General features: G+C 65.2%; 50 protein-coding genes, 1 pseudogene and 1 riboswitch. Of the genes and pseudogenes, 19 read left to right on the forward strand and 32 right to left on the reverse strand.

The window, feature by feature from the left end:
• Positions 1-99: 99 nt before the first annotated feature.
• From Q0D31_RS10125 to Q0D31_RS10135, 3 genes and pseudogenes are all read left to right on the forward strand, one after another.
• A pseudogene (locus Q0D31_RS10125) lies at positions 100-254 on the forward strand (acyl-CoA dehydrogenase family protein); the annotation flags it as partial.
• A gap of 140 nt (positions 255-394) precedes the next feature.
• Positions 395-1,555 carry an acyl-CoA dehydrogenase family protein gene (locus tag Q0D31_RS10130; protein ID WP_291849346.1) on the forward strand — a complete coding sequence of 387 codons (1,161 nt, stop codon included), beginning with the start codon at positions 395-397 and terminating at the stop codon, positions 1,553-1,555.
• Positions 1,556-1,595: 40 nt separating this feature from the next.
• The gene (locus Q0D31_RS10135; protein ID WP_291849349.1) at positions 1,596-2,807 is read left to right on the forward strand and encodes an acyl-CoA dehydrogenase family protein; all 1,212 of its coding nucleotides are present in this window, start codon (positions 1,596-1,598) and stop codon (positions 2,805-2,807) included.
• Positions 2,808-2,813: 6 nt separating this feature from the next.
• Here the strand turns inward: Q0D31_RS10135 and Q0D31_RS10140 are convergent, their stop codons facing one another.
• Entirely contained in the window at positions 2,814-4,025 is a 1,212-nt protein-coding gene (locus Q0D31_RS10140; protein WP_291849352.1) for an acyl-CoA dehydrogenase family protein, read from the reverse strand.
• A 192-nt stretch (positions 4,026-4,217) separates the two neighbouring features.
• Here Q0D31_RS10140 and Q0D31_RS10145 point away from each other — a divergent pair, with 192 nt between their 5' ends.
• The 6 genes from Q0D31_RS10145 (at position 4,218) to Q0D31_RS10170 (ending at position 11,997) form a co-directional block, all read left to right on the forward strand.
• Positions 4,218-5,435: an ABC transporter substrate-binding protein gene (locus tag Q0D31_RS10145; RefSeq protein ID WP_291849355.1), complete on the forward strand. Its 1,218-nt coding sequence runs from the start codon at positions 4,218-4,220 to the stop codon at positions 5,433-5,435.
• 91 nt (positions 5,436-5,526) lie between these two features.
• Entirely contained in the window at positions 5,527-6,183 is a 657-nt protein-coding gene (locus Q0D31_RS10150; RefSeq protein WP_291849358.1) for a glutathione S-transferase family protein, read from the forward strand.
• Between the two features lie 239 nt (positions 6,184-6,422).
• Positions 6,423-7,244 carry an AraC family transcriptional regulator gene (locus Q0D31_RS10155; protein WP_291849361.1) on the forward strand — a complete coding sequence of 274 codons (822 nt, stop codon included), beginning with the start codon at positions 6,423-6,425 and terminating at the stop codon, positions 7,242-7,244.
• A gap of 64 nt (positions 7,245-7,308) precedes the next feature.
• Positions 7,309-8,175, forward strand: a complete 867-nt coding sequence (locus Q0D31_RS10160; RefSeq protein WP_291849364.1) for a 3-keto-5-aminohexanoate cleavage protein — start codon at positions 7,309-7,311, stop codon at positions 8,173-8,175.
• 229 nt (positions 8,176-8,404) lie between these two features.
• Positions 8,405-10,021 (forward strand): carboxyl transferase domain-containing protein, encoded by a 1,617-nt coding sequence (locus tag Q0D31_RS10165; protein WP_291849367.1) that lies wholly within the window; start codon positions 8,405-8,407, stop codon positions 10,019-10,021.
• Positions 10,022-10,032: 11 nt separating this feature from the next.
• Complete coding sequence (locus Q0D31_RS10170; protein WP_291849370.1) at positions 10,033-11,997, forward strand: acetyl-CoA carboxylase biotin carboxylase subunit; 1,965 nt, start codon at positions 10,033-10,035, stop codon at positions 11,995-11,997.
• Positions 11,998-12,126: 129 nt separating this feature from the next.
• Here the strand turns inward: Q0D31_RS10170 and Q0D31_RS10175 are convergent, their stop codons facing one another.
• The 11 genes from Q0D31_RS10175 to Q0D31_RS10225 all read right to left on the reverse strand — a co-directional run bounded on the left by Q0D31_RS10175 (position 12,127) and on the right by Q0D31_RS10225 (position 25,437).
• Positions 12,127-13,119: a dipeptide ABC transporter ATP-binding protein gene (locus Q0D31_RS10175; RefSeq protein ID WP_291849373.1), complete on the reverse strand. Its 993-nt coding sequence runs from the start codon at positions 13,117-13,119 to the stop codon at positions 12,127-12,129.
• Positions 13,116-14,129, reverse strand: a complete 1,014-nt coding sequence (locus Q0D31_RS10180; RefSeq protein WP_291849377.1) for an ABC transporter ATP-binding protein — start codon at positions 14,127-14,129, stop codon at positions 13,116-13,118. Before Q0D31_RS10180 ends, Q0D31_RS10175 begins: the two co-directional genes overlap by 4 nt.
• Entirely contained in the window at positions 14,129-15,022 is an 894-nt protein-coding gene (locus Q0D31_RS10185) for an ABC transporter permease (protein WP_291849381.1), read from the reverse strand. Before Q0D31_RS10185 ends, Q0D31_RS10180 begins: the two co-directional genes overlap by 1 nt.
• Before the next feature lie 11 nt (positions 15,023-15,033).
• Positions 15,034-15,981 (reverse strand): ABC transporter permease, encoded by a 948-nt coding sequence (locus tag Q0D31_RS10190; protein ID WP_291849384.1) that lies wholly within the window; start codon positions 15,979-15,981, stop codon positions 15,034-15,036.
• A gap of 140 nt (positions 15,982-16,121) precedes the next feature.
• Positions 16,122-17,717, reverse strand: coding sequence for an ABC transporter substrate-binding protein (locus Q0D31_RS10195; protein ID WP_291849387.1), 1,596 nt, complete (start codon positions 17,715-17,717; stop codon positions 16,122-16,124).
• Positions 17,718-17,930: 213 nt separating this feature from the next.
• Entirely contained in the window at positions 17,931-19,481 is a 1,551-nt protein-coding gene (locus Q0D31_RS10200; protein WP_291849390.1) for an AMP-binding protein, read from the reverse strand.
• A gap of 16 nt (positions 19,482-19,497) precedes the next feature.
• Complete coding sequence (locus tag Q0D31_RS10205; RefSeq protein ID WP_291849881.1) at positions 19,498-20,652, reverse strand: iron-containing alcohol dehydrogenase; 1,155 nt, start codon at positions 20,650-20,652, stop codon at positions 19,498-19,500.
• A gap of 159 nt (positions 20,653-20,811) precedes the next feature.
• Positions 20,812-21,204, reverse strand: coding sequence for an MAPEG family protein (locus Q0D31_RS10210; RefSeq protein WP_291849393.1), 393 nt, complete (start codon positions 21,202-21,204; stop codon positions 20,812-20,814).
• A gap of 30 nt (positions 21,205-21,234) precedes the next feature.
• The gene (locus tag Q0D31_RS10215; RefSeq protein WP_291849396.1) at positions 21,235-22,320 is read right to left on the reverse strand and encodes a lipocalin-like domain-containing protein; all 1,086 of its coding nucleotides are present in this window, start codon (positions 22,318-22,320) and stop codon (positions 21,235-21,237) included.
• Positions 22,310-24,772, reverse strand: coding sequence for an ABC transporter permease (locus tag Q0D31_RS10220; protein ID WP_291849399.1), 2,463 nt, complete (start codon positions 24,770-24,772; stop codon positions 22,310-22,312). The genes Q0D31_RS10215 and Q0D31_RS10220 overlap by 11 nt, the downstream gene beginning before the upstream one ends.
• A complete protein-coding gene (locus tag Q0D31_RS10225) occupies positions 24,769-25,437 on the reverse strand; it encodes an ABC transporter ATP-binding protein (RefSeq protein WP_291849402.1) in 669 nt (222 codons plus the stop codon). Before Q0D31_RS10225 ends, Q0D31_RS10220 begins: the two co-directional genes overlap by 4 nt.
• A gap of 265 nt (positions 25,438-25,702) precedes the next feature.
• Here Q0D31_RS10225 and Q0D31_RS10230 point away from each other — a divergent pair, with 265 nt between their 5' ends.
• The gene (locus tag Q0D31_RS10230) at positions 25,703-26,977 is read left to right on the forward strand and encodes an MFS transporter (RefSeq protein WP_291849405.1); all 1,275 of its coding nucleotides are present in this window, start codon (positions 25,703-25,705) and stop codon (positions 26,975-26,977) included.
• Between the two features lie 60 nt (positions 26,978-27,037).
• On the opposite strand, the gene Q0D31_RS10235 is transcribed toward Q0D31_RS10230, so the two are convergent.
• From Q0D31_RS10235 to Q0D31_RS10245, 3 genes are all read right to left on the reverse strand, one after another.
• Positions 27,038-28,780 (reverse strand): amidohydrolase family protein, encoded by a 1,743-nt coding sequence (locus tag Q0D31_RS10235; RefSeq protein WP_291849408.1) that lies wholly within the window; start codon positions 28,778-28,780, stop codon positions 27,038-27,040.
• Between the two features lie 76 nt (positions 28,781-28,856).
• A complete protein-coding gene (locus Q0D31_RS10240; RefSeq protein ID WP_291849411.1) occupies positions 28,857-30,095 on the reverse strand; it encodes an MFS transporter in 1,239 nt (412 codons plus the stop codon).
• Positions 30,096-30,233: 138 nt separating this feature from the next.
• Positions 30,234-30,395 (reverse strand): hypothetical protein, encoded by a 162-nt coding sequence (locus Q0D31_RS10245; protein WP_291849414.1) that lies wholly within the window; start codon positions 30,393-30,395, stop codon positions 30,234-30,236.
• A 158-nt stretch (positions 30,396-30,553) separates the two neighbouring features.
• Here Q0D31_RS10245 and Q0D31_RS10250 point away from each other — a divergent pair, with 158 nt between their 5' ends.
• Positions 30,554-30,796: a hypothetical protein gene (locus Q0D31_RS10250; protein WP_291849417.1), complete on the forward strand. Its 243-nt coding sequence runs from the start codon at positions 30,554-30,556 to the stop codon at positions 30,794-30,796.
• A gap of 48 nt (positions 30,797-30,844) precedes the next feature.
• Here Q0D31_RS10250 and Q0D31_RS10255 read toward each other — a convergent pair whose 3' ends face one another.
• The 4 genes from Q0D31_RS10255 to Q0D31_RS10270 all read right to left on the reverse strand — a co-directional run bounded on the left by Q0D31_RS10255 (position 30,845) and on the right by Q0D31_RS10270 (position 34,859).
• Positions 30,845-31,126 (reverse strand): hypothetical protein, encoded by a 282-nt coding sequence (locus tag Q0D31_RS10255; protein ID WP_291849419.1) that lies wholly within the window; start codon positions 31,124-31,126, stop codon positions 30,845-30,847.
• 4 nt (positions 31,127-31,130) lie between these two features.
• Positions 31,131-31,370, reverse strand: coding sequence for a transcriptional regulator (locus Q0D31_RS10260; RefSeq protein WP_291849422.1), 240 nt, complete (start codon positions 31,368-31,370; stop codon positions 31,131-31,133).
• 115 nt (positions 31,371-31,485) lie between these two features.
• The gene (locus Q0D31_RS10265; RefSeq protein WP_291849424.1) at positions 31,486-32,496 is read right to left on the reverse strand and encodes a hypothetical protein; all 1,011 of its coding nucleotides are present in this window, start codon (positions 32,494-32,496) and stop codon (positions 31,486-31,488) included.
• 125 nt (positions 32,497-32,621) lie between these two features.
• Positions 32,622-34,859, reverse strand: coding sequence for a TonB-dependent receptor (locus tag Q0D31_RS10270; RefSeq protein WP_291849427.1), 2,238 nt, complete (start codon positions 34,857-34,859; stop codon positions 32,622-32,624).
• A gap of 109 nt (positions 34,860-34,968) precedes the next feature.
• A riboswitch (cobalamin riboswitch) is annotated at positions 34,969-35,169 on the reverse strand.
• A gap of 132 nt (positions 35,170-35,301) precedes the next feature.
• Between Q0D31_RS10270 and Q0D31_RS10275 the strand changes: the two genes are divergently transcribed.
• Genes Q0D31_RS10275 through Q0D31_RS10285 form a run of 3 tightly spaced genes read left to right on the forward strand, consistent with a single transcriptional unit; the run spans position 35,302 to position 37,963 of the window.
• Positions 35,302-36,345: an iron ABC transporter permease gene (locus Q0D31_RS10275; protein ID WP_291849430.1), complete on the forward strand. Its 1,044-nt coding sequence runs from the start codon at positions 35,302-35,304 to the stop codon at positions 36,343-36,345.
• Positions 36,342-37,124, forward strand: a complete 783-nt coding sequence (locus tag Q0D31_RS10280) for an ABC transporter ATP-binding protein (RefSeq protein WP_291849433.1) — start codon at positions 36,342-36,344, stop codon at positions 37,122-37,124. Before Q0D31_RS10275 ends, Q0D31_RS10280 begins: the two co-directional genes overlap by 4 nt.
• The gene (locus Q0D31_RS10285; RefSeq protein WP_291849436.1) at positions 37,124-37,963 is read left to right on the forward strand and encodes an ABC transporter substrate-binding protein; all 840 of its coding nucleotides are present in this window, start codon (positions 37,124-37,126) and stop codon (positions 37,961-37,963) included. The genes Q0D31_RS10280 and Q0D31_RS10285 overlap by 1 nt, the downstream gene beginning before the upstream one ends.
• Before the next feature lie 114 nt (positions 37,964-38,077).
• On the opposite strand, the gene Q0D31_RS10290 is transcribed toward Q0D31_RS10285, so the two are convergent.
• Both Q0D31_RS10290 and Q0D31_RS10295 read right to left on the reverse strand, forming a co-directional pair.
• Complete coding sequence (locus Q0D31_RS10290; RefSeq protein WP_291849439.1) at positions 38,078-39,118, reverse strand: MBL fold metallo-hydrolase; 1,041 nt, start codon at positions 39,116-39,118, stop codon at positions 38,078-38,080.
• Positions 39,115-39,555, reverse strand: coding sequence for a hypothetical protein (locus Q0D31_RS10295; RefSeq protein WP_291849885.1), 441 nt, complete (start codon positions 39,553-39,555; stop codon positions 39,115-39,117). The genes Q0D31_RS10290 and Q0D31_RS10295 overlap by 4 nt, the downstream gene beginning before the upstream one ends.
• A 274-nt stretch (positions 39,556-39,829) precedes the next feature.
• Between Q0D31_RS10295 and Q0D31_RS10300 the strand changes: the two genes are divergently transcribed.
• The 3 genes from Q0D31_RS10300 (at position 39,830) to Q0D31_RS10310 (ending at position 42,337) form a co-directional block, all read left to right on the forward strand.
• Entirely contained in the window at positions 39,830-40,123 is a 294-nt protein-coding gene (locus Q0D31_RS10300) for a metalloregulator ArsR/SmtB family transcription factor (RefSeq protein ID WP_291849888.1), read from the forward strand.
• Positions 40,124-40,171: 48 nt separating this feature from the next.
• A complete protein-coding gene (locus tag Q0D31_RS10305) occupies positions 40,172-40,867 on the forward strand; it encodes a DUF938 domain-containing protein (protein WP_291849442.1) in 696 nt (231 codons plus the stop codon).
• Positions 40,868-41,098: 231 nt separating this feature from the next.
• Positions 41,099-42,337 (forward strand): MFS transporter, encoded by a 1,239-nt coding sequence (locus Q0D31_RS10310; RefSeq protein WP_291849446.1) that lies wholly within the window; start codon positions 41,099-41,101, stop codon positions 42,335-42,337.
• 109 nt (positions 42,338-42,446) lie between these two features.
• On the opposite strand, the gene Q0D31_RS10315 is transcribed toward Q0D31_RS10310, so the two are convergent.
• Entirely contained in the window at positions 42,447-42,941 is a 495-nt protein-coding gene (locus Q0D31_RS10315) for a VOC family protein (RefSeq protein ID WP_291849449.1), read from the reverse strand.
• A gap of 171 nt (positions 42,942-43,112) precedes the next feature.
• Positions 43,113-43,658 carry a carboxymuconolactone decarboxylase family protein gene (locus tag Q0D31_RS10320; protein WP_291849452.1) on the reverse strand — a complete coding sequence of 182 codons (546 nt, stop codon included), beginning with the start codon at positions 43,656-43,658 and terminating at the stop codon, positions 43,113-43,115.
• 159 nt (positions 43,659-43,817) lie between these two features.
• On the opposite strand from Q0D31_RS10320, the gene Q0D31_RS10325 reads away from it, so the two are divergent.
• Positions 43,818-45,002 carry an acyl-CoA dehydrogenase family protein gene (locus Q0D31_RS10325; RefSeq protein WP_291849455.1) on the forward strand — a complete coding sequence of 395 codons (1,185 nt, stop codon included), beginning with the start codon at positions 43,818-43,820 and terminating at the stop codon, positions 45,000-45,002.
• A gap of 149 nt (positions 45,003-45,151) precedes the next feature.
• The gene (locus Q0D31_RS10330; RefSeq protein WP_291849458.1) at positions 45,152-46,291 is read left to right on the forward strand and encodes an acyl-CoA dehydrogenase; all 1,140 of its coding nucleotides are present in this window, start codon (positions 45,152-45,154) and stop codon (positions 46,289-46,291) included.
• Positions 46,292-46,448: 157 nt separating this feature from the next.
• Here the strand turns inward: Q0D31_RS10330 and Q0D31_RS10335 are convergent, their stop codons facing one another.
• The 9 genes from Q0D31_RS10335 to Q0D31_RS10375 form a co-directional block, all read right to left on the reverse strand.
• Positions 46,449-47,489 (reverse strand): amino acid ABC transporter substrate-binding protein, encoded by a 1,041-nt coding sequence (locus Q0D31_RS10335; RefSeq protein WP_291849461.1) that lies wholly within the window; start codon positions 47,487-47,489, stop codon positions 46,449-46,451.
• Positions 47,490-47,545: 56 nt separating this feature from the next.
• Positions 47,546-48,145 carry a L,D-transpeptidase gene (locus tag Q0D31_RS10340; protein WP_291849464.1) on the reverse strand — a complete coding sequence of 200 codons (600 nt, stop codon included), beginning with the start codon at positions 48,143-48,145 and terminating at the stop codon, positions 47,546-47,548.
• Positions 48,146-48,300: 155 nt separating this feature from the next.
• A complete protein-coding gene (locus tag Q0D31_RS10345) occupies positions 48,301-48,423 on the reverse strand; it encodes a DUF2474 domain-containing protein (RefSeq protein ID WP_291849891.1) in 123 nt (40 codons plus the stop codon).
• 5 nt (positions 48,424-48,428) lie between these two features.
• Positions 48,429-49,436 (reverse strand): cytochrome d ubiquinol oxidase subunit II, encoded by a 1,008-nt coding sequence (gene cydB, locus Q0D31_RS10350; protein WP_291849466.1) that lies wholly within the window; start codon positions 49,434-49,436, stop codon positions 48,429-48,431.
• Positions 49,433-50,842, reverse strand: coding sequence for a cytochrome ubiquinol oxidase subunit I (locus tag Q0D31_RS10355; protein WP_291849469.1), 1,410 nt, complete (start codon positions 50,840-50,842; stop codon positions 49,433-49,435). Before Q0D31_RS10355 ends, cydB begins: the two co-directional genes overlap by 4 nt.
• Before the next feature lie 427 nt (positions 50,843-51,269).
• Complete coding sequence (locus Q0D31_RS10360; RefSeq protein ID WP_291849472.1) at positions 51,270-51,881, reverse strand: sigma-70 family RNA polymerase sigma factor; 612 nt, start codon at positions 51,879-51,881, stop codon at positions 51,270-51,272.
• A gap of 271 nt (positions 51,882-52,152) precedes the next feature.
• Complete coding sequence (locus tag Q0D31_RS10365; protein ID WP_291849476.1) at positions 52,153-52,893, reverse strand: response regulator; 741 nt, start codon at positions 52,891-52,893, stop codon at positions 52,153-52,155.
• Positions 52,890-54,635, reverse strand: a complete 1,746-nt coding sequence (locus tag Q0D31_RS10370; protein ID WP_291849479.1) for a DUF3369 domain-containing protein — start codon at positions 54,633-54,635, stop codon at positions 52,890-52,892. Before Q0D31_RS10370 ends, Q0D31_RS10365 begins: the two co-directional genes overlap by 4 nt.
• Entirely contained in the window at positions 54,605-56,662 is a 2,058-nt protein-coding gene (locus Q0D31_RS10375) for an ATP-binding protein (RefSeq protein WP_291849482.1), read from the reverse strand. Before Q0D31_RS10375 ends, Q0D31_RS10370 begins: the two co-directional genes overlap by 31 nt.
• Positions 56,663-56,880: the final 218 nt, after the last annotated feature.

Here is a 56,880-nt window from a genome sequence, read left to right on the forward strand (position 1 = left end):
CGAAGACGCGAACCCGGAATCTGGAGATGAGTAAAGCAATATCGAGGTTCCGGGTTCGGCGCTTTGCGCCGCCCCGGAACGACAGGGGAAAACCAACACATGCTCTTCACCGCCGACCACGACGAACCCCGTCGCGCCTGCAAAAATTCATCGCCGCGGAGATCAATCCGTTCGTCGACGAATGGGAGAAGAACGACATCTTCCCGGCGCACGAGCCGTTCAAGAAGCTAGGCAATATCGGCTTTCTCGGCCTTGGATGGGGCTGAGCGCCACACAACGTCATTCCGGGGCGCGTCGAAGACGCGAACCCGGAATCTGGAGATGAGTAAAGCAATATCGAGGTTCCGGGTTCGGCGCTTTGCGCCGCCCCGGAACGACAGGGGAAAACCAACACATGCTCTTCACCGCCGACCATGACGAACCCCGCCGCGCCTTGCAAAAATTCATCGCCGCGGAGATCAATCCGTTCGTCAACGAATGGGAGAAGAACGGCATCTTCCCCGCCCACGAGCTGTTCAAGAAGCTCGGCGATCTCGGCTTTCTCGGCCTCAACAAGCCGGTCGAGTTCGGCGGCCAGGGGCTCGATTATTCCTACGCGCTGATGATGGCCGAAGAGCTCGGCGCCATCACCTGCGGCGGGGTGCCGATGGCGATCGGGGTGCAGACCGACATGGCGACGCCGGCGCTGGCGCGGTTCGGCTCCGACGAGGTGCGGCGCGAGTTTCTCGCGCCGGCGATCGCCGGCGACGCGGTGGCCTGCATCGGCGTCTCCGAGCCGGGCGCGGGCTCCGACGTCGCCTCGATCAAGACAAGTGCGCGCGCCGACGGCGGCGATTACGTCATCAATGGCGGCAAGATGTGGATCACCAACGGCGTGCAGGCCGACTGGATCTGCCTGCTCGCCAACACCAGCGACGGCCAGGTCCACCGCAACAAGTCGCTGATCTGCGTGCCGATGAAGACCAAGGGCGTGCAAGTCGCGCGCAAGCTTGACAAGATGGGCATGCGCTCGTCCGACACCGCTCAGATCTTCTTCGACAACGTCCGGGTGCCGAAGCGCAACCGGATCGGCGAGGAGGGCCAGGGCTTCACCTACCAGATGGTCCAGTTCCAGGAAGAGCGGCTGTGGGGTGCGGCGGCCTGCCTCAAGGCCCATGAGTTCATCATCGCGGAGACCATCGAATACACCCGCAACCGCAAGGCGTTCGGAAAATCGATCCTCGACAACCAGACCGTCCATTTCAAGCTGGCGGAGATGCAGACCGAGGTCGAATTGCTGCGCGCGCTGATCTACCGCGCCGCCGAGGCGCTGGTCGCGGGCGAGGACGTGACCCGGCTCGCCACCATGGCCAAGCTCAAGGCGGGGCGGCTCGGGCGCGAGCTGACCGACGCCTGCCTGCAGTTCTGGGGCGGCATGGGTTTTATGAACGAAACCCCGGTCAGCCGGGCCTATCGCGACAGCCGCCTGACCTCGATCGGCGGCGGCGCCGACGAGGTGATGCTGACGGTGTTGTGCAAGATGATGGGCACGCTGCCCGGCACGGGCCGGAAATAGCCGCGACTTAAACTTCCTTCAGCCGGGACGGGATATCGACATGTTCTATCAGGAGAGTCAGAAGGTCGTTGAACTGAAGCATCGCCTTCGATCGTTCATGGACCGCCACGTCTATCCGAACGAAGCCCGGTTCTACCGGGAGGCCGAGGAGCTCGGCCCCTGGAAGGTGTTCCCGGTGGTCGAGGAACTGAAGCCCAAAGCCATCGAAGAAGGGCTGTGGAACCTGTTCCTGCCGGAAAGCGAGCACGGCGCCGGGTTGACCAACCTCGAATACGCGCCGCTATGCGAGATCATGGGGCGATCGCACCTGGCGCCGGAGCTGTTCAACTGCTCGGCGCCCGATACCGGCAACATGGAAGTGCTGGCGCGCTATGGCACACGGGAGCATCAGGAGCGCTGGCTCAAGCCGCTGCTGGCGGGTGAAATCCGCTCCTGCTTTGCCATGACCGAACCGGCCGTCGCCTCCAGCGACGCCACCAATATCGAGAGCTCGATCGTCCGCGACGGCGATCACTACGTCATCAACGGCCGCAAATGGTACACGACCAACGCCACCGACCCGCGCTGCAGGATATGCATCTTCATGGGCAAGACCGATCCTGACAATCCGGACCGCCACCGCCAGCAGTCGATGGTCCTGGTGCCGATGGACACAACAGGCGTCAAGGTGCTGCGGCCGATTCCGGTGTTCGGGTTCTACGGCGTGCCCGACCGCGCCTCGGAGGTCGTGTTCACCGACGTGCGCGTGCCCGTGACCAACATGCTGCTCGGCGAGGGCCGCGGCTTCGAGATCGCGCAAGGGCGGCTCGGCCCCGGCCGCATCCATCACTGCATGCGGCTGATCGGCCTTGCCGAACGGACGCTGGAGAAGATGTGCGTGCGGACCCGCAGCCGCGTCGCCTTCGGCAAGCCGGTTTCCGAGCAGACCGTCACCCAGGAGCGGATCGCGGAATCACGCATCATGATCGAGCAGGCGCGGCTGTTGACGCTGAACGCGGCGCATATGATGGACACCGTCGGCAACCGGGCGGCGAGGGCGGAGATCGCGATGATCAAGGTCGCGGTTCCGAACATGGCCTGCCAGGTGATCGACTGGGCGATCCAGGCGCATGGCGGCGGCGGCACCAGCAATGATTTCGGGCTGGCCGCGGCCTACGCCACGGCGCGGCTGCTTCGTCTGGCCGACGGGCCCGACGAGGTGCATCGCAACCAGATCGCCCGGCTCGAACTGCGCAAACACAGCAACGCCTGAAGCGAGTCAGGCCGGCGCGCCGTAGCGCTTCAGCAATCCGCGTCCCAACTGCGACAGGTGGACCTGGTCCGGTCCGTCGCCGATCCGCATGAAGCGGGCGTAGGTGTAGGCCTCCGCCAGGAAGGTGTCCTGGGAGACGCCGGCGCCGCCATGGATCTGGATGGCGCGATCGATCACGCGGGCGGCCATCGCCGGCACCACGATCTTTGCCGCCGCGATCATGTCGCGGGCGGCCTTGTTGCCCTCGCGGTCCATCTTCGCGGCGGCCCGCAGCGTCAAGAGCCGCGCCTGCTCGATCTCGCACCAGGAATGGGCGATGTCCTCGCGCACCGAGCCCTGCTCGCCGAGCGGCTTGCCGAACGCGACCCGCGACTGGGCGCGGGCGCACATCAGTTCGAGCGCGCGTTGCGCGCAGCCGATCAGCCGCATGCAGTGATGGATGCGGCCGGGGCCCAGGCGACCCTGCGCGATCTCGAAGCCGCGGCCCTCGCCGAGCAGGATGTTGGCGGCGGGAACCCGCACATTGTCGTAGACGATTTCGGGGTGGCCGACCGGCGCATCGTCATATCCGAACACGCGCAGGTCGCGCACGATCCGGACGCCGGGCGTGTCGCGGGGCACCAGCACCATCGATTGCTGCAGATGCTTGTTCGGATTGTCAGGATCGGTCTTTCCCATCACGATCAGAAGCTTGCAATCCTCGCTCATCGCGCCCGAGGTGAACCATTTTCGTCCGTTGATGACATACTCGCCGCCGTCGCGGCGAATGCTGCACTGGATGTTGGTGGCGTCGCTCGAGGCAACCTCGGGCTCGGTCATGGAGAAGGCCGAGCGGATTTCTCCTGACAGCAGCGGCTCGAGCCAGCGCTGCTTCTGCGCCGCGCTGCCATAGAGCGCCAGCACCTCCATGTTGCCGGTGTCGGGCGCCGAGCAATTGAAGATTTCGGAAGCCCATGAAATCCGCCCCATGATCTCGGCCAGCGGCGCGTAGTCCAGGTTGCTGATGCCGGCACCGTGGTCGCCGGGCAGCGCCAGGTTCCAGAGCCCCTCGGCGCGGGCGCGGCGTTTCAATTCTTCCAGGATCGGCGGGCGGTGGTGGCGGTGCCCGTTCTCGACCTGCTCCTGATAGAGGCCCTCAACGGGAATGACATGCCGCGTCATGAAGGCGGACAGGCGTCCCTGCAGCTCGATCGCCCTGGCACTGTGCTCAAAATCCATCGTTATGGCCTTTCGTTTCCGGGCGCCGGCAGACGCGCGCAGTTCAGCGGATCGACGTCGTCAGATCAAGCCGGATCGCGTGGTCGCAACCAGCGCTTAGACGCAAGACCGGCGCCTGACCGCCACCTAGGATTCATGCCACGACTGCGCGAAGCCTGCAGCCGGGAACTCATCACAATCCGGGAGGAAGGCATGACATCGCTCGACCGTCGTTCGCTTTTGGCTGGCTCCGCGGCAGCCGGCGTCGTGGCGCTGGCGGGCCCTTCCCGCGCCGCGGACACCCCCGGCGTTACCGCGACCGAGATCAAGATCGGCTGCACCACCTCGCTGAGCGGCCCGGTGTCGGCATTGGGTACGATCGCAAGGTGTTCGGACGCCTACTTCCGGATGATGAACGACCAGGGCGGCGTCGCCGGCCGCAAGATCAACTTCATCTTCTATGACGACGCCTTCAACCCGGCGAAGACCGTCGAGCAGACCAGAAAGCTGATCGAGAGCGACAATGTCGCGTTCCTGTTTTCGATGCTCGGCACCGCGCCGAATTCGGCCGTCGTCAAGTACATCAATTCAAACAAGGTGCCGCATCTGTTCCTGTCGGTGAACGGCGACAAATGGGGCGATTACGTGAATTACCCGTGGACCATGGGCTTTGCGCCGAGTTCGCGCACCGAGGCGCAGATCTTCGCCAAATACGCGTTGAGCCAGAAGCCCGATGCCAAATTCGGCCTGATCTACCAGAATGACGACCTTGGCAAGGATTTCGTCAATGGTCTGCGCGATGTGCTGGGGTCGGGCTACGACCAGCGGGTGAAGGCGCTGTCCTACGAAGTCGCCGATCCCACGATCGATTCGCAGATCGTTGCGCTGCGCGCCAGCAACGCCGACATCCTGATCTCGGGGGTTACCGCGAGGTTTGCGGCGCAGTCGATCCGCAAGGTCTACGAACTCGACTGGAAGCCGATGCATTTCGTCACCAGCGGCGCCGCCTCGGTGGCCTCGACCATCATGCCGGTCGGACCGGAGCGCGCCGTCGGCCTCATCACCTCAGTGTACATCAAGGATCCTTCCGATCCGGCGTGGCAGGAAGACCCCGCGATCCAGGACTACATGAAATTCATGGCGAAGTACTTCAGCGAAGGCAATCCGAAGGAGGCGCTCAACGCCTACGCCTACACCGTCACCTCGGTGCTGCGGGTGCTGCTGGAGCAGTGCAAGGGCAATTTCAGCCGCGAGAACATCATGCGCGAGGCCAACAACCTCAGGAATGTCGAGGTTCCGACACTGCTGCCGGGCGTCCGTGTCAACACCAGCCCCACCAACCACCATCCGTTGCGCCAGATGCAGTTGCAGCGCTGGGACGGAAAGGGCTACGTCCGCTTCGGCAACATCATCGAGGGAGCAAACCTCTGATCGCGCCGCTCGCCGAGCGCAATCAGGATATCGTTTGCGGACGGCGCGCCGGCGTTCCAGACTGGCATAAATCAATAAAGGGGAACGCCCGATGATCACGCTCTACCACTGCGATGGCGCGCGCTCGTTTCGTCCGCTCTGGATGCTGGAGGAAATGGGGCTTCCCTACGAGTTGAAAATGCTGCCGTTTCCGCCGCGGGTGTTCGCCAAGGAGTATCTGGCGATCAATCCGCTCGGCACCATTCCCTTCATGGTCGATGGCGACACCAGGATGACGGAGTCCTCGGGGATCTGCCATTACCTGGGAACCCGGCATGGGCCGACACCGCTGGTGGTAGGGATGGAGGAACCCGCCTATGGCGCCTTCCTCAACTGGATGTATTTCAGCGACGCGACGCTGACCTTTCCGCAGACGCTGGTGCTGAGATACAGTCAGCTTGAGCCGGAGGAGCGCCGCAACCCGCAGGTGGCCGGCGATTACGCCAAATGGTTCCTGGGCCGGCTGCGGGCGGTCGAAGCCGCGACCGCGAACGCGGAAACCCTGTGCGCGGGGCGCTTTACCGCCGCCGACATTGTCAACGGCTATGCGCTGCGGCTGGCCGGCACGATCGGGCTGGCCAAGGATTTCGGCCCCCACGTCGCGGCCTATTGGGCGCGGCTGCAGCAGCGCCCCGGCTATCAGCGGGCGGTGGCCGCGGAACGCAAGGCGGGCGTGGAACAGAACGTGACGCCAAGGGTCCGGGCCTGAACGATCGCCGTCATTGTCATTCCGGGGCGACGCGTCAGCGTCGAACTATGGTGCGCAGTTGCGCACCTGGGAATCTCGAGATTCCCCGATGCGCAATTGCGCATCTGAGGTCTGGTGCTAACGCACCATCCCGGAATGACGCTGCTTCTAGACGGTGCTTCTATCGGTGACAGCAACCGGATTTCCGCTATGGTTGATCCCATCGCAGCGGCCCAAGAGCCGCGCGGGGAGGACGAGCCATGGACGACGCCGGCCGCAAGTTGGGCCATATGATGCTGATCACCCCGGAACGCGTGTTCTATGCGGGCCTGCTCGGCCGGCCGCGGGAGCGCTGCTCGGGCGCATTCAACATCTACGTTTCGATCGAGGGTGGGCTGTGGCTCACGACCGCCGATGGGCGCGAGAGCACCGGCGAACTCGCTGCCGTGCTGCCGAACGTCAGGCACACCATCGCCAGCGATCATCGCTCGGTGCTCAGCCTTGTGATCGAGCCGGAAAGCGTTCGACCGGGCGTGCTCGAAGACCTCGCCAGGCGTCTGTCGGGGCCTGAAAGCCAGGCTTTCGCGCGCCGTCTTCGCCTGGCCCATCTCGAATTGCGCGTGCGCCACGCCGGCGAGGAGTTCTCCAGCGCCGAATTCGACCTGCTGTGCCTGGGCGAGGCGCTGCCGCAGCGGGTGATCGATCCCAGGGTGGCGCGGGCGATCGTGCAGATCGGTCGATTCTCCGGCGAGCCGGTGACGGCGGCAAGCTGTGCGGCGGAAGCCGGGCTGTCGCCATCGCGCTTCCTGCATCTGTTCAAGGAGGAGACCGGGATCTCGTTCCGCTCGTTCCGGGCCTGGAAGCGCGCCCGCCACCTGCTGCACTTCGCCAACCAGGACATCAACCTCGCGCACCTCGCGCAGGACATCGGCTACCCCGACTCCACCCATTTCAGCCACTCGATCCGCCGCTTCTACGGGCTGAAGCCGCGCGCGATCTTTTCCGGCTCGCGCGACCTGGCGATCTACAGCACCTCAGCCGTCGGCGCCGGCCATAGCGGCTGGACGCAAGAAGCCGGCTGATGCCGGACGCATGATCGCGAACGCTGTTTTTTCCGGTCCCGACATCCGCACCGAAGGCTGATCCATGGGCGACAAGGCCGTCATTACCTGCTCGCTGAACGGCGTGCTGACCGACCCGAAGCAGCACAATGTGCCGGTTACGCCGGAAGAGATGGCGCGCGAGGCCAGGGCCGCCTTCAATGCCGGCGCCAGCATCATGCATGTCCATCTGCGCCAGCAGGAGCCGAACAAGGGGCACCTGCCGTCCTGGGACGTCAACGTGTCGAAGGAGATTCAGCAGGCCATTCGCGAAGCCTGCCCCGGCGTCATCATCAACCACACCACCGGCACGTCGGGTCCGAACTACAAGGGGGCGCTCGATTGCGTGCGCGAAACCCGGCCGGAAATCGCGGCCTGCAATGCCGGCTCGCTCAACTATCTCAAGGTGAAGTCCGACAACACCTGGGCCTGGCCGCCGATGATGTTCGATAACGCGGTCGAGAAGGTGCAGGACTATCTCGACGTCATGAAGGAAGCGGGCACGATTCCAGAGTTCGAATGTTTCGACGTCGGCATCGTGCGCTGCGTCGGCATGTACCGGCAGACCGGGATGTATGCCGGACCGCTCGAATACAATTTCGTCATGGGCGTGGCGTCCGGGATGCCGGCCGATCCGGACCTGTTGCCGATCCTGCTGAAGTTGAAGCTGCCGGAGGCGCATTGGCAAGTCACCGCGATCGGTCGCGCCGAAATCTGGCCGCTGCACCAGCGCTGCGCCGATCTTGGCGGCCACCTGCGAACCGGGCTCGAGGACACGTTCTACCTCGCCGATGGCCGCAAGGTCACCTCGAACGGGCCACTGATCGAGGCCATCGCCGCCTGCGCGCGGCGCGCCGGGCGCGAGATCGCCAGCCCCGCCGAAGCGCGGAAGATTTTCGGGACCAGGCATTGAGCGGCCCGCGTCGCCATTCCCGGACTGCTGGCGCAGTCCCGGAATCCAGGCTTCCGATCGAAGGTGGAGCTGCGGCAGGCCTTCAGCGAATATTTCTTCGGGAAAGGAGCGTGATGGTGGCAAATGAAGCACGACCGTCGTTCCGGGGCGCGCAGAGCGCGAACCCGGAATCTCGAGATTCCGGGTCTGGTCCTTCGGACCAGCCCGGAATGACGTGCAGGAAAAAATAATGACCATCCTCGAATCGACTGTCGCAACCGGCACCGCCGCCTACAAGGCCAACCGTGACGGCATGCTGGCGCTGATCGCGCGGATGCGGGCGCTCGAAGACCGCGCGCGGACGGCGTCGGCTGCCGCCAAGGACCGCTTCCACAAGCGCGGGCAGTTGTTGCCGCGCGAGCGCGTGGCGCTGGTGCTCGATCCCGGATCGCCCTTCATCGAATTGTCGACGCTCGCCGGCTACATGTTCGATGTGCCGGACGCGGAAAAGAGCGTGCCCGGCGGCGGCGTGATCGCGGGTATTGGCTACGTCGCCGGAATCCGCTGCATGGTCAGCGCCAATGATTCCGGCATCGATGCCGGCGCGCTGCAGCCCTACGGCCTCGACAAGACCTTGCGGGTGCAGGAGCTGGCGCTGGAGAACAAGCTTCCTTACGTGCAGCTGGTCGAAAGCGCCGGCGCCAATCTGCTGCGCTACCGCGTCGAGGATTTCATTCGCGGCGGCAACATCTTTCGCAACCTGGCGCGGCTGTCGGCGGCCGGCCTGCCCGTGGTGACTGTGACCCATGGCTCATCCACGGCAGGCGGCGCCTACCAGACCGGACTGTCCGATTACATCGTGATGGTGCGGGGGCGCACCCGCGCGTTCCTGGCCGGCCCGCCCCTGCTGAAGGCGGCCACCGGCGAGATCGCGACTGAGGAGGAACTCGGCGGGGCCGAGATGCATACCTCCATTTCCGGCCTCGGCGACTATCTGGCCGAGGACGATCGCGACGCGCTGCGCATCGCGCGCGACATCATGGCCAATCTGGAATGGGACCGGCCGACGCATGAAGCGTCCTCGTTCCGTCCGCCGCGCTACGACGCCGAGGAACTGCTCGGCATCATGCCGATGGACCACAAGCGGCCGGTCGATATGCGGCAGGTGGTCGCCCGGATCATCGACGATTCCGATTTCACCGAGTTCGGCGCCAATTACGGGCCGGCCACCCTCTGCGGCCATGCCCGCATCGAAGGGCAGGCGATCGGGATCATCACCAATAACGGCCCGCTCGACGTGCCCGGCGCCAACAAGGCGACGCATTTCATCCAGGCCTGCTGCCAGTCGCGCACGCCGCTGCTCTATCTCAACAACACCACCGGCTACATGGTGGGCAAGGCCTATGAGGAAGCCGGCATGATCAAGCATGGGTCCAAGATGATCCAGGCGGTCACCTCGGCGACCGTGCCGCAGATCACGATCTATTGCGGTGCTTCGTTCGGCGCCGGCAATTACGGCATGTGCGGCCGCGGCTTCCACCCGCGCTTCTGCTTTTCCTGGCCCAACGCCAAGACCGCGGTGATGGGCGGCGAGCAGGCGGCGGAGACGATGGCGATCGTCACCGAGGCGGCGGCGGCGCGGCGCGGCAAGCCGATCGAGAAGGAGAAGATCGAGGCGCTGAAGGCGCAGATCACCGGCGTGTTCGACGGCCAGATGGACGTGTTCTCCACCAGCGCGCGCGTGCTCGACGACGGCGTGATCGATCCGCGCGATACCCGCAGCGTGCTTTCCGAGGTGCTGGCGATCTGCCGCGAGGCCGAGGCCCGCATCCCCCAGCGCATGCAATTCTCGGTCGCGCGGCCATGAGCGGTGCAGCGATGAAGCGGACGCCGTTCTTCAAGATTCTGATCGCCAACCGCGGCGAGATCGCGCTGCGGATCATGCGCACCGCGCGCCGGCTCGGCTATGGCGTCGTCGCCGTCTATTCCGACGCCGACCGCGACGCGCTGCACGTGCGCGAGGCCGACCAGGCGGTGCGGATCGGAGAGGCGCTGCCGGCGCAGTCCTATTTGCGGATCGAGGCGATCGTCGCCGCCGCCAGGGCCAGCGGCGCCGACGCGGTGCATCCGGGCTATGGCTTCCTGGCCGAGAACGAGGATTTCGCGCAGGCCTGCCGCGAGGCCGGGCTGGTATTCATCGGCCCATCTGCGGAGGCGATCCGGGCGATGGGCAACAAGGCCGGCGCCAAGGACATCATGCGTGCGGCCGGCGTGCCCTGCGTGCCCGGCTACCAGGGCGCCGACCAGAGCGACGCCGTGATGCTGGCGGAAGCCAGGAAGATCGGCTTTCCCGTCATGATCAAGGCGGTAGCCGGCGGCGGCGGTCGCGGCATGCGGCTGGTCGCGGACGCCGCGAAATTCCCGGACGCGCTCGCCAGCGCGCGCTCGGAGGCGCAAGGCGCGTTCGGCGATCCCAAGGTGATCCTGGAGCGCGCCATCGTCGAGCCCCGCCACATCGAGATCCAGGTGTTCGGCGACCGCTACGGCAACGCCATCCATCTCGGCGAACGCGATTGCTCGGTGCAACGACGCCACCAGAAACTGATCGAGGAAGCACCGTCCCCGAAAGTGTCGCCGGAACTGCGGGCGCGCATGGGCGCGGTCGCGGTCACGGCGGCGAAGACGATCGGCTATGAGGGCGCCGGCACGCTGGAATTCCTGCTCGACCCGGGCGGCGAGTTCTACTTCATGGAAATGAACACGCGGCTGCAGGTCGAGCATCCCGTGACCGAGGCGATCACCGGGCTGGACCTGGTCGAATTGCAGCTCCGCGTCGCCGCGGGCGAGCCGCTCGGGTTCAGGCAGGAGGATATCCAGTTCTCCGGCCACGCCATCGAGGTGCGGCTGTGCTCGGAGGATGCCGGCCATGAGTTCATGCCGCAGTCCGGGCGGATGGCGTTATGGCAGATGCCGGAAGGCGTCCGCGTCGAACACGCGCTGCAATCCGGTTCGGAAATTCCGCCATACTATGATTCGATGATCGCCAAGATCGTCAGCCATGGCGCCGACCGCGACGAGGCGCGGGGCCGGCTGATCAGCGGACTGGAACGGACCGCGGCGTTCGGCGTCACCACCAACCAGGGATTCCTGATCGCCTGCCTGCGCCATCCCGGCTTTGCCCGCGGCGAGGCGACCACGGCCTTCATCGGCAACCACCTGGACGAACTGCTGGCGCCGCGCGCCGACGACACGGCCGATGCCGCGCTGGCGGCGCTGTTGCTCTACGTCACCCACCCCGATGCGCCGCCGTGGCGCGGCGGGCGATCGCTGGCGGCGGTGTTTCCGCTGACGACCCGGATCGATCTCGGCCATGGCGCGCGCGAAGTCGACATCATGCGCGAGCGCGAGGGGAGTTACGTCGCGAGCCTCGATGGCGGCGCGTGGCGTTTTGAGATCGACGAACTTGGCGTTGACACGATCCGCTTCCGCACCAACGGCATGATGGTTTCGGCCAAATTCCTGCGCGATCGCGACCGTCTCTATTTCCTGGATCGCGGCGTCACGGTCGCCGTCCGCGACCTGACGCTTTCAACGCCCGTTTCCGCAGCCGCAAGCGGCGGCGACGGCAGGGTGCGCGCGGCGATGAACGGCCGGGTGGTGGCGCTGCTGGTCAGGGTGGGCGAGCAGGTCGCCGCCGGTCAGCCCGTGATGACGCTGGAAGCCATGAAGATGGAGCACGTGCATGTCGCAGGGGTTGCCGGCACCGTTTCGTCGATCGACGTCAGCGAAGGCGAGCAGGTGACGACCGGGAAGATCGTGGTGGAGATCGCGGCGGCGCAATGAGTCCCGTCATTGCGAGCCAACGGGTCGCGCGAATGCGCGCCCGATGACAGGCTCCGCGAAGCAATCCATCGATCCGCGAAGCAAGTTTGGATTGCTTCGTCGCTTCGCTCCTCGCAATGACGTAAGTGCTCAACCGGGCCGCCCGGTCCCGTCATTGAGCCAGCACGCCACCTGGTGCCGTTCGCCGGCATCCGCCAGCGCCGGCCTTTCCACCTTGCAGCGGTCCATCACATAGCGGCAGCGGGTGTGGAACGCGCAGCCTGAGGGTGGATTGATCGGGCTCGGGACGTCGCCGTCGATCATAGGGGCCAGTTTCTTCGCCTTGGGGTCGGCGATCGGGACCGACGCCAGCAATGCCTGGGTGTAGGGATGGCGCGGGTTGGCGAACAGTTCGGCCTTGTCGGCGATCTCGACGATTCGCCCGAGATACATCACGGCGACGCGGTGGCTGATATGGGCGACCACCGCGAGATCGTGGGCAATGAACAGGTAGGAGAAGCCGTTCTTGCGCTGCAGGTCGATCAGCAGGTTGATCACCTGCGCCTGGATCGAGACGTCGAGCGCCGACACCGGCTCGTCACACACGATCAGGCTGGGGCCGAGCGACAGCGCGCGTGCGATGCAGATGCGCTGGCGTTGTCCGCCGGAGAACTGATGCGGATAGTTCTTCATCTGGTCGGACCTCAGGCCGACCTGGGCGAACAGTTCGGCGACCCGCTCCTGCTGCACCCGGCCGGTGGCAAGGCCATGGACGCCGAGCGGCTCGCCGACGATCTCGCCCGCGGTCATGCGCGGGTTGAGCGAGGCGAACGGGTCCTGGAACACGATCTGCATCGAGCGGCGGTGCGGCCGCATCTCGGCCTTGCTGAGGCCGATGATGTCGGTGCCGTTGAGTTTGATGGCGCCGCTGGAGGGCTCTACCAGCCTGAGCACGCTGCGCGCGACCGTCGATTTGCCGCAGCCGGACTCGCCGACGAGCCCGAGCGTCTCGCCTTTGGCGACCGAGAAGCTGACGCCGTCGACGGCATGCACGGTGCCGACGCGGCGCCGCAGCACGCCGCCGCGCACCGCGTAATGCTTGACGAGGTCGGTGACCTCCAGCAGCGGGCGTTGATCGGTCATGGCGCGGCCACCATCTCGGCGGCGCGCCAGCACGCCGCCAGGTGATTGCAGCCGAATTCCTGCAGCGGAGGGTATTCGGCGCGGCAGATGTCGATGGCAAGGCTGCAGCGCGGCGCAAAGGCGCAGCCCGGCGGTAAATTGGTCAGTGACGGCACCATGCCGGGAATCTCGGTCAGCCGCGCATCGGTCCTGGCGCCGAACGAAATCACCGCCGGCATCGAGGCCATCAGCCCGCGCGTATAGGGATGCCGGGGATTATCGAACAGGTCCTCGACGGTGGCTTCCTCGACCTTCTTGCCGGCGTACATGACGATGACGCGCTGGGCGGTCTGTGCCACCACGCCGAGATCGTGCGTGATCAGGACCAGCCCGGTGCCGAGCGTCTTCTGCAGATCGAGGATCAGCGCCAGGATCTGGGCCTGGATGGTCACGTCCAGCGCCGTGGTCGGCTCGTCCGCGATCAACAGCGTCGGCCGGCACGCCAGCGCCATCGCGATCATCGCGCGCTGCCGCATGCCGCCGGAGAGCTGGTGCGGATACTCGTGCGCCCGCCGTTCGGGTTCGGGAATGCGAACCAGCCGCAGCATCTCGACCGCCTTTGCCCAGGCTTCCTTCGAGGACATTTCCTGGTGCAGGTGGACCACCTCGGTAATCTGGTCGCCGATCCGCATCACCGGGTTGAGCGAGGTCATCGGCTCCTGGAAGATCATCGAGATCCGGTTGCCGCGGATCTTGCGCATCTCGGCCTCGTCGAGACCGAGCAGGTCGGTTCCTTCCAGCATCACCGAGCCGCCAACGATCCTGCCGGGCGGGTCCGGCACCAGCCGCATCACCGACAGCGCCGTCACGCTCTTGCCGCAGCCGGACTCGCCGACGATCGCGAGGGTCTCGCCGCGACGCACGGTGAACGACAGGTCGTCGACCGCGCGGAACAGCCCCGAATTGGTGAAGAACACCGTCTGCAGGTTCTTGACGTCGAGAACCGTATCTTCCGCCCCTGCCTCCCGCATCAGCCGCGCTGCCTCGGGTCGAGGATGTCGCGCAGCGCGTCGCCGAACAGGTTGGTGCCGAACACCGCAAGGCTGATCGCCACGCCCGGGAAGATCACAAGCCATGGCGCGGTGCGGACATACTCCGCCGCCGATTCCGACAGCATGCGGCCCCATGACGGATAGGGCTCGGGGATGCCGAGGCCGAGAAACGACAGCGAGGCTTCGGTGAGGATAGTGGAGCCGAGCTGCGCGGTCGCCAGTACGATCAGCGGCGCCAGCGTGTTGGGCAGCACGTGACGGAAGGCAATGCGGGTCTCGCTCATGCCGATCGACTTGGCGGCCTCGACGAACGGCTGCTCGCGCAGCGCCAGCGTATTGGCGCGGATGACGCGGGCGACCGTCGGAATCAAGGGAATCGCGATGGCAATGATCACGTTCGGCAGCGATGGACCGAGCGCCGCCGTCATCACCAGCGCCAGCACGAGCAGCGGCAGGGCTTGAAGTATGTCGGTGACGCGCTGGAACAGGAGATCGACCCAGCCCGACAGATAGCCGGAGGCAAGGCCGACGATGACGCCGATCGAGGACCCCAGCAGGGTGGCGCCGATGCCGACGGCGAGCGAGATGCGCGCGCCGTGGATGATCCGGCTCCAGACGTCGCGGCCGAACGAATCGGTTCCCATCCAGTGCTGCAGGCTGGGCGCCGCCAGCCGCTGCGCGGAATCGACGCTGAGCGGGTCGAAGCGCGCGATCAGGTCGGCCGATATCGCCACCCAGACAAACAGCACCATGATGAACAGGCCGATGGTGCCGAGCAGATAGCGTTGCGCGAGGAACGTGAGCCGGCGCCAGCCATGGGTCGAATGGGCACCGGCCCGTCGCAGCTCGCTGTCGTAGTTGATCGTGGTCAAGCGGCGGGCTCCTAGTCCGTGTAGCGGATGCGCGGATCGATCGCGGCGTAAAGCATGTCGACGGTGAAGTTCGCGACCACCACCACCACGGCGATCAGCATCACCAGGTTCTGGACGATCGGGTAGTCGCGCCAGCGCAGCGCCTCGACCAGGAAGCGGGCGACGCCGGGGATGTTGAAGACGGTTTCGGTCACGATCAGCCCGCCGATCAGGAACGCCGCCTCGATGCCGATCACGGTGATGACCGGAAGGATGGCGTTCTTCAGCGCATGGCGGTAATTGACCGACGCTTCGGAGGCGCCCTTGGCGCGCGCGGTGCGGATGTAGTCCTGCCGCAGGATTTCGAGCATCGAGGAGCGGGTGATGCGCATCGTCAGCGCCGCGCTGCGAAAGCCGACCGCCATCGCCGGAACGCAATAGATCGCAAACGCCTCGGTCCAGGTCTGCGGGTTGGGATTGTAGATCGGCATGGCTCCGAACAGCGAAACCGACGCCATCAGGATCAACAGCCCGAGCCAGAAGGACGGCAGCGACAGCCCGCTCAGGCTGACGACGCGCAGCGCGTAGTCAAGCCGCGAACCCTGGTGGACGGCGCTGATGACGCCAAGCGGAATGCCGATCGAGGCGGAGAACAACAATGCGAGCGCCGCCAGCCGCGCCGTGATCGGAATCCGCGGCAGGATCTCCTGCAAGGCCGGCTTTTCCGACACATAGGAATAGCCGAGGTCGCCTTGCAGCAGCCCGCCGATCCAGTGCAGGTACTGCACGTAGATCGGCAGATTGAGGCCCAGTTCTTTCTCCAGATTGGCCTTGTCGGTGGGATCGACGAAGCCCGCGGCGTCGAACAGGATATCGACGATGTTGCCGGGGACGACGCGCAGCAGCACGAAGATGATGATCGAGATCCCGACCAGGGTCACGAACATCAAGACGAGGCGTCGCACGATGTAGGCAAACACCTGGCTGCACTCCCTTGTCGGCTGGCCTTTGTTCGATTCTGATTAAATCAGAACCGAACACCAGTTTTTTGCTTTGACGCGTTTTCTTCACGCGAACCGGGTTCCACTTCGCTCGAAAACGCTATGCTCGCGGCTGAACTTTACTTGTCCATCCAGACGTCCTCGTAACGATAGCCGTTATAGGAGCTGTTCACCATGATGGTGATGCCCTTGACATAAGGCTGCCAGCAGGACCCGGTCCGGCTGTGGAAGATGATCGGCCGCGCCACGTCTTCCTGGAGCTTCTTGTCGATCTCCCAGACCAGCTTTTTGCGCTTGGATACGTCCTTCTCGACCGACTGCTCGTCGAACAGCTTCTCGATTTCCCTGTTGCAATAGTTGGTGTAGTTGCGCTCCGAGCCGCAGGAATAATTCTCGTAGAAGGACTGATCGGGATCGTCGACGGCATTGCCGGTGAGGTTGAGACCGAGCGAATAGTCCTTGCGCGCGACTTTCGGGAACCATTGCGCGGTATCCACGACGTCGAGTTCGCCGTCGATGTAGATGCCCTTGATCTGGTCGATCAGGATGACGGCGGGATCGCGGTAGATCGGGATGTTGCGCGTCGCGACCTTGACGGCGAGGCGCTTTTCCGGGCCGTATCCGGCCTTCTGCATCAGCTTGCGCGCCTCTTCCCGGTTGGCGTTGATGTCAGGTCCGTAACCCGGTATCGATTCCAGCATCTCCTTCGGCATCGCCCACAGACCGCCCGGCGCCGGAAGCATGGTGCCGCCGATGTCGGCCTGTCCCTCGAACATGATCGAGATGAAGGCCTTGCGGTCGAGCGAAAGCGCGAGCGCGCGGCGAATATCGATATTGTCGAACGGCGGGGAGGACGAGTTGACGATGATGTTGGTCGAGACGTTGACCGGTTCGACCACGCAGACTGCGTTGGGCGCCTGCGACTTGACGTCCTTGAGCAGCGGGATCGACACTTCGGTCGGGAAAGTCATGTCGAACTTGCCGGAGACGAACCCGAGAATGGCCGTCGATCGGTTGGTGATGATGGTGAACTCGATGCCGTCCAGATGCGGCAGGCCCTTCTTGAAGTAATCGGGGTTCTTGGTGAGCTTGATCGATTCGTTGGCCTTGAACTCGACGAATTTGAACGGGCCGGTGCCGATCGGCTTGGTGCGCATGTCACCCGGTGAGACGTGGCAGGGATAGACCGGGGTGTAGCCGGAGGCGAGCAGCGTCAGCAGCGCCGGCTGCGGCCGCTTCAGCTCAAACGATGCTTCGAAATCGCCCGAGGTCGTGACGTCGTTGACCTGATCGTACCAGGACTTTCGCGGGTTCTGGCGGAATTTCTGCTGCGACTTTCCCATCAGCATGTCGAACGTGCATTTGACGTCGGCCGAGGTGAACGGCTTGCCGTCGTGCCAGTTGACGCCCTGCTTCAGCTTGAAGGTGAGCTTCTTGCCGTCGGCGCTCCAGGCCCAGCTTTCCGCCAGATCCGGGACGATCGACTCCATGCTGTTCTGCGCGACGTCCTGCTTGAACATGACGAGGTTGTTGAACACCGGCATGAACGGAACATTGATCGAGTAGGTCGCGCCCTCGTGGATCGAGGCGCTGCCGGGACTGTCACGGTGATAGACCCTGAGAATTCCGCCCTTTTTCGGCTCCGCCGCCGATGCGACATCGTAAGCCGGCAGCAATAACAACGCCGCGGCGGCAAGCGCTGATACGCTCCGCATGGTGTCCCCTCCCGATTGTTCGGTCTGAAAGCGACCGATTACCGCCGACGATAGAGCATGAAGGTGCATCCGGGCAACCGGCCAGGGCCGGTGCGGGGTTGGTAATTTGGACCGATTAAAGCTCGCGTGGTGGAACTTGCGCTGGGCCCATCGACCTGTTGCAGCGCCGCTCGCGCCAGACACCTCACCAAATGATGCACTGCACCACGGCGACTAGACGATCCGCGAGGTCTTGTTGCCCCAGTAGCGATCGCGCAGCAGCCGCTTGTAGAGCTTTCCGGTGGGAAGCCGCGGCAGTTCCGCCTCGAAGTCGATCGAGCGCGGCACCTTCTGGCGCGACAGCGACTGGCTGCAAAACGCGATCAGCTCCGCGGCGAGATCCGGCCCCGGCGAAACCCCTGGCATCGGCTGCACCACGGCCTTCACTTCCTCGCCGAGGTCCGGATTGGGCACGCCGAACACCGCGGCGTCGGCGATCTTGGGATGGGTGATCAGGAGGTTCTCGCATTCCTGCGGGTAGATGTTGACGCCGCCGGAGATGATCATGAAGGTCGCGCGATCGGTGAGATAGAGGTAGCCGTCACCGTCGACATAGCCGACGTCGCCGACCGTGCTCATGCTGCCGTCGGCCGAGCGGGCCTCCCGGGTCTTGGCCGGATCGTTGAAATACTCGAACGGCGTGGCGGTCTTGAACCACACCGTGCCCGGCGTGCCGACCGGGCAGGGCTGCATGTCCTCGTCGAGGATGTGCAGGTCGCCGAGCAGAACCTTGCCCACGGTGCCGCGATGCGCCAGCCATTCCGCGCTGTCGCAGGCGGTGAAGCCAAGTCCCTCGGTGGCGCCGTAATATTCGTGGATGATCGGCCCCCACCATCTGATCATGTCGTCCTTGACGGCGGCCGGGCAGGGTGCGGCGGCATGGATCGCGATCTCGAGCGAGGAGAGGTCGTAGCGCGAGCGCACCTCCTCGGGCAGTTTCAGCATCCGCGAGAACATCGTCGGCACCAGTTGGGTGTGGGTGACGCCCCATTGCTGGACCAGCTTCAGGTAGTTTTCCGGGTCGAAGCTTTCCATGATGATGACGGTGCCGCCGGCGCGGATCGTCAGGTTGACGGCCGCCTGCGGCGCCGAATGATAGAGCGGCGCCGGCGACAGATAGACCATGCCTTCGCGGTACTGCCACAGCTTGTTGAGGAAATCGAAGATCGGCAGGTTCTGGAGCGGCGGCTGCTCCGGCAACGGCCGCACGATCCCCTTGGGCCTTCCGGTGGTGCCCGACGAATAGAGCATCGCGGTGCCGGCGCATTCGTCCGCAATCGGGGTTTTCGGCAGGCCCGACGTCGCCTGTTCCAGCCCGACGATGCGCGCGCTTTCGCCGTTGCCGTCGACAACGATGCAAAGCTCGACCTTGGGACATTCCTTCAGCGCCTCGCGCGCGATATCGAGCTTCGCCTTCGAGGTGACGAGGATGCGCGACTGGCTGTTGGTGAGGATGTAGGCCAGTTCGGCCGCCGTCAGGTAGGAGTTCACGCAGGTAAAGTACAGGCCGCTTCGTTCGCCGGCGCCGCAGGCTTCGAGGTAGCGGCTGTTGTTCTCCATGAAGATCGAATAGTGGTCGAGCCGCTTCAGGCCCCGGTTGCGAAACAGGTGCGCCAGCCGGTTGCTGCGGGCTTCCAGCTCGCGATAGGTCACCGCCTCGCCGGAGGACGCCATGATGAAGGCGGGCTGAAGCGGGCGCAGACGAGCATGCTTGCCGGTGTACATGTTTTCTTCGATCTCCTTACGCGGTCATGTCCAAAATCTCGCGCACCTGCGCCGGCCCCTCGATCGGGCGCGGGTTGCGGGGCACCCAGGGCGTTGCCATCGCCGCCTGCGCGATGCGGTCGAAATGCTCCGCGCCCACCTTGACCTCGCGCAGGCTGCGCGGCATGCCGAGGCCGCGAATGAAGCGGTCGAGCACGTCGCCGGCGTCCTCGCCGGGATGTCCCATCGCCGCTGACACCAGCGCCTGGCGTTCGGCATTGGCGGATTTATTCCAGCGCATCACCGAGGGCAGCATCACGCAGGAGGTGTGGCCATGCGGCACGCCGAACTCGGCGCCGAGCACATAGCCGATGCCGTGGCTGGCGCCCATCGGCACCCCCGAGGCCAGCGGGCCGGTCGAAAGCCAGGTCCCGATCTGGCAGTCCAGCCGCGCGTCGAGGTCGGCGGCGTCGGCCTTCACCCGCGGCAACGCCTGCGCCAGCATCGACAGTCCTTTCAGCGCGTGGGCGTCGCCATAGGGATGCGCCTCGCGCGAGCAGATGCCCTCGACGCAATGGTCGACGGCGCGGATGCCGGTCGACAGCCACAGCCATTCCGGCGTGTGCGCGCCAAGCCGGGGGTCCAGGATCGTCGCGCGCGGGATCAAGAGCGGATGGCGCAGCGCTTCCTTGACCCGGGTCTTTTCATTGGTGACGCCGGCAATGGAGGTGAATTCGCCGCCGGCGATCGTGGTCGGCACGCTGATCTGGCGTACGACAGGCGGAGCGAGCTGCGGCGCCGGGCCAGCCCCGGACCGTAGGCGGTCGATATCTTCCGGACGGCGAGCATTGTTGGCCAGACATAGCTGCACCGCCTTGGCGCCGTCGGTGATCGAGCCGCCGCCGACGGTGACGATGAGGTCGGCGTCAGTGGCGCGGGCCTGCTCGCTGGCGGCGATGACGGCCGCGCGCGGCGTGTGCGGCGGCATCGCATCGAAGGTGCCGACACAGCGCGGCCCCATGGCGCGGCGGATGTTTTCGATCACGTCGGTCTGGCGGTTCAGCGTGCCGCTGACCATCAGGAACGCGCGTTTGGCGCCCAGCCGGTCCAGCTGCTCGACGATCGCCTCGGAAGCGGGTCGTCCGAACACGACCTCGTCCATGGCGCCGAATATGACCCGCCCTGTTTGCACGCCGTCCTCCGTATCCACCGGCTTTGCCGCCGGGTTGACGGAAAGGTTAGCGGAGAAATTTCGCGACGTCATGCCTGAAGATGCGATGTCGGGTTTGGTCATGTCCCGAGAGCAGCGGTTTGCTTCTTGCTCCTCGCAACGAATGCGCCGTCTCGGCCGTCAAGCCTGCACGAGCCGCCATGCGATGGTGACAAGGGCGCCGATCCACAGCGCGATGGCCGCAAGCGCCTGGATCGCAAAGCCGGGGCCGCGTTTTGCGGCGGCTTTGGCGTAGCCGAGTATGTAGAGGATGCGGCCGACGACCCAGACCAGCCCCAAGAGGGCTGCGATACCGTCACTGAGATAGATCGCGAACAGCCACAGCGACGGCAGGAAGATCGGCAGCCATTCCAGCGTGTTCATCTGCGCGCGAAACACGCGCTCGAAATCCGGATCGCCGGTAATGGCCGGTACCTTCACGCCAAACTGTACGCGCGCCCGCGACACCAGGATCGAAGAAGAGAAGTAGACCAGAACCGCCAGACACGTGACGAGCGCGGTGAAATGATACATTGCAGAATCCCTTTTTTTAAACGTGGTGACTCAATAGCCGGTCATTTCGAGATATCCCAGGCCTTCATGGCTGCCGCCGAAACGGATCGGGCCCTCCCAATAGGGAAAGCTCGTCCCCATCCAGCTCTTGGCGTTGAGCGGCGTGCATTCGATCGCGAGCGCCCTTCGCGGAATCTCGATCCGCCATGCGGTCGGGATTTTTCGTCCCTCGATCTCGGTGAAGGCAAGCGGGGTCATGGCGATGTCTGTTGATGCGAGCAGTTCGGCATTGCCGTCCGGCGCGATCCATTTGCCGGAGCCGTAGTGACGGCCGTCGGTCTGGCGCATCCGGTACAGCATCAGCTTGTCGCCGCCCTTGAAATGAAGCGAGAGCCAGTCCCATCCGGATTGGTCTGCAGCCAGCGGCTGAGTGCTCCACTCGCGGTCGAGCCAGGCCTGGCCCGTCACCTCGACCGGCCTGTCGTCGATGGTGATGCTGCCCTTCGCTGCATAATGCGGCTGGCTGTAATAGTAGGAAGCCTGCTCGCGCAGCGATTTCCGGCTGTAGCCGGCGTCACCCTGCAGCACCAGTGGACGGTCGGCGTCGAGGCGCAGCGCATAGCTGAAGTCGGCGCCCGACGCGCGCAGCTCGAGTGGCGCGACATTGGTACCGTTCAATCCCTCGAGCCCGCGCATCGACCATGAATCGATCCAGGCGTGAAAGGGCTGCGCCTCGACGCCGGCCTGACCGATGCCGCCGCGCGCGAAGGTCTGGGCATAGCGGTGGGTATCGGCGCGCGTGACCGCGGCATGGCCCATCCAGACCTGCTGGTTGGTCCAGCCTTCCCGTGGCGGGCCCGGCGCGATCGCCTGGCGAAACAGCGTCCACTGTGCGCCGCAGGCCGCACCGCCGGCATCGACGAGATTGGCCGTCACATACCACCACTCGATCCGAAACTCCGGATGCGGACCGTGATCGCCGGGAAACGTGAATGGCCTGCCGGGGACAACAGGCGCAAATCCTTCGGCGGCTTCGCCGAGCCCGGCAAATCCCTGCGCGACGGCTTTGGCCGTGAATCCCGCAAGAAGCGCGCTACCGATCAGGCCGCGCCGGGTGATCGGGCCGCTACCTTTCATTGGCGAAAATCCGGATCAGGCTCGCCGGCTGCATGCGCGCCAGCCTGAGGACGGGAAGCGCCGCCGCCGCGAGCGCGGCCGCCAGCGCCACCCCGACCAGCCACACCAGATCCATCGGGAAGACGTGAAACGGCAGCCGCCAGCCGAACGCCTTGACGTTGACGATCGCCAGCAGGCACCACGCCACCAGCAGTCCGAGCGGAAGCGCAAAGAGAGTGGTGATCAGCGCCACCGACATGGTCTTCAGGAGTTCGATGACGGCGAGCCGCCGCCGCGTGATGCCCACCGCCCACAGCGGCGCCAGCTGCGGCAGCCGGGAATTGGCCAGGGTGAGCAGGCTGGTCAGCAGCGCGATGCCGGCGACGCCGAGCGTAAAGGCGTTGAGCGCCGCGGTCACCGCAAAGGTGCGGTTGAAGATCCGTTTCGATTCCGCCTTCATGGTCGCCTGATCGACGACGTTCCGTTCGCCAAGCGCGAATTTTTCGCGTAGGTCCGCGACGAGGGCCGGAACCTCTGGCGGTGCAACCCGCAGCCCCATGCGCGTCAGCGGGATTCCCGGAAAGCGCCGCGTCAACGCGGCGAAGTTGACCGTGATCTGCCCCTTGGGGTTGCCGTAGTCGGCATAGATGCCGATCACCTGCAGCGGCCAGCTTCCGCCCGGCGCAGGCATCTCGATGCGGTCGCCGACGGAGAGCTTCAGACGCCGCGCCAGTTGCTCGCTGACAAGGGCCGCATCGCCGGGGCGCAGCCTGCTCCAGACATTGCCGGCCGATTGCAGCAGCGGCCAGTTGTCGCGATAGGTGGCGTGATCGGGCAGGCCCAGCACCTCGACCGGCGCGCCCGCGATCTGCGTATCGGCGCGCCCGCCGGGCAGGATCGCCGCGACCTCGGGCCGCTCGCGCAGCCACGCCTTGATCTCCATCGCCTGCTCGTCGTTGGCCGCGCTGACATAGATGTCCGCCGCCAGTCGCCCGTCGAGCCAGACCAGGAACGTCCGGCTGAAGCTTTCCACCATGGTGGCGACGCCGACATTGACGGCAAGCGCCAGCAGCAGCGCCATCAAGGCCAGCGACAAGCCCGACAATTGCTGGCGGCTGTCGGCCCAGAACCAGACGGTGAGCGGTCGGGAGGCAAATCGCTGGCCGAGCGAAAGCACGGCTTCCAGAACCGCCGGCAGGATCAGCGCCGCGCCCAGCAGCAATGCGGCGAGCACGGCAAATCCTGACATCAGCGAATCGCCGAACCACAGCAGGCCTCCGCCCGCAGCGAACGCCGCCAGCGCCAGCGCGCTCTGATAGGTCAGCCAGCGGCGCTGCGCCTGGTGCCAGGCGCGGGGTTGCGCGGCGGCGAGCAGCGGCAGCCGCAGCGCCTTGGTCAGGCTGGTCGCGGCGGCGGCGAGCGCGCCGATGACGCTGATGGCGATGCCGGCCAGCCACCACTCCGGCCTGAGCGAAAGCTGCCCCGGAATCTGCGCGCCATAGAGCCCGCGCAGGGATGCCGCGACATCAGGCAGCAGCGCGGAGGCGATGTAGTACCCGCACACGAGTCCGATCAGCCCCGCGACCAGCGCCAGCGACACCAGTTCGGCCACCAGCACGGCGTTGAGCATTCGCGCCGAGACGCCGCAGGCGCGCAACGTGCGCAGCACAGGCAGCCGCTGCTCGAAGGCGAGCCCGATCGCCGAATTGACGATGAACAGCCCGACCAGAAACGACAGCAGCCCGAACGCGGTCAGGTTCAGATGGAAGCTATCGGTGAGGCGTTCGAGGTCGGTGTCCGCATCGGGTTCGATCAGATGCAGCCTGTCACCGGCGACGCTTGCAAGCGAGGCGTGTTTCCCCGCGGCCTTGCCGACCATCAGGCGGGTGATCTGACCCGGCATTCCGAGGATGGTCTGGGCGATGCCGATATCGACCACCAGCACGCCGGGCGCCAGTTGCGACTGCACCCGCAGCGGCGGCAGCAACGCGCCGCCATTGGCGCGTGCGCGCGCGCCCTCTGCGAGCTTGAGGTCGGCCAGCGTCTCCGGCGCCACCAGCATCTCTCCCGGCGGCGTCATAAAGGAGACCATGCCGGATCTGCCGACCGACGGTGCGTTGCCGACCTCGGCGGGCAGGGTCACCGGCTCGATCCCCAGCAGGGCGAATGACCGGCCCTCGATCTGAAGCCGGCCTTCGAGCACGGGGGATACCGGCCAGCCGGCGCGGCGCAAATCGACGAACAGCTGTTGCGGAAGACTTGCACCGTCGCGGCTGACCAGCATCGCCGTGCGGGCGCCGCCAAAGGTGGCGGCGGCGCGATCATAGGCGTTGCGCGCCTGCTGGTTGAGCGCCTGCACCCCGCTCCAGAGCGCGGTCGCTGCGACCAGCCCGATCAGCAGGGTCGCAAGCTGCATCGGATGCCGCCGCCAATGGCTGAGCAGGACGGCAAGGGTCCAGAGCGCGCGTCTCACGCGACCACCCCGGCATGAAGGTTGACCTGCCGGTCGAGCGTGGCGGCAAGCCGCGTGCTGTGGGTCACCATCAACAGGCCACAGCCGCTGCGCGTGACAAGATCGCGCGCCAGCGCCAGCACCTCGTCCGCAGTCGCCTCGTCGAGATTGCCGGTCGGCTCGTCGGCGAGCAGCAGCAGCGGCTTTGCCGCCAGCGCCCGGCCGATGGCGACCCGCTGCTGCTGGCCGCCGGACAATTGTTCGGGATAGCGCTTGAGCAAATGACCGAGACCAAGCCGTTCCACCAGCTCTTCGTACCAATCCGGATCGTGGCGGCCGGCGAGGCGCGACTGGAACACGAGGTTGTCTGCGACGGTGAGGCTCGGGATCAGGTTGAATTGCTGGAACACCAGGCCGAGACGGCCGCGCCGCAGTTCGGCGCGCCCGGAATCGTCAAGTTCGGCGATCGAGACGCCGCCGAGCCGGATCTCGCCGCCATCGGCGGCGTCAAGCCCGGCGACGAGGTGCAGCAACGTGCTCTTGCCGCTGCCGGATTCGCCGGTGAGCGCCACGCTCTCCTGCGCGGCGACGGTCAGATTGACCCCGCGCAGCACGGCGATCTCTTCGCCGGCGGCGCGGTAACTCTTGGTGAGACCGGTCACATGGAGCACGATCGAACGGGTCATGCGCGACGATGGGCCGATCCGGCCATGAAGATCACCTTGCTCTGATGCCTTGCAGCATATCAGGGCCGTGGCCGGAGATCACGGTCTCAATCGCAGGCGCGCCGTATCGTGATGCGGTCGCATCTGCTCGTCGCGCACAGCCGTCCGTTGCGATGCGGGCGCCCCATCAACACAAATGCCCGGTTGCCTTGTCCGTGAACCCGCTTGTACCATCAGGACCGGCCACCCTTACAGAGCCGGCACAAGACAGTCGGGGAAACCAGCCATGAGCGCGCAATCGACGCCCAAGGGCGCGTGGACCATGACGTTCCTGCTGTTCCTGTTCATGCTGGTGAATTTCGCCGACAAGATCGTGGTCGGCCTTGCCGGCGCGCCGATCATGGACGAGTTGAAGCTCTCGCCGGAGCAGTTCGGACTGCTTGGTTCCTCGTTCTTCTTCCTGTTTTCGATCTCGGCCATCATCGTCGGCTTCATCGTCAACCGGGTCGATACCCGCTGGGTGCTGCTGGCGATGGCGGTGGTCTGGTCGGTGACGCAGTTCCCGATGGTCGGCACCGTCAGTTTCACCACGCTCCTGATCTGCCGCATCATCCTCGGCGCCGGCGAGGGGCCGGCCTTCGCCGTGGCGGCGCATGCGATCTACAAGTGGTTCCCCGACGAGAAGCGGACTCTGCCGACCGCCATTCTCGCGCAGGGGTCCGCCTTCGGCGTCATCCTCGCGGTGCCGGCGCTGAACTGGATCATCGTCAACCATAGCTGGCACTACGCCTTCGGCGCGCTCGGCGTGGTCGGGCTGATGTGGGTGGCGGCGTGGCTGGTGATGGGCAAGGAAGGGCCGCTGGTGCAGACGGTGGCGATGGCTGAAGCCGATCCGCGCGTTCCCTATTTCCAGCTTCTGACCTCGCGGACGTTCATCGGCTGCTGCGTCGCGACCTTCGGCGCCTATTGGGCGCTGTCGCTCGGCCTGACCTGGTTCACGCCGTTCATCGTCAAGGGGCTCGGCTTCTCGCAACAGGATGCCGGCTGGGTTTCGGTGCTGCCCTGGGTGTTCGGCGCGGCGATCGTGCTGCTGACGGGGTGGATTTCGCAGGTGATGCTGGCGCGCGGGTTCAGCACGCGCGGCGCGCGCGGCGTGCTCGGATCCGTCCCGCTGGTGATAGGCGGGTCGATTCTCGCAGGCCTCCCGTATGTAAGCGGCGCAGCGCTCCAGATCGCGCTGCTGGTGGTGGGCGCGGGACTCTGCGGGTCGATCTACGTCGTCTGTCCGCCGATGCTCGGGGAGTTCACGCCGGTCCGGCAACGCGGCGCGGTGATCGCGATCTATGGCGCGATCTACACGCTGGCCGGGATCATCGCCCCCTATGTGATGGGCGCCGTGATCCAGCAGGCGGCGGTGCCGCTCGACGGCTACATGACCGGCTTCACCATCAACGCGGTGATCATGGTCGCCTCGGGCCTGCTCGGCCTCTTGCTGCTGTGGCCGAATTCCGAGCGAAGGAGGCTGTTGGCTCAGGCCGCCGCGCAGCCGAAATTCGCGTGAGGCGAGGTCGTCCTTGCGAACGCTGGGACGACACTGTGCAGGTTGAAGGCAGTTGAGCCCCTAACTCGCCGCTGCGTCCAATTGCGCCTTCGAGCCCTGCGCGCCGCGCACCAGTTTGCCCGGGCGGGCGCCGGTGGCCTTGCCGCCGCGCTGCGTCACCACGCCGGAGACGATGGTGGCCTCATAGCCGTCGACCTGCTGCATCAGCCTGCGGCCGCCGACCGGCAGGTCGTAATGCACCTTTGGCGGATGCAGATGCAGCCGGTCATAGTCGATGACATTGACGTCGGCCTTGAAGCCCGGCGCGATCACGCCGCGGTCGTAGAGGCCGACCGAGAGCGCGGTCTTGCGCGCCTGCGCCGCCACCACGAACGGGATCGACAGCTTTTCGCCGCGGCTGCGGTCGCGGGTCCAGTGCGTCAGCAGGTAGGTCGGGAAGCTGGCGTCGCAGATGATGCCGCAATGGGCTCCGCCGTCGGAGAGGCCCGGCACCGCGTTGGGATCGCGCAGCATCTCGCGCGTCGCATCGAGGTTGCCGTCGGCGTAATTGAGGAACGGCACGTAGAGCATGCCGCGGCCGTCGTCGGTCAGCATGGCTTCATAGGCGAGTTCTTCCGGCCGCCGGCCCTGGCGTTGCGCCTGCGCGCCCAGCGTGTTCGCCGGCGGCTGTTCGTAATCAGGGGGATTGCCGAGCAGATACATCTTGTCGTAGTTGGGCCGGAAGAACAGCGGGTCGTCGGTCGCGGTGGCGTGCTCGCTGAGAATCGCCTTGCGCAGTTCCGGCTGGCGCAGCCGGGCGAGCCGCTCGGCGTGCGGCAAATGCGCGATCGCCTGGTAGCTCGGATGAGTCTGGAAGGGGTTGCGCGACAATTCGAGCCCCAGCATCAGCCCGACCGGGCGGGCGGCGATCTGGGCCGTGATCGACAGGCCGCGCGCGGAGGCCTCGCGGATGGTGTCCAGCGTCTGCCGCCAGCGCTGCGGCGCCTTGTCGTTCTGGGTGATCGAGAACGACACCGGGATCCCGGTGTTCTCCGCCACCCGCAGCATCATCGGCAGATCCTCGTTGATGGTCGAGAGATCGAGCACGAACTGCAGGACGCTGCGGCCCTGGCCATGCATCGCCGCTGCGATCGCGGTCAGCTCGTCCTCGCCGGCCTTCAGGGTCGGCGTGAAATCGCCGGTCGAGGTGCGGTGGTTGAGCGTGCGCGAGGTGGAAAAGCCGAGTGCGCCTGACCGCACCGCATCGCCCGCCAATGCCGCCATCGCCTTGTTGTCTTCAGGCGTCGACGGATCACGTCGCGCGCCGCGATCGCCCATCACATAGACCCGCAGCGCCGCGTGCGGCAGCTGCGCGCCGATGTCCATGTCGAAGCTCCGCTTCGACAGCCACTCCATGTAATCGGGAAAGCTTTCCCAGGCCCAGGGAATGCCGGCGCTCAAGACTGGTTCGGGGATGTCCTCGACCCCCTCCATCAGCTGGATCAATCGGACATGGTCAACCGGCCGGCAGGGCGCGAAGCCGACGCCGCAATTGCCCATGATCGCGGTGGTCACGCCGTTCTGCGAGGACGGCGTGATGTCCTGGCTCCAGGTGACCTGGCCGTCATAATGGGTGTGGACATCGACAAAGCCGGGGGTGACCAGCTTGCCCCTGGCGTCGATCTCTTCCTTGCCGGTTCCCGCGACCTTGCCGACCTCGGTGATACGGCCGCCCGTGATCGCGACGTCGGCTTCGAACAGCTCGCCGCCTTTGCCATCGGCAATGCTGCCGCCGCGGATAACGAGGTCGGGGGTCGAGGTCATGGCGTCCATCCCGTGGCTGGTGTCGTTGCCGCATCATCGGGCGTCCCGCGATGCAGTCAACCGCCGGGATTGAGGTTCAGGAATGCATTAGCCCCTTGACCGGGCCGTCCGACCGGCGCTCCGGCTTGCGGTCGGTCCAAAGCGCCAGCAGCACCGTCAGGACCATGAAGCCGGCGGAAGCGCCGAACACCCAATGCGGCAGGTTCTGGTCCATGATCCAGCCGAACAGCAGCGGACTGAGGATGCCGCTGAAATTGAAGCCGGTGGAGACGATGCCGAAGGCGCGGCCGGCAGCGCCGGGCGGGGCGGCGTTGCGGACCAGCATGTCGCGCGACGGCGCGATGACGCCGCCGAGGAATCCGGCCAGTCCCATCGCCGCGGTCAGCACGATGGCCGGTAATGTGGTTGTCGCGATGACCGTCAAGATCACGGCGTCGACGGCAAAGCACGCGGCAGCGACCCGTCCGTGGCGCGCGGTGCGGTCGGCAAGATAGCCGCCCGCCAGCACGCCGATCGCGCCAGCGCCGAGAAAGGCGGTCAGCGCGACATTGGCGGCCGAAAAGCTGACAGCATAGCCGCTCATCAGCGCGACGACGCCGAAATTGCCGATGCCGGCATTCGACAGGCCGAGCAGCATGAAGAACACCATCAGCACGATGATCGCGGGCGTGACGACGCTCTGTTTCGGCGCGGCGGCGCCGTCTTGCCTGCGGTCAGCCGAACTGGCGTCGGGAATCCCGACGGCGAGCAATGCCAGCGCCGCCACCGGTCCGACCGCGCCGGCCACGATCAGCGCGCCGGGCCCGTCGAAGAGCGCCACCAGCGCCGCCATGATCGCCGGCGCCACCGCGCCACCGAGAAAGCCGGCGAAGGTATGGATCGAAAACGCCCGGCCCATCCGCGCTTCGTCCATATGGGTCGACAGGATCGCGTAATCGCAGGGGTGATAGACGCTGTTGGCGAGGCCGAGCAGCGCGGCGCAGACGATCAGCGAGGCGTAGCTGAGGTGCAAGCCGAGCATGATCAGCGCGAGGCCGCCGACGGTGAGCCCGATCAGCAGGACCTTTCTGGCCCCGATATGGTCGGCGAGATATCCGATCGGGGCCTGGGTCAGGCCGGATACGACGCCGAACACGGTCAGCGCGAAACCGAGTTCGATATAGCCGACGCCGAGCTGTGCCTTGAGGAACGGAAACAGCATCGGCAGCACGAACAGGTGGAAATGGCTGACCCAATGCGCGACCGAAATCCCCGCCAACGTGCGCAGCGCGGTGTCCGCCTTGGCGTGTTGCGATGCGGCCAGAACATCGACCATGTCAGTTCAGAATCCCGAAAAGCCGCGGCGCGGCAGGTCGGGCGAAAATATAGGCCAGCCGTTATTTGTCCATGAACGCAGGCGCATGGCTGCCCCGGCGAGAGCCATGGCGGTGACCGTCAAGCGGGTCGGCGCAAACTATAGCGGCTCATTGTCGTTACCGGTGCGGTCGCGCTTGGGCGTCGCGATGTCGCCGTCCTCATAGTCAAAGTCATCATCCTCGACCGGGATTCGCGCCGGCTTGTTCGGTTTGTCGTCGCCTTGTTTCGGAGGCTCGCTCTTCTTGCCCGGTCCGCCCATGTGATTCCTTTTTCGTATGAGGATGCGGCGTTGCTCTGCGGGCCGAGTTGGGGTAACGCCCAGCCTGATCGAGTCGGCCGGCATCCTAGCGCGGCCCGCAAATTTCACTCTGCCCTTTCTGCGGCGTTCAGTCCCAAGGGCCTTCCCACGGAGCCAGCATGAAGAAGCCCCGGATCGCGGCGGAGGAGCCGCAGCCGCGCCAGATCGTCCGCGCCGACAAGGCGCCGACCAGCGGCTATTCGCTGGTCGTGGATGGTCATTTCAAATCACGTCATGAGACGGTCGAAGCGGCCGAGGCCGCCGGCATGGCCCTGAAAAGCCGGTTTCAGATGCTTCAGGTCCAAGTCTACGATGCCGAGAACAAGACGCGATCGCTGATCGATTGGCCGGGCGGGGCTTAACGCGCCCCGGAATCCAAGAGCGAGCTTTGCGTGACGGCGCAGCAGAGTTCAGGTGCGGCGGCCTCCGCTTTGCTGGCCCACCAGCCAATCGGACAGCGCCGGGCTCTTGTCGTCCGGCCGCTTTGATTTGGCGCGCGACTTCTTGACGGCGGGGGTGCTCGGCGGCGTCGATGCTTCGCGCGCGAGCCGCAACGCCTTCAGTTTCGCCATATTGTCGAGCACGGCCCTGGAGGTGGCGTCGCGGTCGGCCTTGCCGGATCTCGCGTCCAGCGCGGCCCTTGTCACCTTGTCCATGCGCGCCTGGGCGCGGTCGCGATCCTCTTTGGTCATTGGGTCAGCCTTTTTTCACTGTCTTCGCCTTGCGCTTGACCTTGGCAGGCGGCTCTGGCGGGTTTTCGCGGTCGGCGGCTTCCTTGGCGAGACGGAGCGCGCGCAGTTTTTCGGTTCGTTTGCGGATCGCCACATCCGCCGCGGCGATTTCGGCCATCGCCTTGACGCCTTCGACTTCCTGGGTGCGCTTGCGATGTAGCCGGATCTCCTTCATTTCGGCGGCACTCTTCGGTTCATCGTTCATCTTATACCCCTGAAATCACGACTGTTATCTCCGGACGATCTGTGGCCCGTTTACCACGGATCGGGCGTGGAAGGACGTTATTTTCGGCCCGGAACAGCCCGCTTTCGGGCCAAAATCAGCCGGCGGGGTGAACGCCTGCCTCGCTATCGCCCTCGTCGGAACCGGCTTGGTCAAAGCTGTCGAGCCAGGCGTCCAGCGTTGCCGAGGAATGGCCTGCGGCCTTCAATTGCCGCAAGGCGATGCGGATGCTGGTTCGACCATGACGGTCGCCGGCAATCGCCGAAGGCGGTTCGGCGGCCAGCACCGCATCGACCACGCGGCGTTTGACCGCCAGTGTCAGGGGATCGCCGAACTCAGCCATCATTCGCTGGAAGGCATGATGCCGCATCGCCTCGAACGGGCGGATTTCGCCAAGGCCATCGCGCGCGGGATGCGGCGGATAAAGATGCGCGCAGGGAACCAGGCCTTCGGGAACAGGCTCGGTGGCCGGGTGGGTTCGCCCGCTTTTGAGAAGCCTCGGCAGCACATGGGTATGGGGGCCCTCCGGGCTCCTGCCCGTCGGCGGCGGGATCGTCTGATAGACTTCGATGCGGCCGAGCCGGCCGATGAAGACGCGATGCGGGCTGGCTTGCAGGATCATTCCCATCGCGGGATTGCCCGGATCGAACACGGCGCGGCCCGCGTGTTCGCGCAGCCGCGAGGCGAGGCTGCGGTCGCGGACGCGGACGCGGACGCAGCAATCGACCTGCCGCGCGCCGAGGCCAAGGTCGAACAGCACCGACTCCCGGTCTTCCTCGCTCGGCGCCTGATGATCGGGGCCGATTTCCGTGAGCACGCCGCGCCTGTTCATGGCGCAATCGTCCAGCGGAAGGCAAAGCGCGATCCGTTGGCTCCAGCCGGTTCGGGTCACGCCCTCGGAGGCGAACGGCCGGCTCGCGGGATGGGATTTGAGGACAATGCCGCCGCGCGGCGTCACGGCTGAGATGGCCTCGGCGGATTCGAAGAGGCGCACCGGTTCGTCACGGTCGCGCGCGAATTCGGCGATGGCGCCGAAAGTGCCGAGGCTCCATTGCGTATCGGGATCGGATATTTCCCGATGCAGCAGATCGGTGGCGGCGGTCGTCATCGTTGCCCGCGCGGCGGGACGAGATCGGACATGGGTCGGCATCCCCTCGGGCTTGCGCCCAGGAGAATACCGTTTCGCCACGTCGGGACAAGCCGGCCGGCATCGCGCCGGGACCGGCCGTCCGGTCAGAAGGTCGCGCCGGCCTTCACCATGTAGGTCCGGCCCGGCAGCGGATAGGCCGAAAAGCGGCCGGGCGTGAACGAACTGGCAATCGCGTAGTCGTAGTACAGCGCGTTGAATACATTGTTCACGCTCAGCGACCAGAAGAAGCGTTCGTAAGCGCCGCTCAGCTTGAAATCCACGGTCGCGTCGGCGGGGATGCGACGCCGGATGTTCGCCTGGTCGTTGTCCATGACGCGTTCGCTCCAGGCGCGCACGGTGGCGTCCGCAACGAGGTAATCCTTCCAGATGTGCCAGCTCACGCCGCCGCTGGCGGTATAGCGCGACACCAGCGGAACGTCGTTGCCCGCAAACGGTCCCTCGCGGAACATGGCGCGGGTATAGGCCACGCCGCCGCGCAACAGCACGCTGTCGCTGACGCGCAGCGAAGCGCTGGTCTCGGAGCCGTAGCGGCGGGTCGGATCGAGGTTGACGTTGTAGAACAGCGCGGGGATGAAATGGATCTCGTTCTCGATGTCCATGGTGTAGATGCTGGATTGCATCTGGAAGCCACCGCTCTTGATGCGGAATCCGGCCTCGACGTCGTGAGAGGTCTGGGTCTTCAGCCGGAAGGTGCCGGGAAGGGGAGTGAAGAACGGATCGAAGGCCGGTCCGGAAGAGACCCGTTCATCGACATTGGGCGTCCGAAACGCGCGCGCCGCGCGGCCGAACACAGCGAGTACATGGTTGAGGCGATGCTCGATTCCGATGTGCAGCGCGTGCTGGGTTTCGTTGTTATCAAGTGGGCTTGCTTCAGCGCTGAAAGCGCCAGGCGCGAAGGGATTGTAACGGTCCCTGGCGCTGAGGCTGGTGTGTTGAAGCCGACCGCCATACGAAAAGTCGGTGGTCGGCAATAGTCCAACGGTCTGCTGCCAGTAGCCGGCTATCGTTTGTTGCTGCAGGTCATAGACATGGATCGGCGCCGCGCCCTTCGATTGCGGACGTGCCGAATGGTAGGTCGCGTCGTAATAGTCGACGCCGGTCAGGACGGCCGACGGCAATCCGAAGGCCATGTTCTTGATGCTCAATCGGGGCGTGATCGACCAGGTCTGCAGTTGGCTGTCGACATAGCTGAACGGGACTGTCGGTAACAGGCCAAAGAACCCGGCCTGCTGCTTCTTGTCGCGCACCCCGCCGTCGATGATGAGATCAACGCCGTTCCACAAGGTCTTGGTGAAGCCGGCGGTGGCGCTGGCGCCCTGCTGGTTGCCGTAATCGAACGGCGTTCTGGTGCCGCGGCGATCGGTGACGATCTGGTTCAGGCCGATGGAGGGATCGACCAGCCGGCCGCCGGGGAAGCCGAGCTTCTGGTCGTCGCCTGACAGCGTCAGGAAGGCGGAGAGGCCGGGCGTGGTGTAGTTGAGATTGCCGACCCCGTTGCGCTGGTCGAGCGCGTTGTTGACCCGGTAACCGTCGGACTTGATGGCATTGCCATAGAACGACGTCGACCAAGGGCCTGAACTCAGCGCGGTCGAAACCGAGGCCATGCGCTGGTTGAACGATCCGACGCCGGTCTCGGCGCGGATCGCAACCGGCGGACGGCCGACGCCGTTCTTCAGGACAATGTTGATGACGCCGCCGACGGCGTTATCGCCGTACAGCACGGCGCCGCTGTTGCCGCGGGTGATTTCGATGCGCTCGATCGAATCGCGCGGAATGGTCGAAAAATCAACGCCGGCCATATCGATGTCGTTGAGCCTTCGGCCGTTGATCAGCACCAGGCTGTTGGCGGTCGCAAAGGCGCCGAAGCCGCGGAGATCGACGCTGGTCCTGGCGCCGTTGACGCCGCCAAACAAGCTCTTCAGTTGTACGCCGGGCACCTGGGCGATGATTTCCGCGAGGGTTTGGGCTGGCGAATGCGCGATCTCCTCGGCGCTGATCACGGTCGCCGACGCGCCGACGATGCCCGAAAATTGCTGGCCGCCACCGCCTGTCGCTGCTGAGACGTTCGGTGCGGCATTGGTGCCGGTCGCCGGCGCAGCCGCGGGCGCGGTGCGGCGCGCACCCGCGCCTTCGTCATGGGTGGGCCTGGCGCGGGTCCGGTTCTGGTCCGCGGGCGGCCTGACTTCGATGGGCGGCAGTTGATCGATCGGTATTTGCTGCGCATGAGCGCCGCAAATTCCCAGCGACATGGTCGATGCAAGCAAACTGGAGGCAAGCCAATAGCGGCGGTGCCGCTGAGCGGCGTTGACGACGGAAGACATGGTTCTAAACCTCGGTATGACGTCAGTGGCACGTCACAGCGAACCAAGTCCCACCATCGCTTGCGCGAGCGGTGAAGCTAATGTCTGTACTCCCCGACCGACATCTTCGCGTGTGACCACGGCTGACGGCAGGTCTCCTGGCTCGCGGGTCGCTACCCCTTGTCGCCTTCCCAGGACCGAGATTCCCAGTGGCCTATGACAAAGGATTCGCCGCTTACAGTTGCGGGGGCAGCCGCGGAATTGGGGATGGACCCCCGCACCGCATTCCCTTTTGATCCCCGGACAGGGAACCGTCGGCGAGCACCGTAGGAGTTTGTCAAGGCGGGAGTCAATCCCGATCGCGATGGCGGACGATCCCCACTGGACGAGTGCGCCCTTTCTGCCGCAAGAGCAGTTAAGCCCGAACCATTGCCCCGGCGCGGGAGGCTGCTTGAGGATACCGATGAGCGTTCAGGCCGTTACCTTGACCGACGAGATCGCCGCGCGGCGGCGCATCGGCGCAACGGCGGCGATTGCCGCGCTCGTCGTGCTGCTGACGCTGACCTCGCTCGGCGTCGGGCCGGTGCGGCTGTCGCCCCTCGCCGTCGTGGAAGCGCTGCTCGGCGGCGGCAGCGACGTCGCCCAGATCATCGTGCGGGAAATCCGCCTGCCGCGAACGCTGCTGGCGCTTTCGATCGGCGCCATTCTCGGGCTGTCAGGGGCGGCGCTGCAGGGCCTGCTGCGCAACCCGCTGGCCTCGCCGTCCCTGTTCGGCGCGCCGCAATCGGCCGCCTTTGGCGCGGTGCTGGTGATCGCGCTCGGATTGGCCGACGTGCGCTCCTATGCGCTGCCGGTCGCGGCGATCATCGCCGCCTTCGGCTCGGTATTCGCGTTGCTCACGATCGCCGGCCGCAATGCCGGGCTTCTTATTCTCATTCTCTCCGGGCTGGCGATTTCGAGCTTTGCCGGCGCCGCCACCGCGCTGGTGATGAACCTTTCCAGCAATCCTTTCGTGGTGCTGGAGATCGCGTTCTGGCTGCTCGGTTCGCTGGAGGACCGCAGCTTTGAGCATGTCATGCTGGCGCTGCCGTTCATCGTCGCCGGCGCCGTCATGCTGTTCAGCCAGCGCCATGCGTTTCGCGCGCTCAGCCTTGGCGAGGAGGCCGCGCAAAGCCTCGGCGTCGATGTCGCCCGCTTGCGGCTGCTGGTGATTTCGGGCGTGGCGCTCGGCGTCGGCGGCGCGGTCGCCGTGACAGGCACCATCGGCTTCATCGGCCTGGTCGCGCCGCATCTGATGCGGCCGCTGGTCGGTCACGATCCGGGGCGGCTGCTGGCGCCGAGCGCGCTGGCCGGATCGGCGCTGCTGCTGGCGGCCGATATCGCGGTGCGCATCATTCCCTCGACCTCCGACATCAAGGTCGGCGTGCTGACCTCGATCATCGGGGTGCCGTTCTTCCTCTATCTGATCATGCGCGAGCGCCGCGCGCTCAGCGGGGGCATCGCATGAGCGGGAAAGCTCTTCTCAGCGCCCGAGGCCTCGCCGTGACGCTCTCGGGCCGCGCCGTGCTGAAGGACGTTTCGCTGGCGCTGCCGCCGCGGCAGCTGGTGGCGCTGGTCGGCCCGAACGGCGCCGGCAAGACTACGCTGTTGCGGGCGCTGGCGGGGCTGATCCCGTCCGAAGGCGGGATCGAGATCGGCGGCGAGGCGCTGCCGTCGCTGCCGCTGCGCGAACGCGCCAGGCGGTTTGGCTATCTGCCGCAGGGGCACGTGATGCACTGGCCGCTGCCGGCGCGCGACATCGTGGCGCTCGGCCGCTACCCGCATGGTGCTACCGATCCGGCGCGGCTGTCGCCGGCGGATGCCGAGGCGGTGTTGCGCGCGATGCAGGCGATGGACGTGATGGCGTTCGGCGGGCGCCGCGTCACCGAATTGTCGGGGGGCGAGCGCAGCCGCGTCGCGCTGGCCCGCGTGCTGGCGGTGGAAGCGCCGGTGATCCTGGCCGACGAGCCGACCGCCTCGCTCGATCCGCGGCACCAGATCGACGTCATGAAGAACCTGCGCGCAACCGCCGACAGCGGCGTGCTGGTCGTGGTGGTGACGCACGATCTCGGGCTGGCGGCGCGGTTCGCCGACCAGGTGCTGGTGCTCTGCGAAGGCCGGCTGGCGTCGCAGGGCGCGCCGATGCAGGCGCTGTCGGAGCGGGTGATGGCGGAGGTGTTCCGGATCAGCGCCTATCGCGCCGAATACCAGCGCGAGGCGGTGATCGTGCCGTGGGCGGAGCTGTGATGCGGACGCGGTTCGCAGCCCTGGTCGCGGTCGCGGCGCTGTCGCTGGTGGTCGATCCGGCGCCCGCCGCCGGTCTGCCGCGCCTGATTTCGATGAATGTCTGCACCGACCAATTGCTGCTGGCGCTCGCCGATCCCGGGCAGATTTTGGGGCTGAGCCGGTTCGCGCGCGACGGCTGGCAATCCCCGGCGGCTGGCGACGTCAGGCGCTATCCGGTTCTGTCCGGCGGGGCCGAGGACGTGTTGCTGATACGGCCCGACATCGTCGTGGCGAGCCTGTTCGACAAGCGTTCGACACGGGAGTTGCTGAAGGCCAAGGGGCTTCGCCTCGCCGAACTCGCGGTGCCGCGCACCCTCGCCGAAGCCAGGCACCAGATCCGCCAAGCCGGCGACCTGATCGGCCATCCCGATCGCGCGGCGGCGGAAATCGCCCGGCTTGACGCGGCGCTGGCGCGGGCGCGTCGCGCCGCGGCGGAGCGGCGTTTTCGCGTGCTGCCGGTGTCCCGGCGCGGCTGGGTGGCGGGCAGCGAAAGCTTTGTCTCGTCGCTGCTGACGGAAGCAGGTCTATCGAACGCGGCCGGCGATCTCGGCTTCACCTCAGGCGGATTTGCCTCGCTGGAGGCGATCGTCAGTCTTCGCCCCGACTTCATCGTGGTGGCTCAGGCCGGCGATCATGCCAGCGATGACGGCCAGGCGTTCCTGCTGCACCCGGCGCTGCAGCGCTTCTATCCGCCGGCCAAGCGCATCGTGATCCCCGAACGCATGATGGAGTGCGGCGGCGTGATGCTGGCGGAAGCGCTGGACGCGCTGGCGGCAGAACTGAAACGGGTTGGGCCGTAACTTCCAGTAGCTCTCGTAGGGTGGGCAAAGCGAAGCGTGCCCACCATCCCGAGCGAATGTGTTGATAGATGGTGGGCATGGCGCAAGCGCGCCCTTGCCCACCCTACGGACTTCTCACCCCGCAACCACCGGGCCGCCGGCCTTCTTCCAGGCGTCGATGCCGCCTTCGATATGCGCGGTATTGGCAAGGCCCGCACTCCTGGCGGCGTCAACCGCCATCGCCGAGCGTTCGCCGAACGCGCAGAAGAACACCACGCGTCGGCCGGTCGCCGCGGCGACCTCGCGCAGCATGCCGCCGGGCTTGAGGCTTTCGCCGATCGCGGGGTAGGGCGCATGCAGCGCGCCCGCGATCATGCCGTGCTTGGCGCGTTCGCCGGCCTCGCGCAGATCGACCAGCAGGATGTCTGGTTGGCCGAGGCTCGCGATGGCGTCGCGGGCGCTGAGCGCAAGCCCCTGCTTTGCCAACTCGTCCTGGTGCAGGCCGACATGCATGTTGGCGGGCACGGCCACGTCCATCATCTTCGGGTTCGGCAGCTTCAGATTGGCCATCAGCTCGATATATTCGTCGACCGAGCGCACCTGAAGGCGCGGATTGTAGCGCCGCTCCTCGCCGATGGTGGAAACCGTGTCGCCCTTGTAGTCGTGGGCCGGAAATACCAGGGTGTCATCGGGCAGTTTCAACAGCCGGTTGAAGATCGATTCGTATTGCGCGCGCGACGAGCCGTTCTGGAAATCGGTGCGGCCGGTGCCGCGGATCAGGAGCGTGTCGCCGGTGAAGACGCGGTCGCCCATCAGGTAGCTGTAGGAATCATCGGTGTGGCCGGGCGTGTACATGACGTCGAGGCCAAGCCCCTCGATCATGACCTTGTCGCCGTCGGACACCCGCATCGACACCACGTCGGCCTTGCTCTGCTCGCCCATGATGGTGATGCAGCGGGTGCGGTCGCGCAGTTCGCCGAGGCCCGTGACGTGGTCGGCGTGCAGGTGGGTGTCGATCGCCTTCACCAGCCGCAGGTCGAGCTCGCGCATCAGCTGGCAGTAGCGGTCGACCTTCTCAAGCACGGGGTCGAGGATCAGCGCCTCGCCGCCGGCGCGGCTCGCCAGCAGATAGCTGTAGGTGCCGGAGACGCTGTCGAACAGTTGACGAAAGATCATGGCCGCACCAGCGTGTAGCCGCTCTCGGTCAGCAGCAGAATTTGCGCGACGCCGACCTGGACCGGCGTCGCCGCGGCAATGTACGCCAGCCGCTGGCCGGTGTCGCGTTCGAGCGTATCGACGGTGTTGAGGCAGATATCGACCCGCGCGCCTTGCGACACCAGGCTCTCGACCGCCTTGCGGTTGGGATTGTCCAGGCGAAGCAGGTCGATGCCCGGGCCGAACGCCACGATCTCGACCGCGACCTTGTCCGGTCCGTAGAATTTCATCAGATTGTTGGCGACGCTGATCACGAGGCCCTGCTTGCGCGGGTCGTTGTCGGAAAGCTGCAGCACGATTTTGTGCTCGGCAAAGGGCTTGTCCTGCAGCGGCGCCTGCTGGGCGCGCGCGCTGGTCGTCACGGCGATCAGCAGCGCGAGGGCCAGGGCGCGAATCATGGTTGAGAACAGTGCCATTCCTGACCCGCCATCCCTGATGTCGCCGACGGCTTGCCTGATTGTCGCCGACGGCTTGAGCGGCCGGCCACCTTTCCTGAACGGATATGCACCATAGCTAAATTAGTCAATGCTAAATGACTGGCGATACGGTAATGTGATGGGGGTGCCTCGCGGGCACGGAAACCATGCTGGAAGCAAAACCATGAGAGCGGTGGCGGCGGCAACCAAACAGATACCGCTGGCACGCGGCGCCGACGATGCGGCGGCGCTCAAGATGCTGGCGAGGCAGGCTGGCGACGCCGCCCAGCTCCTTAAAATGCTCGCCAACGAGAAGCGGCTGCGGATCCTCTGTTTTCTTGCCGTGCGCGGCGAGATGACGGTCGGGGAACTGGTCGGCGTCGTAAAGCTCAGTCAGTCGGCGTTGTCGCAGCATCTGGCGAAGTTGCGCGCCGATGGTCTGGTGGAGTTCCGACGGGCCTCGCAGACGCTGCATTACCGCGTTGCCGACAAGCGCGCATTGCGTCTGCTGCAGGTGCTGAAGGAGATCTATTGCGGCGATCTGAGGTAGCTTCAGCTCCGATCGCTCAGCACTATTGTGGTCACAAGGGCGAATTGAATGGCTCGGGATGTGGTGGAGTTCGGCAGCAGCGACCAGCCGGTAGAACCGGATGGCCGGATGAATGCAGCCGCCTTCCATCGCAATCACGTAGCGATCTGGGCGGTGCTAGGCGCCTTCCTCGCCGGCAAGTCGGGCGACGTGCTGGAGGTCGGCAGCGGCACCGGCCAGCATGTGGTTCATTTCGCCCGCCACTCCCCCGGCATCACTTGGTGGCCGAGCGATCTCAATGAGCGGCACCTGAGCAGCATCACGGCCTGGCGCGCGCATGCCGGCTTGCCGAACATCCAGCCGCCGCGGCGGATCGACCTTGCCGATCCCGCCTGGGCCGCGGCGATGCATGGCGGCGGCGGGCCGGCCGAACTGCTGGCGGTATTTTGCGCCAATGTCGTCCATATCGCGCCATGGCGCGTCGCCGAAGGCCTGCTTGCCGGCGCGGCGAGCCCGCTGCGCGCCGACGGGCGGCTGTTTCTCTATGGCCCCTTCAAGCGCGACGGCAAGCATACCGCGATGAGCAATGCCGTGTTCGACACCTCCCTGCGCGAGCAGGATGCCGAATGGGGCGTGCGCGACATCGGAGAGCTCAGTGCATTCGCGGCGGGCGTCGGCCTTGCATTGGTCGAAACCGTGCCAATGCCGGCCAACAACATGATCCTGGCTTTCGCTCCATCGAGCAAGGGTGACGCGGGCGCATAGCGCGCGCCCGCTTGCGTCGGTTGATCGCCTGTCTGCGCGTCTTCATAGTGTCGGGAGTTGATCGAGGTGGCTGCGCGGCGACAGGGTCTTTCGCGAGCGCTTCTTCTACGACCCGTCGAAATAGCCGCCACCTGCTGACAGTTCGCTCCGCACCGAAGCATCTGGTCGCGTCGTCTGCTACCTTCAGGCCGGGCATGACGATGCAGCAACCCAAGAAGGGCAGCGAACGAGTTGGACGCTTCCGATCGAAGTCCAATTGACGAAGCCTCGGTCCGTTACCAGGGCTGGCGCATCGTCGTCGTCTGCTTCCTGCTGGCGACCTTCGGCTGGGGGCTCGGTTTCTATGGCCAAAGCGTCTATGTCGCCGAGCTGCACCGGCTGCACGGCTGGCCGACCTCGCTGATCTCGGCGGGCACGACCTTCTTCTATCTGTTCGGCGCGGCGCTGGTCGTCTTCGTCAGCGAAGCCATCAAGGCGTTCGGCCCGCGCAACTGCCTGGTGGCGGGCACTCTCGCCATGGCGGCGGCCGCGGTCTGCATCGGCCAGGTGCGCGAGCCGTGGCAACTGTTCCTTGCCAATGCCGTGCTGGCGATCGGCTGGGCCGGCACCAGCCTCGGCATCATCACCACGACGCTCGGCCTCTGGTTCGAGCGCAAGCGCGGCATGGCGATCAGCCTGGCGCTGAACGGCGCCAGCTTCGGCGGCATTATCGGCGTTCCCCTGCTGGTGGCGGCGATCGGGTATTTCGGCTTCCCCGGCGCGATGACGGCAGCGGCGGTCGTCATGGTCGGCTTGATGGTTCCCGTGATCCTGCTTCTCGTCGGACGGCCGCCGATCGATTCGGGCGGGACCGCGGTCGAGGCCGCGGACGCGCCGTCGTCCACGCAGATACGGGCGAGGGCGTTTCGCGACATCGGCTTCCTCTCGGTGTCGTCGGCGTTCGCGCTGGTGCTGTTTGCGCAGGTCGGCTTCATCGTTCACCTGATCGCCTTCCTGGATTCGGTGATCGGGCGGGAGCGCGCGGCGCTCGCGATGGCGTTGCTGACGGCGATGGCGGTGGTCGGACGCGTGCTGTTCTCGTTCGTGATCGACCGGCTCAACCAGCGGCTGGCCTCGTCGATCTCCTTCGTCAGCCAGGCGTTGGCGCTGATCATCATCATCAACACCCACAATGACGTTGCATTGATCGCCGCCTGCGCGCTGTTCGGATTCTCGGTCGGCAATCTGATCACGCTGCCGGCGCTGATCGTGCAGCGCGAGTTCGATCCGCGCTCGTTCGGCGTTCTCGTCAGCCTGGTGACCGCGATCAACCAGATCACTTACGCGTTCGGTCCCGGCGTCGTCGGCCTGCTGCGCGATCTCTCGGGCAGCTACACGCTGCCGTTCTATGGCTGCGTCGCGATCGAGTTGACGGCGGCCGTGCTGATCATGATCCGCGGGCGTTCTCGTCATTCCGGGCTGGTGCGTTAGCACCAGACCTCAGATGCGCGATTGCGCATCGGGGAATCTCGAGATTCTCAGGGGCGCAAGAGCGCCCCGTAGTTCGATACTGCGCATCGCCCCGGAATAACGGCGAAAATCATGCTTCCCGCTGCCGCAGCAAATCCTCCAGATCCAGCCGCTGGGTGAACATCGCGAGCGATCCGTCGGGCGCGCGTGGCCACTCTTCCTTCGGGCGGTCGCGATACAGCTCGACGCCGTTCTGGTCGGGATCACGCAGGTAAAGCGCTTCGCTGACGCCGTGGTCGCTGGCGCCGTCGAGCTGAATGCCGGCCTGGATCACGCGATGGAGCGCGTCCGCCAGCGCAGGGCGCGTGGGGTAGAGAATGGCGGTGTGAAACAGCCCGGTCGTGCCGGGTGAAGGCGGATGGCCGCCCTTGCTCTCCCAGGTGTTGAGGCCGATGTGGTGGTGATAGCCGCCGGCCGAAATGAACGCAGCGCCAGACCCCATCCGCTGCATTACCTCGAAGCCGAGCACGCCGCAGTAGAAGCCGAGCGCACGGTCGAGATCGGCGACCTTGAGATGGACATGTCCGATCCGGGTGCCGGCAATGACAGGTGGATTTTGGGGCATAGTTTCTCCGTATCTTTCTTACCTCGCCCCGCTTGCGGGGAGAGGTCGGACTTTACGCGAAGCGTAGAGTCCGGGTGAGGGGGTACAGGTCCATCGTGAGATCACAGTTCGCGGAGAGAGCCCCTCACCCCGACCCTCTCCCCGCGCAAGAGCGGGAGAGGGGGAGGAACCTCACGCAAGGTCGGAAATCTCGCCATCCGGCAACCCAAACTCGAACGTGTTCAGCGTCATCGACACCATCGTGTAGTAGCCGCAGAGCCCGATCACTTCGACGATGCCGCGCTCGGTCAGCACCTGTACCGCCTCATCGTAGAGCGGTTTGGAGACGCCGTGGCCTTCATGCAGCGATCTGGCGAGGTCGTAGATCATCCTGGCCCTGGGGTCGTCGAACACGGGCGTGCGGCGATCACGGATGTCATCGATCACCCTGGGGTCGATGCCGCCCTCCAGCGCCAGCCGTTTGTGCGCGTACCATTCGTAGTGCGAGGTCCAGTGCCGCGCGGTGACGAGGATCGCAATCTCGGAAAGCTTGGCGGGGAACATGGTGTTGAAACGAAGCTGCTCGCCCAGGCGGGTAGCGTGCCGCGCCATCTGCGGGCTGTTGAGCCAGGCCATCATCGGCGCCGGCGCCGCGCCGCGCTTGCCGGCGATCGACTCGTCATAGGTTTCTTTTTGCTCGGCGCTCATTTCGCCAGGCGAAAGCAACTTCAGCCGCATGTCCGTTTCCCCTTGTTTTCCAACCGTTGCGGGTCCTGCGATACACCCGATCAGACGGCGTGACCACCGCCGCCACGGCAGGGCGCGGCGGAGATGGATATTGAATTCCGCCAAGCGGAGGCTAAGGTTGACCCAACCTCATCCCATGGAAACGCCAACATGTCTGGTCTGGAAGATTTTCGCCGTGAAACCCGCGGCTGGCTGGAGGCAAACTGTCCGCCGGAGATGCGGCGGCCGATGACCTCGGAGGGCGACACGTTCTGGGGCGGTCGCAACGCCAAATTTTCTTCCGAACCGCAGCGCGTCTGGTTCGAGCGGATGCGTGACAAGGGCTGGACCGTGCCGGACTGGCCGCGGGAGTATGGCGGCGGCGGGCTTGACGCTGCCGAGCACAAGGTTCTGCGCGAGGAGATGGCGGCGATGGGCGCCCGCTCGCCGCTGTCGAGCTTCGGCATCTGGATGCTTGGCCCGGCGCTGCTGAAGTACGGCACCGAGGCGCAGAAGAAGGAGCATCTGCCGAAGATCGCCGCGGGCCTGATCCGCTGGTGCCAGGGCTATTCCGAGCCGAACGCCGGATCCGACCTCGCCTCGCTGCAGACCCGCGCCGACAGCGACGGCGACGACTACGTCATCAACGGCCAGAAGATCTGGACGTCGTATGCCAATTACGCCGACTGGATATTCTGCCTGGTGCGCACCGATCCGGCGGCGAAAAAGCATGACGGCATCAGCTTCATCCTGTTCGACATGGCCTCGAAGGGGGTGTCGACCAAGCCGATACTGCTGATCTCGGGCTATTCGCCGTTCTGCGAAACCTTCTTCGACAATGTTCGGGTGCCGAAATCGCACGTGGTCGGCGCCGTCAACCGCGGCTGGGATGTGGCGAAGTATCTGCTGCAGCATGAGCGGGCGATGATATCGGGCATGGGCGAGCGCGGCGTCGGCCGGCCGCTCGGCCAGGTCGCCGCCGATTCGGTCGGCGCCGACGCGCAGGGGCGGCTGGAAGATTCGATGCTGCGCAGCCAGATATCGACCTTCGAAATCGACGAGGCGGCGTTGTCGGCTGCCGCCGAACGCGCGGTCGATCTCGCCAAGGCCGGCCAGTCGCATCCCGCGTTCTCTTCGGCGATGAAGTATTACGGCACCGAGCTCAACAAGCGCCGCCACGAGATCCTGATGTCGGCGGGCGGCGCCGATGCGCTGGAATGGGAAAGCGAACGGTCGAAGGGCGGTGCGCGGGCGCGCGCCTGGCTGCGCACCAAGGCCAACTCGATCGAGGGCGGCACCAGCGAGGTGATGCTCGGCATCGTCGCCAAGCGCATCCTCGATCTGCCGGGGGCTTAGGTTATTTGCTCCGTCATTCCGGGGCACGCGAAGCGTGAACTGCGGTGCGCAATTGCGCACCTGAGAATCTCGAGGTTCCGGGTTCGACGCTTCGCGCCGCCCCGGAACGACGCTCCAAATCACGCGTAACTCCTTAACGGAACCCTCAAATGGCCCTCGTCCTGACTGAAGAACAAACCATGCTGCGCGACAGCGCGCGCGGGCTGATCAGCGACAAGGCGCCGGTGTCGCACCTGCGCCAGCTGCGCGACAGCCAGGACGCCGCGGGGTTCTCCCGCGACCTCTGGAAGGCGTTTGCCGAACTGGGATTTTCCGGGCTGCTGGTGCCGGAGAAGTTCGGCGGCAGCGGGCTCGGCTGCGTCGAGGCCGGCGTGGTGATGGAGGAAATCGGCCGCACCTTGATGCCGTCGCCGTTTCTTTCGACCGCGGTGCTGGCGGCTTCCGCGCTCTCGCGCGGCGGCAGCGAGGCGCAGAAATCGGCGCATCTGCCCAAGATCTCGGATGGGTCGCTGCTGGCGGCGTTCGCGATCGACGAGGGCGCCAAGCACCGGCCGCTGCAGATCAAATTGCAGGCGGTGCGCTCCGGCAACGGTTTCAGGCTGAACGGCGCCAAGGCCTTCGTGGTCGACGGCCACACTGCCGAGCTCCTGATCGTCGCCGCCCGCACCGGGGGCGCGGCGGGCGAGCGCGAGGGATTGACGCTGTTCCTGGTCGATCCCAGGTCCAAGGGGATCGCCATCGAGCGCACCGCGATGGTCGATTCCCACAACGCCGCCAGAATCGAATTCGCCAATGCCGAGGTCGACGCCGACAGCGTGCTCGGCGAGGTCGATCAGGGCGCAGCGTTGCTGGAGGGCGTGCTCAACATCGGCCGTGGCGCGGTCGCCTCCGAAATGGTCGGCCTGAGCGAGGAAGTGTTCGGACGCACCGTCGCCTACCTGAAGGAGCGCAAGCAGTTCGGCAAGTTGATCGGCGAGTTCCAGGCGCTGCAGCACCGCGCCGCGCAGCTCTACATCGACATCGAGATCACCCGCGCGGCCGTGCTGAAGGCGTTGCAGACCCTCGACCGCGATTTCGAGCATGCGGAATCCGCGGTCGCGGTCGCCAAGGCGCGCGCCGGCTCAACGGCGACGCTGGCGGTTCAGGAAGGCGTGCAGATGCACGGCGGCATGGGAATGACCGACCAGTTCGACATCGGCTTCTTCATGAAGCGGGCGCGGGTCTGCCAGGAATTGTTCGGCGATACGAATTACCACGCCGATCAATTGGCGCGGATGAAGAGTTATTGAGGTTGAAGCGGCGAACGCCGTCCCACACACCACTGTCATCGCCCGGCTCGACCGGGCGACCCAGTATTCCAGAGACGGCAGTATTTGAGCCGATGAGCCGCGGCGTACTGGATCGCCCGCCTTCGCGGGCGATGACATTTGCGGCAGTTGATAGAAACTACCTGATCGGCGGCGCATACTGGATGCCGCCATTGCTCCAGAGCGAATTCAGCCCGCGCGGGATCTTCAGCTTCGATCCTTCGCCGACATTGCGGTCATAGATCTCGCCATAATTGCCGACATGGCGGATGATGCGGGCGGCCCAGTCCTTGCTCAGCCCGAGGTCTTCACCATAGGCGCCCTCGGTGCCGACCAGGCGCATCACGTCCGGCTTCTTCGACTTCAGCGCCTCGTCGATGTTCTTCGAGGTGATGCCGAGTTCCTCGGCGTTGATCATCGCATACAGCGTCCACTTCACGATCATCATCCAGTCGTCGTCGCGCTGCCGCACCACGGGTGCGAGTGGCTCCTTCGAGATGACGTCGGGCAGAATGACCTGGTCGTTCGGCTGGGTGAGGTTCAAGCGAAGCGCGTAGAGCTGGGAAACGTCGGCGGTGAAGGTATCGCACTTGCCGGACTCATAGGCCTTGAGCACTTCTTCCAGCCTGGGAAACTTCACCTCCGTATATTTCATGTTGTTGGCGCGGAAGTAGTCGGCGAGGTTGAGCAGCGTCGTTGTCCCCTCCTGTACGCAAACCTTGCTGTTGTTGAGGTCCAGCGCGGAGTCGATGTTGCGCGAGCGCGGCAGCATGAAGCCCTGGCCGTCATAATAGGCGACCGCCGGGAAATAGAGACTGTAATTGGTTTCGCGCGACATGCTCCACGTCGAGTTGCGCGAGAGGATGTCGACCTTGCGGCTCTGCAGTTCCTTGAAGCGCTCGTTGGCGTCGAGCGCCATGAATTTCGCCTTCTTGGGATCATCGAAGATGGCGGCGGCCACCGCGCGGCAGAAATCGACGTCGAAGCCGGTCCAGTCACCCTTGGCGTCGGGAATAGAGAAACCCGGCAGCCCCTTGTTGACGCCGCACAGCACGTCGCCGCGGCGGATCGTCCGCTTCAGGGTCTTGGTGTCGTAACGCTCATAGGTGATGGCGGCGGCCGCGACCGCGGTTGCGACCGCCAGCCCGATCAGGAGGCCGCCTCGAAATGTCCGTAGCATTTTTTGTCACTCATTGATTTCAGGGAAAAAGATCGGCTGGGGTAGCCGCGTCGCAATTACAACTCAGGCTTCTGCCGGATAATCACCTTGGTGCCAACCGGGACGCGCTCATAGAGATCGGCGACGTCGGAATTGACCAGCCGGAAGCAGCCTGAAGAAACCGCGGTGCCGATGGTATCTGGCCGGTTGGTGCCGTGGATGCGATAGATCGTGGTGCCGAGATACATCGCGCGCGCGCCAAGCGGATTGCCGGGACCTCCGGCCATGAAGCGCGGCAGGTAAGGCTGGCGCGCGATCATCTCCGGCGGCGGCGTCCAGTCCGGCCATTCGGCCTTGCGTGTTATGGTCACCAGGCCCTGCCACTGGAACCCTTCGCGGCCGACGCCGATACCGTAGCGCAACGCGCGGCCGTTGCCCTGGACCAGATAGAGATGGCGCTCGGCCGTGACGACGATGATGGTGCCTGGCGCCTCGCTGGTGCGATAGAACACCGCCGTCTTCTTGAACTGCGGATCAAGTTCGACGGACTCGTCGGGCATCAAACCAGGTTGGTCGCCGACATCGGGCTGCCGGCTCTGCGCCTGGCCTTGCGCGGCCGCGAGGATCAGGCCGCCCACCGCGATCAATGTCCAGATCAGGTGCCGAAACTTTGTCATCGTCGAGGTCTCCTTGTTGGCGCCTTGGCCAAATCATTGCAGCCATCAAATCTCAGCGCCAGCGTGATGGCAAGATGAGGGCGCCGTGGGCCGTCATATCGCTGGAATATTTTCTGTTTTGCTTCTCCCCGCCAGACTCAGGGGTGCGACGCGGCCTATTTCGGCGCGATCCACAGCCGCAAACCAAAGGAAATCAGGGCTACCGCGCTCACGCCGCCCAGCCAAAGCGCGGCGAACCACAATAGACGCCGTATCAGCGGCGGCGGATCTGGCTTGATCCCGGTCAATGATACCCGCTTTCGCGGTTGACCTTGCCGCGGAACACCCAATAGGCCCAGCCGGTATAGCCAAGGATGGCCGGTATCAGCACGGCGACGCCGAACAGCATGAAGAGCTGGCTGTTTGCGGGCGAGGCCGCCTGCCAGATCGTGACGCTCTGCGGCACGATGTAGGGATACATGCTGATGCCGAGGCCGGCATAGGACAGCGCAAACAACGCCAGCGTCAGCAGGAACGGCTGGTAGTCGTATTTCCTGGCGAGGCTTCGCAGCAACAACACGGTGACTGCGGCCACCGCAACCGGTACCGGCGCGGTCAGGATAATGTTGGGCCAGGCGAACCAGCGTTCCGTGTACTGAACACTGAGGAATGGCGTTGCAATGCTGACGGCGCCGATGGCCGCAAGCATCGCGAACAGCAGGATCCAGCTTAAATGATAGGCGCGGTCGCGCAACGCGCCTTCGGTCTTCATGACCAGCCACGTCGTACCGAGCAGCGAATAGCCGATCACGAGCGCCAGTCCGGTCAGAATGCTGAACGGCGTCAGCCAGTCCCACCAGCCACCGGCATATTGTCGCCCCTCGACATGCACCCCTTGCAGGACGGCGCCGAGCGCGATCGCCTGCGCCAGCGTCGCCACCAGCGAGCCACCGGCAAAGGCAATATCCCAGAGATTGCGCTCGCGCTGCGTTCGCCAGCGGAACTCGAAGGCGACGCCGCGGAACACCAGGCCGAGCAGCATCACGATCATCGGCGTATAGAGCGCCGGCATCAATATCGCGTAGGCCAAGGGGAATGCGGCCATCAGGCCGCCGCCGCCGAGCACCAGCCAGGTTTCGTTGCCGTCCCAGACCGGAGCGACGCTGTTCATGATCACGTCGCGATCGTGCTTCTCCGGAAAGAACGGAAACAGAATGCCGAGGCCGAGGTCGAAGCCGTCCATCACGACATAGACGAACACCGCAAACGCGATGATGAAGGCCCAGACGGTCGGCAGGTCGATGGCCGTCACCGAACGGCTCCAGCGGCTGCCGCACCCGCGGCGGGCGTGATGCCGGCGGCGTGCGCGGGAAGATCGCTGCGCGGCCCCTCTTCGCCATGATGCGGCGGCTGCGCCATCAGGCGCAGCAGATAGACCACGCCGGCCGTGAACACGATGAAATAAACGATAATGAACGCGATCAGCGAGGAGGCGACCGCGGGCGTCGCCAGCGGCGAAGCGGATTCGGCCGTCCGCAGCAATCCATAGACAGTGAACGGTTGGCGCCCTACCTCGGTGGTGATCCAGCCTGCAAGCACCGCGATGAAGCCCGCCGGGCCCATCGCGATCGCAGACAAGTGCAGCAGCCTTGATTCGTAGAGCGCGCCACGAAGGCGCATCAACAGGCTCAGCAGGCCGAGCGCCACCATCAAGAAGCCGAGGCCGACCATGACGCGAAACGACCAGAACGCGATGGCGACCGGCGGCCAGTTCTCGCGCGGCACGGTGTCGAGGCCCGCCATCGGTGCGTCAAGCGAGTGCTTGAGGATCAGCGAACCCAGCTTCGGCACTTCGACCGCATAGTCGACCTTGCCGGCGGCCTGGTTGGGCAGGCCGAAAAGGATCAACGGTGCGCCTTGCCCGTGACTCTGGAAGTGCCCCTCCATCGCCATGATTTTCACCGGTTGGTGTTTCAACGTGTTGAGCCCGTGCTGGTCGCCGGCAAAGATCTGGATCGGCGCCACCAGCGTCGCCATCCACATCGCCATGGAAAACATCACGCGCGCGCCGGCGAGATGACGGTCGCGCAGAAGATGAAAGGCGCCGACCGCGCCGACCACCAGCGCCGTGGTCAGATACGCCGCGAGCACCATGTGCACAAGGCGATACGGAAACGACGGGTTGAAGATGACCTTGAACCAGTCGACGGCAACGAATTGTCCTTCGGCATTGACGGCGTAGCCGGCCGGCGTCTGCATCCAGGAATTGGCGGAGAGAATCCAGAATGCCGAAATCAGCGTGCCGATGGCGACCATCAGCGTCGCCATGAAATGCAGCTTCGGACCGACGCGCTTGAGGCCGAACAGCATCACGCCGAGGAAGCCCGCCTCGAGAAAGAATGCGGTCAAGACTTCATAGGCCATCAAGGGGCCGATCACCGGGCCTGTCTTGTCGGAGAACACCGACCAGTTGGTGCCGAACTGGTAGGACATGACGATGCCCGATACCACGCCCATCCCGAACGCGACCGCAAAGATCTTCAGCCAGTAATTGAACAGATTGATGAAGACCTCGCGCCCGGTCCAAAGCCACATCGCTTCCAGCACCGCCAGATAGCTGGCAAGTCCGATCGAGAACGCCGGGAATATGATGTGGAATGACATCGTGAACGCGAACTGCGCCCGGGCCAATACGACTGCATCCCAGCCTTCGAACATCGGCGACACCCGTCACTGGTTCCATCGGGGCAATCCTCTTTGCCCGCAGCGGACGCGCAAGTTACCACGCCAAAACGACGAAGGTATCGTCTTGTTGCAGCGGCCGCCGACGAAGCCTGCGGCCAACGCAGAACGACCCGGCGGGGGGCATCCCGGCCGGGTCGTTTGGAGGTAAACTCAAGAGGTGAGCAGTTCAGGTCGAATTCTTGATCATAAGAACCGGATCAACGAGGATTGGTTCCGCCTTGGTTGGCGATCGCAATCCTCCGTCGAACTTTTGCTGCGGCGTCGAGAAAAAGTATAGGAACCATGTCTTTCCGGATGATGTCGCCGATTGTTTCATTTGTTTCTCGGGAGGTAATCCCGAGTGATGGGATTGCCACATTTTCCCCGCCTGGAATCTCCGTAAGATATTGATATAATTCGGTTATGCCGCGATGCTGTCCACGCCGGCGACCTTGAGCAGGTGCGCCAATTGCTTGCGGGCATAGAACATCCGCGTCTTCACCGTGCTCTGGGGAATGCCGATGATCTCGCCGGCTTCCTCCACCGATTTCTCATGGTAGTAGACGAGATTGATGATCTCGCGATGCGCCGGTGACAATTTGGCGACACAGGCGCGCAGTATCGCGCGGGTGTTGCTGCGGTCGAGCGAAGCCTCCGGCGTGTCGGCGTCGTCGGCGATCTCAAGCACGTCCTCCTGGTCGAGGTCCTCGTGCTTGCGCGTGCGCAGGGCAGTCAGCGCCTTGAACCGGGCGATCGAGAGCAGCCAGGTGGACACCTGGGAGCGGCCTTCGAACTGACTGGCGGTACGCCAGATGTCGAGAAACACCTGGCTCACGAGATCCTCCGCCATCGTGGTGTCACGCACCATGCGCAGCACGAAGCGGTAGGCGCGGACGTTATGCCGCGAATAGAGAACATGCATCGCCGTGCGGTCGCCTTTTGCGATGCGCTCAAGCAGCATCTCATCCGAGATCGCGCGGGCAGCGGCGATCGTCTCGCGGGCTGCGGCGTTGATGGCGATGACGTTCGGCATGACAGGCTCCCCAATCGCCGCCGGGCGGCGTTCCATTGGGAGGATTGTTAGTCAGCCCGCGTTTCCGGATGTCTGCACGATCCGGACAAAATGGTTTCGTGCCGGGGTGAATTGTTTCGTCGCGGGGGCGGCGAAGAAACAATCGGGGCGGAAATGCCAGTAATTTCAAGCCACGGAAAATCGGCGGGACGGCGCTGCCGCCGCCGAGCTCCCTGGCCGGAGGCGCCGCACGCCCTCAGCGTTGCGGGCCTGACCCGAGCAGCGGCCTGGCCTAGCCCTTGTCGCCCGTCGGCGAGAACAAATAGCCCCCGCCTCGGATGGTGCGGATGACGGCGGGCTTGGTCGGATCGATTTCGATCTTGCGTCGGATCCGCATGATCCGAAGATCCACCGCGCGGTCGAACGCCTCGGCGTCGCGCGCATTGGCCAGCTCCAGCAGCCGCTCGCGCGACAGCACGCGCTTGGGATTGGCGGCGAACACCTTCAACAGCCCGAACTCGGAAGCCGTCAGCGGGTGCTCGTTGCCTTCGTCGTCGCGCAACGCCTGCGCCTCGAGGTCGAGCCATTTGGTGCCGAACCGCACCAGTTGTTCCTTCTTCGCTGCGGCGGTCGTCGCCCCCGGCGCGCCCGGCGCCTTGGCCGGGGTGCTGCGGCGAAGCACCGAACGGATCCGCGCCATCAATTCGCGCAGTTCGCAGGGCTTGGCGATGTAGTCGTCGGCGCCAAGCTCAAGCCCGACGACGCGGTCGATCGGGCTCGCCGTCGCCGTCAGCATGATCACCGGAACGTTGATGCGGCTCTTGAGGTCCCGGATGATCGACAGCCCGTCCTCCTCGGGCATGTTGAGATCGAGCACCACGAGGTCGGGCACCCTGGTCTCGATCACGCTGCGCAGGCTTTTGCCGCCGTCGCAAAGCGTCACGCCGAAGCCGTGCATCTTGAGGTAATCGCCGACCATCTCGCGGGCCGGTGCTTCGTCATCGACGATGACAATGTGCGGGCTCTGGGTCATGACGGCTCTGTTACTGGCAGTGTAACCGTGAACGTCGATCCGCGTCCGGGACCGGCGCTCTCCGCGGTTACGTGGCCGCCATGCATGTCGATGATGCGCTTGACGATCGAAAGGCCGAGGCCGGTCGAGCTTTCTCCTGCGGTGGGCTTGGCGGACAGGCGCTGAAAACGACCGAACAGCCGGCCGAGATCCTCGGGCGAAAGCCCGGCGCCGTCGTCGGCGATGCGGATCAGGGTGTCCTTTTCCTCGCGGGTCACGGCCACCTTTATCTCGCCGCCGATCGATGAGTATTTGATGGCGTTGCTGACCAGGTTGTCGATCGCCTCGCGGATGCGGTCGGCGTCGCACATGGTGACGATGTTCGGTGGCGCCGAAACGCTGATCTTCTGCTGCTTGTTGATCGCCGAAGGCAGATTTGATTCCGTGACCTCGGTGACGAGGGCGCCGACGTCGACCGGCTCGCGGCGGATGGTAATATCGAAGGCATCCGCCATCGCGTCGGAAATCAGCTGGTCAACCATCGAAGTCAGGCGCTTGGTGGCGTCGCGGATGTGCTCGACCTGCGCGGTGACATTTTCCCGCGGCGAACCGGCACTGATCAGCTCGGTCAGCATTTCGGTGCGGCCGAGGATAACGCCGAGCGGATTTTTCAGGTCGTGCGCCACGGTGCCGAGAATTTCGTTCTTGAAGCCGTTGGCGCGCTGCAGCCGCAGCCACTGCGCCGAGAGCCGGCGATTGGCTTGCATCAGCGCGCGGGTCCGCTGGGCGACGCGGTCTTCGAGCTGGGTGTTTGCCTCATGCAGCTGCCGGTACAGAATGACGTTGTCGAAAGCGATCGACAGCCGGCTCGAGAAGATCTCGACCAGTGCGCGGTCGGTGTCGGAGAGCTGGCGTTCCGCCTGCAGCAGGACCACCACTTCGCGCCCGCTGCCGGTGCGCAGATAGAGCACGCTGCGGCAATCGGCGAACTCGTTCTTGCGGCGTTGGAACGCGGCCTCTACCATTCGCCGCAAATCGGGATCCAGCGCGCTGGAACTGGTGGTGCCGATGAAGCGGCTGTAGCAGCCGGAGCCGGCGAGCACCGAGAACTCGTTGCCATCGGGGCCGTCGTCGCGCAGCACCAGGATGCCGGCGCAATCGACGTTGAGCAACGAGGCGAGCTGGGTGAGCACGCCCTCCGCGAGGCGCTGCATCGATTTGAAATCATAAAGGGTCGAGGCCGCGTCGATGATGATCTCAAGGCCGCGCCGGGTCTGGACCATGCGCTCGAGTTGCTGATAGCTGCGCAATGCTGCGGTCAGCGAGGTGAACAGCTTGTCGGCGGTCAGCTCGGTCTTGGCCTTGTAGTCGTTGATGTCGTACTGAACGATGACGCTGCGCTCGGGCGCCTGTCCGGGCTGGCCGGTGCGCAGGATGATGCGGACGGTTTCGTTCCTGATCTCGTTGCGGATGTACTCGACCAGTTCAAGGCCCGCGACGTCGGTTTCCATGATGACGTCGAGCAGCACGGCGGCGACGTCGGGATTGTCGCGCATCAGGACACGGCCTTCGGCGGCGGAATAGGCCGACAGGATTTCCAGCGTGGCGCCGTTCAGGCTGAAGTCGCTCAGCGCAAAGCGGGTGCCCTCATGCACGGCAGCGTCGTCGTCGATGACGGCGATCTTCCATTTGCGCGCGGACGAGGCCTCCGGAGATGCTCCGGCATCATCGATCAGGTGGAGGACATCGTCCGGCTCGGCCATTTCGAAGTTCCGTCGGCTGCTGTCTGGTCGGTCCCCGCGGGTTCGCCCCTGGCGACTTTCGGCATGATAATGCGGAAGGTGGAGCCCTGTCCTGGCCTCGATTCCAGCATCATCCGGCCGCCGAGCTGTTGAGTGACAAGATTGTAGACGATATGCAAGCCCAGTCCGGTTCCGCCTTCGCTGCGGCGCGTCGTAAAGAACGGATCGAACGCCTGCCGCTGAACGTCCGGCGTCATTCCGGCCCCGTTGTCGGCGAAAATGATCTCGACATCGTCGCTGCCGCGGGCCCGCGCCGAGATCGAGATCGTCCCGGAACGGCCGTCGGCGAAGGCGTGATTGACGGCGTTGAGGAAAAGATTGGTTAATATCTGGCCATAGGAGCCTGGATAACCCTCGATCATCAGGCCGTCCGGCACGTCAACCGACAGGGTGACCGCGGCCTTCTTCAGCACCGGCCGCAGGCTCGCCACGATCTGGTCGGTGGCTTCACCGAGGCCGAACTGGCGGCGCTCGGCATGCGAGCGATCGACCGCGACCTGCTTGAAAGACTGGATCAGTTCGCCGGCGCGCTGCAGGTTCGCCACCAGTTGCTGCGCGGCATCGCGCGAGGTCTGGACGAATTCGTCCAGCCTGGAGCGGCGCAGCGGCTCGGTGCGCAGATACTGCTCGAACATTTCGGCGCGGCGCGCGAAGCTTGAGGCCACCGTCAGGCTGATGCCGATCGGGTTGTTCACTTCATGGGCGACGCCGGCGACCAGTCCGCCGAGCGCGGCCAGCCGTTCGGCGTCGATCAGGTTCTGCTGCGCGGCGTTGAGTTCGAGCAAGGCGCTCTCGGCCTTTTCCTTCGACGCGCGCAATTCGTCCTCGGTCTTGCGCTTGGCGATGGCATTCTCGCGAAACACCTCGACCGCGCGCGCCATGGCGCCAACCTCGTCCCTTGCGGTGGTGCCCAGCACGGCCCGATCGTAGTTTCCCGAGGCGATCGCGCGCATCGACGTCATGATCTGCTGCAGCGGCAGGCGGATCGAGAGCGAAATCAGCACGCCGACCGACAGGATGATGCCGAGGAAGATCACGGCGATCGACAGCACCCGGTGGGAAATCCCCGTCAGCGTCCGGTCGAACGTTGCCTGCGCGTTCTGCTCGCGCTGACGCATCTTGACCGACAATTCGTCCATGACGCCGATGGCTTCGGCCTGGCTGGCGTCGATGCTGTTGCGGAGCAGATCGGTGCGGATAGCGAGTTGCTCGGTCAGTTTCGCCATTCCTTCCCGCAACGCCACGGTGCGCGCCTGCAGTCGCGTCAGCGACATGCGTTGCAGGTCGTTGTCCGCCAGCTCCGACATCGCCGGAATGCTGCTCTCGATCGTTTCGGTATTCCGCCGGGCGTCCTCCGCGGAAGCCGAGGCGAGCGACAAATAGTAGGAATTGGCGGCGACCAGCAGCGCCGTAAACGCCTCCCGGGATCTTCCGAGCGGTGGCCAGATCGGCGCGTCGCGGTTGCCGGTGGCGCCCTCGATGACCGAATACAGCCTCGCCATTTCCCGCGCGGGACCGAGTACCTGCTGTTCGTAGGTCCTGGTGATGGTGTCCTGAACCGCGCGCAACTCGCCAAACCCGTTGAGAAATCGATTGGTGACCTGTTCGAGCCGGGCCACGGACCCCGATAGCATGGGGTCGGTCGCGGCGCGCGTGGAGAGCGTTCCGAGCAGTGCCTCGCGCAGCATCAGGATTTCGGCAAAGAGTTCTGGGTTTGGCTGATTGATGTAGCGATGGATCAGGTTCTGCAGCCGGCTGGTCTGGCTTTCCAGCTGCGCCAGGATCTTGTCGGACTCCCGCACCTGCCGGACGTCGTCCCAGGCCGTGGCCAGAACCCTGCCGCCGTTCCATATCAGGACGGCCAGCACCACCACGACGGCGGAATTCAATGCCGCGATCGACAGGATGCGCCACCGGATCGGCACCGCGCGCAGCCACTGGACGATACGAAATCGGCTGCGCGCGGCAAAGCGCGCCGGCCGTTGCACTTCCCGGTCCTGTTGCGCTGCAGCCGTCAAAATCACCCCACCTTTCGAATGCAAGGCGGGCAAACACACGCGCGCGTCGAAGCCGCTGTCAGCAGTAGCGCGACGACAATTATTGCGGTCCGAGAGAACAGGGCACGGCTGTACACAGGTGAAAAATCCCCTTAGTGATGAGGTCTGCGGCTGGGGAAAAAGGTTCAACGCTTTCTATCAGGAAATGC

Source organism: Bradyrhizobium sp. (assembly GCF_022844465.1).
In the GTDB taxonomy this organism is placed as follows: Bacteria; Pseudomonadota; Alphaproteobacteria; order Rhizobiales; family Xanthobacteraceae; genus Bradyrhizobium.

Bases quoted from the DNA above. Each gene is read 5' to 3' on its own strand.
- Q0D31_RS10305 (WP_291849442.1), top strand. From the start codon at position 40,172: ATGGCTCGGGATGTGGTGGAGTTCGGCAGCAGCGACCAGCCGGTAGAA.
- Q0D31_RS10135 (WP_291849349.1), top strand. From the start codon at position 1,596: ATGTTCTATCAGGAGAGTCAGAAGGTCGTTGAACTGAAGCATCGCCTT.
- Q0D31_RS10270 (WP_291849427.1), bottom strand. From the start codon at position 34,859: ATGTCTTCCGTCGTCAACGCCGCTCAGCGGCACCGCCGCTATTGGCTT.
- Q0D31_RS10280 (WP_291849433.1), top strand. From the start codon at position 36,342: ATGAGCGGGAAAGCTCTTCTCAGCGCCCGAGGCCTCGCCGTGACGCTC.
- Q0D31_RS10165 (WP_291849367.1), top strand. From the start codon at position 8,405: ATGACCATCCTCGAATCGACTGTCGCAACCGGCACCGCCGCCTACAAG.
- Q0D31_RS10325 (WP_291849455.1), top strand. From the start codon at position 43,818: ATGTCTGGTCTGGAAGATTTTCGCCGTGAAACCCGCGGCTGGCTGGAG.
- Q0D31_RS10285 (WP_291849436.1), top strand. From the start codon at position 37,124: ATGCGGACGCGGTTCGCAGCCCTGGTCGCGGTCGCGGCGCTGTCGCTG.
- Q0D31_RS10240 (WP_291849411.1), bottom strand. From the start codon at position 30,095: ATGGTCGATGTTCTGGCCGCATCGCAACACGCCAAGGCGGACACCGCG.
- Q0D31_RS10230 (WP_291849405.1), top strand. From the start codon at position 25,703: ATGAGCGCGCAATCGACGCCCAAGGGCGCGTGGACCATGACGTTCCTG.
- Q0D31_RS10160 (WP_291849364.1), top strand. From the start codon at position 7,309: ATGGGCGACAAGGCCGTCATTACCTGCTCGCTGAACGGCGTGCTGACC.
- Q0D31_RS10330 (WP_291849458.1), top strand. From the start codon at position 45,152: ATGGCCCTCGTCCTGACTGAAGAACAAACCATGCTGCGCGACAGCGCG.
- Q0D31_RS10250 (WP_291849417.1), top strand. From the start codon at position 30,554: ATGAAGAAGCCCCGGATCGCGGCGGAGGAGCCGCAGCCGCGCCAGATC.
- Q0D31_RS10290 (WP_291849439.1), bottom strand. From the start codon at position 39,118: ATGATCTTTCGTCAACTGTTCGACAGCGTCTCCGGCACCTACAGCTAT.
- Q0D31_RS10175 (WP_291849373.1), bottom strand. From the start codon at position 13,119: ATGACCGATCAACGCCCGCTGCTGGAGGTCACCGACCTCGTCAAGCAT.
- Q0D31_RS10300 (WP_291849888.1), top strand. From the start codon at position 39,830: ATGCTGGCGAGGCAGGCTGGCGACGCCGCCCAGCTCCTTAAAATGCTC.
- Q0D31_RS10265 (WP_291849424.1), bottom strand. From the start codon at position 32,496: ATGACGACCGCCGCCACCGATCTGCTGCATCGGGAAATATCCGATCCC.
- Q0D31_RS10260 (WP_291849422.1), bottom strand. From the start codon at position 31,370: ATGAACGATGAACCGAAGAGTGCCGCCGAAATGAAGGAGATCCGGCTA.
- Q0D31_RS10195 (WP_291849387.1), bottom strand. From the start codon at position 17,717: ATGCGGAGCGTATCAGCGCTTGCCGCCGCGGCGTTGTTATTGCTGCCG.
- Q0D31_RS10245 (WP_291849414.1), bottom strand. From the start codon at position 30,395: ATGGGCGGACCGGGCAAGAAGAGCGAGCCTCCGAAACAAGGCGACGAC.
- Q0D31_RS10130 (WP_291849346.1), top strand. From the start codon at position 395: ATGCTCTTCACCGCCGACCATGACGAACCCCGCCGCGCCTTGCAAAAA.
- Q0D31_RS10170 (WP_291849370.1), top strand. From the start codon at position 10,033: ATGAAGCGGACGCCGTTCTTCAAGATTCTGATCGCCAACCGCGGCGAG.
- Q0D31_RS10210 (WP_291849393.1), bottom strand. From the start codon at position 21,204: ATGTATCATTTCACCGCGCTCGTCACGTGTCTGGCGGTTCTGGTCTAC.
- Q0D31_RS10335 (WP_291849461.1), bottom strand. From the start codon at position 47,489: ATGCTACGGACATTTCGAGGCGGCCTCCTGATCGGGCTGGCGGTCGCA.
- Q0D31_RS10155 (WP_291849361.1), top strand. From the start codon at position 6,423: ATGGACGACGCCGGCCGCAAGTTGGGCCATATGATGCTGATCACCCCG.
- Q0D31_RS10370 (WP_291849479.1), bottom strand. From the start codon at position 54,635: ATGGCCGAGCCGGACGATGTCCTCCACCTGATCGATGATGCCGGAGCA.
- Q0D31_RS10320 (WP_291849452.1), bottom strand. From the start codon at position 43,658: ATGCGGCTGAAGTTGCTTTCGCCTGGCGAAATGAGCGCCGAGCAAAAA.
- Q0D31_RS10365 (WP_291849476.1), bottom strand. From the start codon at position 52,893: ATGACCCAGAGCCCGCACATTGTCATCGTCGATGACGAAGCACCGGCC.
- Q0D31_RS10140 (WP_291849352.1), bottom strand. From the start codon at position 4,025: ATGGATTTTGAGCACAGTGCCAGGGCGATCGAGCTGCAGGGACGCCTG.
- Q0D31_RS10340 (WP_291849464.1), bottom strand. From the start codon at position 48,145: ATGACAAAGTTTCGGCACCTGATCTGGACATTGATCGCGGTGGGCGGC.
- Q0D31_RS10235 (WP_291849408.1), bottom strand. From the start codon at position 28,780: ATGACCTCGACCCCCGACCTCGTTATCCGCGGCGGCAGCATTGCCGAT.
- Q0D31_RS10275 (WP_291849430.1), top strand. From the start codon at position 35,302: ATGAGCGTTCAGGCCGTTACCTTGACCGACGAGATCGCCGCGCGGCGG.
- Q0D31_RS10295 (WP_291849885.1), bottom strand. From the start codon at position 39,555: ATGATTCGCGCCCTGGCCCTCGCGCTGCTGATCGCCGTGACGACCAGC.
- Q0D31_RS10215 (WP_291849396.1), bottom strand. From the start codon at position 22,320: ATGAAAGGTAGCGGCCCGATCACCCGGCGCGGCCTGATCGGTAGCGCG.
- Q0D31_RS10180 (WP_291849377.1), bottom strand. From the start codon at position 14,129: ATGCGGGAGGCAGGGGCGGAAGATACGGTTCTCGACGTCAAGAACCTG.
- Q0D31_RS10315 (WP_291849449.1), bottom strand. From the start codon at position 42,941: ATGCCCCAAAATCCACCTGTCATTGCCGGCACCCGGATCGGACATGTC.
- Q0D31_RS10355 (WP_291849469.1), bottom strand. From the start codon at position 50,842: ATGTTCGAAGGCTGGGATGCAGTCGTATTGGCCCGGGCGCAGTTCGCG.
- Q0D31_RS10150 (WP_291849358.1), top strand. From the start codon at position 5,527: ATGATCACGCTCTACCACTGCGATGGCGCGCGCTCGTTTCGTCCGCTC.
- Q0D31_RS10145 (WP_291849355.1), top strand. From the start codon at position 4,218: ATGACATCGCTCGACCGTCGTTCGCTTTTGGCTGGCTCCGCGGCAGCC.
- Q0D31_RS10255 (WP_291849419.1), bottom strand. From the start codon at position 31,126: ATGACCAAAGAGGATCGCGACCGCGCCCAGGCGCGCATGGACAAGGTG.
- Q0D31_RS10225 (WP_291849402.1), bottom strand. From the start codon at position 25,437: ATGACCCGTTCGATCGTGCTCCATGTGACCGGTCTCACCAAGAGTTAC.
- Q0D31_RS10360 (WP_291849472.1), bottom strand. From the start codon at position 51,881: ATGCCGAACGTCATCGCCATCAACGCCGCAGCCCGCGAGACGATCGCC.
- Q0D31_RS10200 (WP_291849390.1), bottom strand. From the start codon at position 19,481: ATGTACACCGGCAAGCATGCTCGTCTGCGCCCGCTTCAGCCCGCCTTC.